Origin of the sequence: Marinomonas sp. SBI8L (genome assembly GCF_001624705.1) — a bacterium.
Lineage (GTDB): Bacteria > Pseudomonadota > Gammaproteobacteria > Pseudomonadales > Marinomonadaceae > Marinomonas.
This window is the reverse complement of the sequence record NZ_JSEO01000015.1, coordinates 1-57671: the sequence shown is the minus strand read 5'-3', so window position 1 is coordinate 57671 and position 57671 is coordinate 1. Positions and strand designations below refer to the sequence as shown.

51 protein-coding genes (1 of these 51 running past the window's edge) are annotated in these 57671 nt (G+C 38.8%); 38 read left to right on the top strand and 13 right to left on the bottom strand.

Going from position 1 to position 57671, the window contains the following annotated elements; translation table 11 throughout:
- The 5 genes from OA91_RS19665 to OA91_RS19645 form a co-directional block, all read left to right on the top strand.
- Window positions 1-624: the 3' portion of a pirin family protein gene (locus tag OA91_RS19665; protein ID WP_063337641.1), read on the top strand. The gene continues 51 nt to the left of window position 1, outside the view; the window shows 624 of its 675 coding nt (coding positions 52-675); the start codon falls outside the window, past its left edge; it ends in the stop codon at window positions 622-624.
- Between the two features lie 88 nt (window positions 625-712).
- Complete coding sequence (locus OA91_RS19660) at window positions 713-925, top strand: DUF2798 domain-containing protein (RefSeq protein WP_197477853.1); 213 nt, start codon at window positions 713-715, stop codon at window positions 923-925.
- Window positions 926-1038: 113 nt separating this feature from the next.
- Window positions 1039-1881 (top strand): CPBP family intramembrane glutamic endopeptidase, encoded by an 843-nt coding sequence (locus OA91_RS19655; protein WP_063337639.1) that lies wholly within the window; start codon window positions 1039-1041, stop codon window positions 1879-1881.
- A gap of 86 nt (window positions 1882-1967) precedes the next feature.
- Window positions 1968-2459: a thioredoxin family protein gene (locus OA91_RS19650; RefSeq protein ID WP_063337638.1), complete on the top strand. Its 492-nt coding sequence runs from the start codon at window positions 1968-1970 to the stop codon at window positions 2457-2459.
- Between the two features lie 543 nt (window positions 2460-3002).
- Entirely contained in the window at window positions 3003-3776 is a 774-nt protein-coding gene (locus tag OA91_RS19645; protein ID WP_063337637.1) for a pyrroline-5-carboxylate reductase family protein, read from the top strand.
- 66 nt (window positions 3777-3842) lie between these two features.
- Here OA91_RS19645 and OA91_RS19640 read toward each other — a convergent pair whose 3' ends face one another.
- Window positions 3843-4526 carry a glutathione S-transferase family protein gene (locus tag OA91_RS19640; RefSeq protein WP_063337636.1) on the bottom strand — a complete coding sequence of 228 codons (684 nt, stop codon included), beginning with the start codon at window positions 4524-4526 and terminating at the stop codon, window positions 3843-3845.
- Between the two features lie 184 nt (window positions 4527-4710).
- Between OA91_RS19640 and OA91_RS19635 the strand changes: the two genes are divergently transcribed.
- The gene (locus OA91_RS19635; RefSeq protein WP_063337635.1) at window positions 4711-4989 is read left to right on the top strand and encodes a hypothetical protein; all 279 of its coding nucleotides are present in this window, start codon (window positions 4711-4713) and stop codon (window positions 4987-4989) included.
- A gap of 123 nt (window positions 4990-5112) precedes the next feature.
- Window positions 5113-5328 carry a hypothetical protein gene (locus tag OA91_RS19630; protein ID WP_063337634.1) on the top strand — a complete coding sequence of 72 codons (216 nt, stop codon included), beginning with the start codon at window positions 5113-5115 and terminating at the stop codon, window positions 5326-5328.
- Between the two features lie 85 nt (window positions 5329-5413).
- Here OA91_RS19630 and OA91_RS19625 read toward each other — a convergent pair whose 3' ends face one another.
- Window positions 5414-5911 carry a lactoylglutathione lyase family protein gene (locus OA91_RS19625; protein WP_063337633.1) on the bottom strand — a complete coding sequence of 166 codons (498 nt, stop codon included), beginning with the start codon at window positions 5909-5911 and terminating at the stop codon, window positions 5414-5416.
- A 127-nt stretch (window positions 5912-6038) separates the two neighbouring features.
- On the opposite strand from OA91_RS19625, the gene OA91_RS19620 reads away from it, so the two are divergent.
- The 5 genes from OA91_RS19620 to OA91_RS19600 all read left to right on the top strand — a co-directional run bounded on the left by OA91_RS19620 (window position 6039) and on the right by OA91_RS19600 (window position 10600).
- On the top strand, window positions 6039-6941 hold the full coding sequence (locus OA91_RS19620) for a LysR family transcriptional regulator (protein WP_063337632.1): 903 nt from the start codon (window positions 6039-6041) through the stop codon (window positions 6939-6941).
- Window positions 6942-7143: 202 nt separating this feature from the next.
- Window positions 7144-7977, top strand: coding sequence for a pre-peptidase C-terminal domain-containing protein (locus OA91_RS24755; protein ID WP_063337631.1), 834 nt, complete (start codon window positions 7144-7146; stop codon window positions 7975-7977).
- 173 nt (window positions 7978-8150) lie between these two features.
- Window positions 8151-8663, top strand: coding sequence for a GNAT family N-acetyltransferase (locus tag OA91_RS19610; RefSeq protein ID WP_063337630.1), 513 nt, complete (start codon window positions 8151-8153; stop codon window positions 8661-8663).
- Between the two features lie 75 nt (window positions 8664-8738).
- On the top strand, window positions 8739-9353 hold the full coding sequence (locus tag OA91_RS19605; protein ID WP_063337629.1) for a DUF6151 family protein: 615 nt from the start codon (window positions 8739-8741) through the stop codon (window positions 9351-9353).
- A 14-nt stretch (window positions 9354-9367) separates the two neighbouring features.
- Window positions 9368-10600 (top strand): sugar efflux transporter, encoded by a 1233-nt coding sequence (locus tag OA91_RS19600; RefSeq protein WP_331709775.1) that lies wholly within the window; start codon window positions 9368-9370, stop codon window positions 10598-10600.
- A gap of 48 nt (window positions 10601-10648) precedes the next feature.
- Here OA91_RS19600 and OA91_RS19595 read toward each other — a convergent pair whose 3' ends face one another.
- From OA91_RS19595 to OA91_RS19570, 6 genes are all read right to left on the bottom strand, one after another.
- A complete protein-coding gene (locus OA91_RS19595; protein ID WP_063337627.1) occupies window positions 10649-11593 on the bottom strand; it encodes a hydroxymethylglutaryl-CoA lyase in 945 nt (314 codons plus the stop codon).
- Window positions 11590-13593, bottom strand: coding sequence for an acetyl/propionyl/methylcrotonyl-CoA carboxylase subunit alpha (locus OA91_RS19590; RefSeq protein ID WP_063337626.1), 2004 nt, complete (start codon window positions 13591-13593; stop codon window positions 11590-11592). Before OA91_RS19590 ends, OA91_RS19595 begins: the two co-directional genes overlap by 4 nt.
- Window positions 13586-14482 carry an enoyl-CoA hydratase-related protein gene (locus OA91_RS19585; RefSeq protein WP_082828035.1) on the bottom strand — a complete coding sequence of 299 codons (897 nt, stop codon included), beginning with the start codon at window positions 14480-14482 and terminating at the stop codon, window positions 13586-13588. The genes OA91_RS19590 and OA91_RS19585 overlap by 8 nt, the downstream gene beginning before the upstream one ends.
- A 101-nt stretch (window positions 14483-14583) precedes the next feature.
- Window positions 14584-16191 carry a carboxyl transferase domain-containing protein gene (locus OA91_RS19580; protein WP_063337625.1) on the bottom strand — a complete coding sequence of 536 codons (1608 nt, stop codon included), beginning with the start codon at window positions 16189-16191 and terminating at the stop codon, window positions 14584-14586.
- A 112-nt stretch (window positions 16192-16303) separates the two neighbouring features.
- On the bottom strand, window positions 16304-17470 hold the full coding sequence (locus OA91_RS19575; RefSeq protein WP_046019324.1) for an isovaleryl-CoA dehydrogenase: 1167 nt from the start codon (window positions 17468-17470) through the stop codon (window positions 16304-16306).
- Window positions 17471-17517: 47 nt separating this feature from the next.
- On the bottom strand, window positions 17518-17976 hold the full coding sequence (locus OA91_RS19570) for a MerR family transcriptional regulator (protein WP_046019323.1): 459 nt from the start codon (window positions 17974-17976) through the stop codon (window positions 17518-17520).
- 272 nt (window positions 17977-18248) lie between these two features.
- Between OA91_RS19570 and OA91_RS19565 the strand changes: the two genes are divergently transcribed.
- Both OA91_RS19565 and OA91_RS19560 read left to right on the top strand, forming a co-directional pair.
- Entirely contained in the window at window positions 18249-19427 is a 1179-nt protein-coding gene (locus tag OA91_RS19565) for an acetyl-CoA C-acyltransferase (RefSeq protein ID WP_063337624.1), read from the top strand.
- A 166-nt stretch (window positions 19428-19593) separates the two neighbouring features.
- Window positions 19594-19962, top strand: coding sequence for a hypothetical protein (locus tag OA91_RS19560; RefSeq protein WP_063337623.1), 369 nt, complete (start codon window positions 19594-19596; stop codon window positions 19960-19962).
- Between the two features lie 58 nt (window positions 19963-20020).
- On the opposite strand, the gene OA91_RS19555 is transcribed toward OA91_RS19560, so the two are convergent.
- Window positions 20021-21730, bottom strand: coding sequence for a sensor domain-containing diguanylate cyclase (locus OA91_RS19555; RefSeq protein WP_063337622.1), 1710 nt, complete (start codon window positions 21728-21730; stop codon window positions 20021-20023).
- A gap of 344 nt (window positions 21731-22074) precedes the next feature.
- Between OA91_RS19555 and OA91_RS19550 the strand changes: the two genes are divergently transcribed.
- The 4 genes from OA91_RS19550 (at window position 22075) to rluF (ending at window position 27862) form a co-directional block, all read left to right on the top strand.
- A complete protein-coding gene (locus tag OA91_RS19550; protein ID WP_046019319.1) occupies window positions 22075-23682 on the top strand; it encodes a methyl-accepting chemotaxis protein in 1608 nt (535 codons plus the stop codon).
- A gap of 200 nt (window positions 23683-23882) precedes the next feature.
- Window positions 23883-25508: a sensor domain-containing diguanylate cyclase gene (locus OA91_RS19545; RefSeq protein WP_157203803.1), complete on the top strand. Its 1626-nt coding sequence runs from the start codon at window positions 23883-23885 to the stop codon at window positions 25506-25508.
- 255 nt (window positions 25509-25763) lie between these two features.
- A complete protein-coding gene (locus OA91_RS19540) occupies window positions 25764-26555 on the top strand; it encodes a substrate-binding periplasmic protein (RefSeq protein WP_063337620.1) in 792 nt (263 codons plus the stop codon).
- A gap of 173 nt (window positions 26556-26728) precedes the next feature.
- Window positions 26729-27862, top strand: coding sequence for a 23S rRNA pseudouridine(2604) synthase RluF (gene rluF / locus OA91_RS19535; RefSeq protein ID WP_063337619.1), 1134 nt, complete (start codon window positions 26729-26731; stop codon window positions 27860-27862).
- A gap of 33 nt (window positions 27863-27895) precedes the next feature.
- On the opposite strand, the gene OA91_RS19530 is transcribed toward rluF, so the two are convergent.
- Window positions 27896-29659 carry a SulP family inorganic anion transporter gene (locus OA91_RS19530; protein ID WP_063337618.1) on the bottom strand — a complete coding sequence of 588 codons (1764 nt, stop codon included), beginning with the start codon at window positions 29657-29659 and terminating at the stop codon, window positions 27896-27898.
- Window positions 29660-29782: 123 nt separating this feature from the next.
- On the opposite strand from OA91_RS19530, the gene OA91_RS19525 reads away from it, so the two are divergent.
- From OA91_RS19525 to OA91_RS19510, 3 genes are all read left to right on the top strand, one after another.
- Complete coding sequence (locus OA91_RS19525; protein ID WP_063337617.1) at window positions 29783-30619, top strand: LysR family transcriptional regulator; 837 nt, start codon at window positions 29783-29785, stop codon at window positions 30617-30619.
- A 1204-nt stretch (window positions 30620-31823) separates the two neighbouring features.
- Complete coding sequence (locus OA91_RS19515) at window positions 31824-32654, top strand: hypothetical protein (protein ID WP_063337615.1); 831 nt, start codon at window positions 31824-31826, stop codon at window positions 32652-32654.
- Between the two features lie 174 nt (window positions 32655-32828).
- The gene (locus OA91_RS19510) at window positions 32829-35177 is read left to right on the top strand and encodes an AAA family ATPase (RefSeq protein ID WP_063337614.1); all 2349 of its coding nucleotides are present in this window, start codon (window positions 32829-32831) and stop codon (window positions 35175-35177) included.
- Window positions 35178-35632: 455 nt separating this feature from the next.
- Here OA91_RS19510 and OA91_RS19505 read toward each other — a convergent pair whose 3' ends face one another.
- Both OA91_RS19505 and OA91_RS19500 read right to left on the bottom strand, forming a co-directional pair.
- Window positions 35633-36172, bottom strand: a complete 540-nt coding sequence (locus OA91_RS19505; RefSeq protein WP_063337613.1) for a GNAT family N-acetyltransferase — start codon at window positions 36170-36172, stop codon at window positions 35633-35635.
- Window positions 36153-36962, bottom strand: a complete 810-nt coding sequence (locus OA91_RS19500) for an endonuclease/exonuclease/phosphatase family protein (protein WP_063337612.1) — start codon at window positions 36960-36962, stop codon at window positions 36153-36155. The genes OA91_RS19505 and OA91_RS19500 overlap by 20 nt, the downstream gene beginning before the upstream one ends.
- Before the next feature lie 873 nt (window positions 36963-37835).
- Between OA91_RS19500 and OA91_RS19495 the strand changes: the two genes are divergently transcribed.
- The 17 genes from OA91_RS19495 to OA91_RS19420 all read left to right on the top strand — a co-directional run bounded on the left by OA91_RS19495 (window position 37836) and on the right by OA91_RS19420 (window position 56850).
- Window positions 37836-39167, top strand: a complete 1332-nt coding sequence (locus OA91_RS19495) for an SAM-dependent methyltransferase (protein WP_063337611.1) — start codon at window positions 37836-37838, stop codon at window positions 39165-39167.
- Window positions 39168-39676: 509 nt separating this feature from the next.
- The gene (locus tag OA91_RS19490; protein ID WP_063337610.1) at window positions 39677-40006 is read left to right on the top strand and encodes a hypothetical protein; all 330 of its coding nucleotides are present in this window, start codon (window positions 39677-39679) and stop codon (window positions 40004-40006) included.
- Complete coding sequence (locus tag OA91_RS19485) at window positions 40003-40383, top strand: hypothetical protein (protein WP_063337609.1); 381 nt, start codon at window positions 40003-40005, stop codon at window positions 40381-40383. The genes OA91_RS19490 and OA91_RS19485 overlap by 4 nt, the downstream gene beginning before the upstream one ends.
- A 103-nt stretch (window positions 40384-40486) precedes the next feature.
- Window positions 40487-40864: a hypothetical protein gene (locus OA91_RS19480; RefSeq protein ID WP_157203802.1), complete on the top strand. Its 378-nt coding sequence runs from the start codon at window positions 40487-40489 to the stop codon at window positions 40862-40864.
- Between the two features lie 387 nt (window positions 40865-41251).
- Window positions 41252-41872, top strand: a complete 621-nt coding sequence (locus tag OA91_RS19475) for a TnsA endonuclease N-terminal domain-containing protein (protein ID WP_063337607.1) — start codon at window positions 41252-41254, stop codon at window positions 41870-41872.
- A complete protein-coding gene (locus tag OA91_RS19470; protein ID WP_063337606.1) occupies window positions 41872-42339 on the top strand; it encodes a hypothetical protein in 468 nt (155 codons plus the stop codon). Before OA91_RS19475 ends, OA91_RS19470 begins: the two co-directional genes overlap by 1 nt.
- Before the next feature lie 135 nt (window positions 42340-42474).
- Window positions 42475-43740 (top strand): DDE-type integrase/transposase/recombinase, encoded by a 1266-nt coding sequence (locus OA91_RS19465; RefSeq protein ID WP_063337605.1) that lies wholly within the window; start codon window positions 42475-42477, stop codon window positions 43738-43740.
- Window positions 43733-44731 (top strand): TniB family NTP-binding protein, encoded by a 999-nt coding sequence (locus OA91_RS19460; RefSeq protein WP_063337604.1) that lies wholly within the window; start codon window positions 43733-43735, stop codon window positions 44729-44731. The genes OA91_RS19465 and OA91_RS19460 overlap by 8 nt, the downstream gene beginning before the upstream one ends.
- 161 nt (window positions 44732-44892) lie before the next feature.
- A complete protein-coding gene (locus OA91_RS19455; RefSeq protein WP_063337603.1) occupies window positions 44893-46077 on the top strand; it encodes a TniQ family protein in 1185 nt (394 codons plus the stop codon).
- Window positions 46078-46080: 3 nt separating this feature from the next.
- Window positions 46081-48009, top strand: coding sequence for a type I-F CRISPR-associated protein Csy2 (locus OA91_RS19450; protein WP_063337602.1), 1929 nt, complete (start codon window positions 46081-46083; stop codon window positions 48007-48009).
- A gap of 506 nt (window positions 48010-48515) precedes the next feature.
- The gene (gene csy3 / locus OA91_RS19445; protein WP_063337601.1) at window positions 48516-49535 is read left to right on the top strand and encodes a type I-F CRISPR-associated protein Csy3; all 1020 of its coding nucleotides are present in this window, start codon (window positions 48516-48518) and stop codon (window positions 49533-49535) included.
- Entirely contained in the window at window positions 49535-50128 is a 594-nt protein-coding gene (gene cas6f, locus OA91_RS19440; RefSeq protein WP_197477852.1) for a type I-F CRISPR-associated endoribonuclease Cas6/Csy4, read from the top strand. Before csy3 ends, cas6f begins: the two co-directional genes overlap by 1 nt.
- Window positions 50129-50278: 150 nt before the next feature.
- The gene (locus tag OA91_RS19435; protein ID WP_063337600.1) at window positions 50279-51235 is read left to right on the top strand and encodes an IS30 family transposase; all 957 of its coding nucleotides are present in this window, start codon (window positions 50279-50281) and stop codon (window positions 51233-51235) included.
- A 427-nt stretch (window positions 51236-51662) separates the two neighbouring features.
- On the top strand, window positions 51663-53642 hold the full coding sequence (locus OA91_RS24475) for a YobI family P-loop NTPase (protein WP_197477851.1): 1980 nt from the start codon (window positions 51663-51665) through the stop codon (window positions 53640-53642).
- Between the two features lie 13 nt (window positions 53643-53655).
- Window positions 53656-55266, top strand: coding sequence for a hypothetical protein (locus OA91_RS24470; RefSeq protein WP_197477850.1), 1611 nt, complete (start codon window positions 53656-53658; stop codon window positions 55264-55266).
- Between the two features lie 705 nt (window positions 55267-55971).
- A complete protein-coding gene (locus OA91_RS19425) occupies window positions 55972-56460 on the top strand; it encodes a DUF4274 domain-containing protein (protein WP_231870422.1) in 489 nt (162 codons plus the stop codon).
- Window positions 56461-56586: 126 nt separating this feature from the next.
- Window positions 56587-56850 (top strand): hypothetical protein, encoded by a 264-nt coding sequence (locus tag OA91_RS19420; protein ID WP_063337598.1) that lies wholly within the window; start codon window positions 56587-56589, stop codon window positions 56848-56850.
- A 363-nt stretch (window positions 56851-57213) separates the two neighbouring features.
- Here the strand turns inward: OA91_RS19420 and OA91_RS19415 are convergent.
- The coding region (locus OA91_RS19415; RefSeq protein WP_157203896.1) for an IS110 family transposase at window positions 57214-57671 on the bottom strand (458 nt) is incomplete at its 5' end.

Here is a 57671-nt window from a genome sequence, read left to right as displayed (position 1 = left end):
AAAGAAACACGTTTGATTGTTGATAACAAAGTAGGTGGTAATAATTCGACTTGGAACGGGTTAGGGCAGTTTATTTTCCTAGCGGATGCAAGGTACTTACCTCATGGGGAAACCAGAATGCACCCTCATCATGAGGTGGATGTGATTACTGTCATGCTGGAAGGTAACTTGCAGCATGAAGGCTCGTTAGAGCACGGACAGTCTCTGTCTGGTTATCAAGTTCAAGCGCAAAGAGCTGGGGCTGAAGGCTTTGAGCACAATGAAATTAATCCAGATGCCACGGGGAATCGCATACTCCAGCTTTGGGCCCTGCCAGAAACCTTGGGCGAACCTGCAGCTTACAAACTCTATGAACCAAAAGAGAATGAGTTAACCCGTATTTATGGTGGTAGTAAGTTGCAAACTGAGACTTTTGATAGTCATACCACAATCGATATTGGCCTACTGAAGAAAGATAAAAACATTCAAATTAAAGGTGATTTTTTAGCTTATATCAGCCAAGGCGAAGGGTTATTAAATGGCGAGATTGTAAAAGACGGTGACCTAGTGAGAGGCGAGAGTATGGATCTTACCGTGACCAGCGAACTACTGCATATCAGCCTTGTTCGTCAGCAAATTATTTAAATATAGAATTAAAAAAGAATATCAAAGTTGATTGGAGGCTAATGCAATGTTTCATGCTAAATATTCTAGTTTTTTGTTTGGATTTTTTATGGCGTTATTAATGTCTGGGGCTATGTCGTTCGCTATGACACTCATACAACTGGGAGTAGAAGACTTAATGAGTTTTCTATTGGCTTGGCTAGCCGCTTGGGGGATCTCTTTTGCAGTTGCCTTACCTGTAACTTTCATGATTAATCCTGTGGTGAACTCAATCGTTAATCGTTTGATTAGTAAGCCTTCCTTAAAGAAGAAAAATTATTAATCAAACACTTAGCAAAAGGAAGTGTGAGTTTAGTGTAAATAATTTGCCTGGATTATATGAGCTATTCGGTAGCATGCTAGTATCCGCACACAGTTTTTTTATGGATCTAATTGATGGAATTTATACTTTCACTTTTCCCAGCAGGTTTTACTTGGCTTCTGCTAGGTATGGCAATTATTACAAGCTTCTTTAAGCCTAAGTTTGGGCTTTTAGGTTTAGGTGTTTGTGCTTTAGCCGCCTTGTATCAGTCTCATTTGGAATTAATCGGAATTCTATATGGTGTAGCTGGTTTAATTGTGGCCGCTTATGGTGCAAAAGCTAAGGGAATAAAATGTTTTATTTGCCATGTGATTGTGGTTGTCTGGGCGCTTGCTTTAGCCTTACATCTCGCTCCTGGTTTTAATAATTTACAGGTTTTAGATCAGGTGCAAAGCGGAGCAAATAGCTCTACCTATACATTATATTTAAACCTTGATAAGCCGCTGATATTCTTTGCCTTGCTTTTACTTGTACCTAAACTGCTTGGTCGTACTAAGGCAATGACTCAAACGCAAGTACGAACGCTTGCCGCTTTGTTTGCGGGTGTGTTCTTACTCGCTTTCCTTCTGGGTCTTATCCAATATGAATTGAGTCTACCAAATTGGTGGTTGGTATTTGCCTTTAGTAATTTGCTATTAACCTGTGTTGCAGAAGAAGCATTGTTTAGGGGTTATATTCAAAACCTATTAACTCGTCGCTTTCATCCTGTTATCGGCGTGGGTGTTGCCAGTGTTTTATTTGGTTTAGCACACTTTGCTGGTGGGCCTGTCTTTATGTTAGTGGCAAGCTTAGCTGGGCTTTTATACGGTTTAACCTATTATTGGAGCGGAAGACTAAGTTATGCCGTGGCAGTTCACTTTGCTTTTAACTTAGGGCATCTGACTTTTTTCACTTATCCTTTATTGGCATCATCATAAGTTGAAAATGTTTTCAGTTTATTTGTGGTCTTCTGTTGGTAAGATGGTGTTTGAAATTAATAAAAAGCAAAGGTAATTGTTAGCTTATGGCATTTAAAAACTTTTTTGAGCAAGGAATCGACTTTAAAACCTATTTGGCGCAAGGCTCTGAAGATGAGGCTCTTGCTGTCCTTAAAGCGGCTGATGCTTTAACTGGGCAGTTTACGCAATCACTTATAATGAGAATTGCCAGTTTAGAGCAGGGAGCTAATATCCTAATAGCCGGTGAAACTTGGTGTCCGGATTGTCAGCTAAATATTACGGCAATTAGTGCCATGGCAGAGTTTCACCCTAAGATTAATCTCTCTATTGTTAGCCGTGATTTTGCTCAAGAAAACTTGTTAGATAAGTTAGATATTACAGAGGTTAAAATCCCTTTAGTGGTTGTATTAGACCAATATTATCAGCCAAAAGGTTTATTTATTGAACAGCCAACTAAGGTGAAAGAAAGCCAAGATGCGGCATTGCAAAGCGCTTATGACAATGCTGAGCTTTTAACTCAAACCATTGAAGAAGTACTAGATATTATCGCTCGATAAATTCTCTTCTCATGTCTTATTTTATATATCTCCAAGGATGGAGGTAGTGAGCCTTTTCACTGCATTTCACTTCTTTTTTTAGTATTGATTTTTAAATTAAATCAGATAGTTAGTTGTTTCTCTTCTTGCTTTATTAGTTCTTCTCCCTCTGTATTAAAGCCTTGCAAGTTTGAATTCTATTCGTACCATCTAGTTTTCGAATAGAAAACGAAAATGGATAGGATTAAGGAGAAGATCGCAAATGTTGCAAAAGAATTGTGTTTAGGGAACCTGCGATTAAGTCACCTCTTCTCAGTCTTTTCAGAAAACGTATCACGCAAGGCGTCACTTTGACGTAATGTAGGCACCTTACGAAAAGGGACAACACAGGGTGTGACTTTTTCTGAAAGACCCGAAGGGCGTGGTCTAAAAGCCCTATCTTTACGTTAAGGGCCTTATCAATAGAATGACTATTAAGTTGCGACCCTCGCCATAAATCTAGCGGCTTTTATCCACACGCTGAGGCGGGAGGACTTATTCGTAGGTTCCCTCGGTGCTGGTAATATGGGCTTTCCTGTATATAAGGCGACACTTCCTTACTTTTTAAATAATTGGCAAGTGAGTGTTATCGACAAAAGTGAAGAAAGGCTAAAACTTGCGCAAAGTCTTGGTGATATTGAGGTGAGAGAGGGGCTCCCCGAAAATACACACATTCTCTTCTTAGGTATAAGGCCCCAAGACTTACCTAATCTAGCGATGCAAAACCGAGATTCGGGCGCTAACGATCCTGCTTTAATTGTTTCTATGTTAGCTGGTGTTTCGTGTGCGGAAATTCAGCAATACTTTCCTAACTCTCAAGTGGTGAGATGTATGCCAAATACGCCTTGTGAGTTTGGTGTAGGAATCACGCCTATCTATTTTAGCGGTACTTTTAGCGCTCATTATTCTGCTTTTCTTGAGGCGGCTCAGTTTATGGGTGAGCTTTTCTTTGTTGAGAAAGAGAGTGATATAGATGGCGCAACGGGCATCAGTGGTGGAGGACCAGCTTATGTCATGCTAATGGCTGATGCCATGATTAAAGCCTCTCAAGCATTGGGCTTTAACTATGAAGAGTCAAAGCGATTAGTGGGTAAAACCTTAGAGGGTAGCGGTAAAATGCTGCAAATGTCTGATAAGTTTCCTGCTCAGCTTGCTCAAGATGTGATGACGCCAAATGGTACCACTGAGCAAGGAGTGAATGAGCTGAAAGCCAAACATGTGGAAGCCGCTATTTATGATGCTTTGTTAAAAGCGTCTCATAAAGCGGTGGATATGTCTGATCCTGACAATAGGGATTAATGGCTTTTAGTTATTGGATCTAATAAAGGGGAGAGAGCCAAGACGTTTAGGCTCTCTCAATACTTCTTAGTGTAGGTAAGAATCATAATAAATGGGGTCTAACTCATAGGCTTCATCTAACCAAGCTTTGACATGAGGTCGGTTTAATAAACGTTCTGCCCAAGCCTTTGTTAGGGGGAAGTGATGAGATGGTTCAAGGTGTGAAGTAAGCCTTAATACGCTAGGTACTAAGGTAAGGTCCGCAAGGGACACGTCGCCAAATAAATATGGACCTTGGTATTTAGATAATAGACCTTCCCATACTTGATAAAGGCCTTCGGCGCTTTTGACATTATCAGCTGACAATATTTTCTTATCTGGATAAAAGCTGCTTTCAAAAGATAGGCTAGGGCAGATCTTACCCATATCAGCATGTTGCCAAGCAAGCATAGATCTGGCTTCAGCTCTTACAAATTTATTATCGGGAAGTAATTGGTTATTGGATAATTCATTAACGAATTCCATGATGGCCTGAGAATCGTAAATAATGTGTGTGTCTTTGCTCTGGGTTTCCTCCTCTTCAACCACTAGTACAGGGACGCGTGAGGCAGGTGAAAAGGTGCTAATTTCAGCTATGTTTCGCCATCTTTGAGGGCGTTTGATATCTATAATAATTTCTTCAAACTCAATGTTTGTTTCCTTTAGGCTTAACCAAGCTCTCATAGCCCAGCTTGAAGCGTTACGTGTGCCAGAATAAAGGGTTAATTTCATGATTCACTCCTTAATAATCAGATTAAAGCATGTCATTATTTTAGTGATATTTAGCTTTTATGGCGCTGCAAAACCGCCTTACTTGGGTGCTTTATTATGCATTTTAGTTCTAGAAATGAAGAAAATCGTCCCAACTGTTTATTTGAATAGATGTTGATGAGTTGCAATAAAAGAGGAGCTTCAAATGAGAAGAGAGCCTTATAAACGAAAGATAGGGGTGATGTTAGTGCCCCATCTTTGGATAGGTGCCGCTATCTGGCCAATTCTTTTGTTTCTTGGTTTATCTGATTTAACTGAGTTTTACTTTTATCTTTCTCTCTTTTTTATCGGTTCAACGGCTTTTTGTATTCATCAAGGCTGGTATGCATTTAAGCACGGGGAGTATTCGGATTTTGTTGTTTTAACTGTCGTTCCTTTTATCTTATCCATGTTAATATTGGTTTGGTATTTAACGAGTAACTGATTGGCATGATGAGTTATTTAATTGGAACTTATTTAAAAACTTTTAGTCAGATTTTAACTTATATTGGTAGTTTATTATTTAAGTGATTTTAGAGTTAAGCGTTTTTTTAAAGGAAAGTAGTAAATGATTAAAATAGCCATATTAGGCGTTGCTCTGACTTTAGTTGCAGGCTGTAGTAAAAAAGATTTGTATGAAAATATCCAAGCGAATAACCAGTTTGCTTGTAATAACGTGGCACCTTCTCAATATGATGAGTGCATGGAAAGATCGAGCATGTCATATGAAGAATACGAAGCAAAGAGAACAGAAGATCCATATGAATCGAGCCTAGGTTATTAGGCCTTTATCTATCTAGCAATAAGACTGACTTATTTGCAGGTGCTTGAATAAGCGGTAAGCCAGTCTTTTACTTTTAGATTAATGCTTAATCTTGATAAGCGCCTGCTGAGTAAGTTAACTCGTAAGAGTGTGAGTAGATCTCGATGATGTTTCCCCATGGATCTTCACAGTAAACCATACGATATGGCTTTTCTCCTGGGTAATAACTACGAACTGGCATGCGTTGTTTACCACCCGTTGCGACTATCTTCTCTGCTAAACCCTCTACATCAGGGTCAGTAATGCAGAAATGAAAAATGCCTGTCTTTTTATATTCTAAATTATTGTCGGGTGTTTGATTATCTGGGAACTCAAACAACTCGATACCGATTCTATCTGCTGTTGCTAGGTGGCAGATTTTAAATTTACTCCAGCTCTCGCCAAATACGTCATCACACATAATGCCAATGGCACTGTCATCTCGTGCAATTTCTGTTGGCTCCATTATTGGGTAAAGCCCTAAAACATCGGTATACCACTTAAAAGCGGCATCGACATCAGGTACGGATAAACCTATGTGATTAAAAGCTCTTGGGTAGGTCATGTATTTTCCTTATTAACGGTTTAGATGGGTCTTTCTCATCGTGTTTAACGAGTGAATAAGGCAAGGTTACATACGTATATTAATAATGTTAAATTATCATTTAAAATGAAAATAAGTATATTTTGTTATGATTAATCCTGTCCTTTTAAAAAGCTTTTGTACTCTGGCCGAGCTTGGCCATTTCACCCGTACCGCTGATAAGTTGCATATGACGCAATCTGGCGTAAGCCAACATGTTCGAAAGTTGGAAGAGTCTCTTGGGCAGACTTTATTAATACGACAAGGGAAAAAGTTTAGTCTGACCCATGCGGGCAATCAGGTTTACCAAAAGGGAAAGCAGATATTACAGGCCATGGAAGAGCTCGAAACCAGCTTGCAAGACGACCCTGAATTTGTAGGGGAGGTAAGTATCATGTCGCCTGGAAGCGTGGGGTTAAGACTTTATCCTGATATTTTGGCTATGCAGCAAACTCATTCTAAGTTGACGGTTGATTATCGTTTTGCGCCTAATGATTCGATCGAATCACATTTAAGCCAAGGCGTGTTAGATATTGGCTTGATGAGCAAACTTACAGCAAACCCTAAAATAGACGCTAAGGAAGTGGCAAAAGAAGCACTTGTTTTGGTAACACCGGCTGATTTTGACGATTGTGAACTATCTTCTGCAGCCACATTATTGTCTATGTGGAATCAGCTTAAAGAATTAGGCTTTATCCAGCATCCAGATAGCGATTATCAAGCTGCTTTGTTACTAGGGGCTAACTTTCCTGAATTTAGCCATATTGATGATATCCGAAAAAGTGGCTTTTCAAATCAAATAGGCTCGATTCTAGAGCCGGTCAGCTTAGGTTTAGGTTTTACTGTCTTACCTGCTTTTGCTGTTGATGCCTTTGCTTATCAGGACAAGATTAAATGGCATACACTTCCAAACCCAGTAAATGAAACCATTTACCTTTGTACTAATCGAGAGCATGTATTGCCAAAACGTGTAATAGGCTTACTTGCAAGATTAGAGGAATGGTTGGCTTAGCTTAAGGAATGGTTTAAGGAATCATCGATTGATTTAGCTCAGGTTCCCCAACCTAATCTAATCTGAGACCCTTGATCTAGTTATATTAGCCTTTTTAACTTTTGCTCAGCTACGGCAAAAGCATTGCTAGTATGTTGATCTGACTTTGTGAAAAATTAGATCAAAAACAAACTAAAACAATGTGTTATAAAAAGGATTTATCATGATTAAGAAGGCTTTAACTGTTTCTGTTGTGGGTATGAGTATGGCTTTATCTGGCCTATATGCTTCTTCATTAATGGCAGCGGATGCGAATATTATTTATTTAACACGCCATGCTGAAAAGTTGGATGCTGGCTCTAACCCTTCCTTGTCTGAAGCGGGAAAACTACGTGCTGCTAACCTCGCTAGCACACTTAAGCATGCAAATATTAACGCGATTTACAGCACTTCTTACAATCGTACCTTAGAAACAGCAGCGCCTTTGAGTGAGCTTATCTCAGTTGGTGTTCAGGCTTATGATCCGTTCGATTTGAGTGGCTTTGCGACGACTTTAAAAAACTTGGTTGGTAATACCATGGTGGTGGGCCACTCTAATACTACCCCCGAACTCGTGACCTTATTAGGTGGTGAAGCAGGCTCTGCCATTGATGAAAGTGAATACGATAGACTTTATCAGCTTATCTTTAATCAAGATGGTTCTGTTACCACTGTGCGTCTTACATCTTTGCCTAGCGAAGATAAGCAAAGCTGTGAAGTATCTGACCTTGCTTTAACGAACTTATCAGGCAACACAGGTGAGTGGGCTTATTACCAACTTGATCTACCTGACTGCGTGACCTCATTTGAAGTCAGTATGAGTGGTGGTACAGGAGATGCCGATTTGTATGTTAAATACGGTGCGCAACCAACTTCATCTGATTATGATTGCCGACCTTTTGAAACAGGTAATAATGAAACCTGCCAGATAGGTAATCCCGCTTCAGGTATTTACCACATAGGGACTTATGCTTATAAAGATTTTTCAGGTGTGAACCTTTCTAGTAGTGCTCAATAAGTTACTTTGTTTACGAGGTTTGATAGGGATTTCATAACAGGGTTCAATTGCTTTTTGCGATTGAGCCTTTTTATAAGCTTTGATTCTAAATGAGAATTTATCTCAACACCTATTAAGTTAATCTCATATGCCTTAAAGTATATCTATGGATTCACATAGAGCAGGGCGTACTCGTGTTATTTCGAAAACTCACTCCAGAAGATTGGCGACTTTATAAGAAGATTCGCCTTAAAAGTCTTGAAGAAGCTCCTCAGGCTTTCGAGTCTAGTTTACTTGAAGAATCTCACTTTGATGAGAATGTATGGCGTGAGCGCTTGGAATCGAGAGAATCTTCTTTTTGTCTTGGGGGATTTATAGAAACAGGCGAGCTTGTTGCTATCGCAGGGTTTACTCAAGGTCATAAGCTTAAAACTCAGCATAAGTCTTATCTCTGGGGTGTTTACGTTTTACCTAATACGAGAGGATTTGGGATTGCCTCAGGTCTGATGAAGAGCATTATCAAAGAATTTGATGCCCTAAAAACGGTTTCGAGTTTGCAACTAACGGTGACTTCAAATAATACACAAGCAATAGATTTGTATAAGAAGTTTGGTTTTAAAGAGTATGGGTTAGAGAAAGACGCCATTCGAGTTGCAGGTGTTTCTTATGATGAGATTTTGATGCATTTAATTAAGCCATTCAACTGAACTGATTAAGTGGCTCTTTTCGGTTTAACTTTTTTCAATAAAACGCTTTTAAATATAACGATGAGGGTAAGAGTTATGGCAGAAATAAAGCTGGCTTGTGATTGCGGTAAAGTTCAGGGGCAAGCCCATGATATGGATGCTCAAAAGGGTAATCGCCTTACCTGCTGCTGTTATGATTGCCAGGCTTTTGCTTTTTATTTGATGGAGTTGGGGCGATCTAATCATCCGGCTATTCTTGATCAATACTCTGGTACGGATATTTTCCAAATGCCCATCTCTAATCTGACAATCGATCAAGGTATTGAAGAAGTTACTTGTATGCGCTTAAGCGATAAAGGCATGAATCGTTGGTATGCAAAGTGCTGTAACACGCCTATTGGCAATACTTTAGGGCGTAATATGCCTTTTATTGGTGTAGTACATAATTTTATGCGACATCAAACTAGTCGAGTAGATGAAATTGGTCAAAACCGTGCTTATGTGCAAACTCATGAGATTAAAAAGCAAATTCCGACAGCACTAAAAGGTTCGTCTGCCAAAGCTGTGATGAGAGGTATTGGTAAAATTTTAAGTTGGAAACTGAAAGGGCTTAATCGACCTTCTGTATTTTTTACCCAAGAGGGTAGTCCTATCGTTACCCCTATCATTAAGCGCAAATCAGAAATAATGCAGAATATCAAAACGAACTAAGTATTTAGACACCTCTGACAAGGAGTCAGAAACAAGGAGAAAGGGACATCAAACGCATTTATTATTTTCTCAGTGGTGAGGCTGGTAATTACTATATTATCAATGGCTTAACTGCGCTTTCATATGCTCTTGTTATACCTATATTAAGTATTTTCTTAATCGATGGACTCGGCTTTGAGCCCATTTATATTGGTATTTATACTGTGGCTTATACCGTTTCTGGAATCTATATTACGCAAAAGTTTGGCGCGCTTGCTGATAAGGGAGTAGACCACAAAGTTTTGTTTATTATCGCTTTGATGGGAATAGTCTGTGCGGCAATGAGTTACGCTTTTTTAAACGCATTCTGGCAAATAATGATTGCTGGTACCTTGTTTATGGGAGTCGCTAGGGCGTCGATCCCTATGATACTGATTATGGTTAGGCACTTTGCTGAAAGTTCGGCAACAGATCCAACTCAATTGAATGCGCAAATACGATCTTCGGTATCTTTTATCTGGATTCTTGGGCCGCCATTAGCCTTTTTATTAGTCGATAAAATAGGTTTTCAGTTCACCTTTCTTATGGCTGCGTGTGCTGGCGTTTTTGTCGCCTTTTATGCTTGGGGGAAACTCCCTCAGCAAGAAAAAGCATCAGCGGCTAAGGGCAAGTCGCAAGCGCTGCAAAACCAAGCCATTCCGAGGGTTGTGTATTACCTAGGGGCGGTGCTTTTTCTTGGGAATGTGGCGAACTCAAATTACATTACAGCCATGCCATTATATTTGACCAATGACTTAAACTTGCCTGTGTCTTTCCCTGGGCTCTTGTTAGGTTTGACCGCAGCATGTGAGATCCCAATTATGTTGATGTCTGCTAAATGGGCTAAGGCAATCGGCACAACTAAGGTTTTACTCCTTAGTTTTATTGCAGCCATGGTGTTTTATATATTATCTACTTTAATCGAAAGCATGTTGAGTTTTATTTTGATTCAGATAATTAATGGTGTTTTCTATGGTATTTTCGTGGGTGTCGGGATTAGTTTATTGCAAGATAAAGCGCCTAACTGCATTGGTAAGGCTACGGCTTATTATTCAAATATGATGGCGTTAGGGAGTATGGCAGGAGCGTCTTTAATGGGGATTGTTGCGCAATACTTTGGTTACAAAGAAGCATTATTCATTAGCTTCGGGGCTATACTTATCGCCTTTATAATGTTGTTTTTTTATGAGCTTTTGATGCGAAAGAATCAAGCTTTACAAGAAGCTTGATTCTAAACCCGCTTTCTAAATTTTATTGGAATGCATGAAAAGTCAGGATTAGTCCTGACTTCTTCCCTTTGCTAGTGCCACTTTAGAGCCATTATTACGATTGATTTGTTCGCAAATCCAGAAGCCAGTATCGACCATGGCTTGAAGGTTTATACCTGTTTCGATGCCAAGCCCTTCGAGCAAATAAAGCACATCTTCGGTAGCAACATTGCCAGAGGCGCCTTTTGCATAAGGGCAGCCGCCAAGGCCTGCTACCGAACTATCGATAATAGCGAGACCTTCTTCTAGCACCGCATTCAAATTACCGACAGCTTGGCCATAGGTGTCGTGAAAGTGCGCTGCTAGTAAGTGCATTGGAATGTCTTTGTTAACTGCTTCTAACATGCGTTTGGCTTTTAGCGGTGTACCTGTGCCGATAGTGTCACCTAAAGAGATTTCATAACAACCCATGTCATAAAGGGCTTTTGCCACTTTAGCGACTTTGTCTGGCGCTATTTCGCCTTCATAAGGGCAGCCCATCACAGTAGACACATAACCTCGAACAGGGATGCCTTGGGACTTAGCGGCTTCAATCACAGGGATGAAGCGTTCAAGGCTTTCTTCAATCGAGCAATTAATGTTTTTCTGAGTAAAGCTTTCTGAGGCGGCACTAAATACCGACACCTCTTGAGCATTGGCCGCAAGCGCGCCTTCAAAGCCACGCAAGTTAGGGGTAAGCACGCTATAGGTTATGCCGTCTTTACGCTTGATGCCCGCCATAACTTCACTGGCATCCTTCATTTGTGGTACCCATTTAGGAGACACAAAACTGGCTGATTCAATATGAATCAGACCAGTGTCGCTTAAACGGTTAATCAGCTCTATCTTGGTTTGTGTGGGAACAAAACCACCCGTTTCATTCTGCAAGCCATCTCTTGGGCTCATTTCTACCATACGTACCTTTTTGGGGTAAGAATGGGGGGACTGGATAAAAGTACGTTTATCTAGGGTCATGAGACACTTTCCTGTTGTGTTTCAATCGCACTCATAGCGAGGAGCTCTGCACCGTCGCTGACAAGTTCACCTTCGTTAAAGTAAATGGCGTCGATGATGCCGTCATGAGGTGCTTTAATAGCATGTTCCATCTTCATCGCTTCCATAATCACTAGGGTTTGGCCTTCGCTAACCTTATCCCCTTGAGAGACCATCACGCTCACCATGGAGCCATTCATTGGTGCGCTTAAGCTGTTATCAGATCCATGATCGCCTTGTTCATACTCAGCCGTGTACTGGTGGCAGTTAAACTTCTCGCCTTGATAGAAAAGATCTAACACGCCTTCTTTTAATGCTCCGTGGACACTCAGGCAGTGGCCATCAATAATAGCATCTAGTTTGTCATGACTAAGGTGAGATTGCAGTTTGTATGAGCGACCATCTACTCGGACTTCATCATATTCATCAAAATGTTGAATTTCTAATGTATGTTTGGTGTCGTCTACCACGAGAATAAGCGGCTTTTGATATTGCCTATTCATTCTCCAATTTTTAAATTGGCTGAAAGGTGAGTGCTTATCTTGATTGCTCTTCTTGACCACTTTAACTTGTTGTAAATAAAAGCCAGCAGCTAAGACAAGGGCCTTATCTAGTTCAAGGCTACTAGTATTAAATAAAAGGTTTTCGTGTTTTTCGATAAAACCTGTATCAAGTTCAGCATCTCTAAAAGGTTTTGCAGCTACTAGGGCATGCAAAAAGCGAATATTACTGGTGACACCGCTAATGCGATATTGCTCTAGCGCTTGCACCATACGGTTGATCGCTTTGCTTCTGTCCTGATCCCAAACTATGAGCTTGGCGATCATAGGGTCGTAATGAATGCTGACTTCATCGCCTTCTAGTACACCTGTATCCACTCTGACATTTGAGTTGGTGGCTGGTGTTTTTAGGTAATGCAGCTTGCCTGTTGCAGGTAAAAAGTCATTATCAGGATCTTCTGCGTAAATTCGGGCTTCAAGTGCGTGACCTGTGATTTGGATTTGATCTTGGCTTAAAGGCAAGGCTTCGCCATTGGCGATGCGTAATTGCCATTCGACTAAATCTTGCCCCGTGATCATTTCTGTTACTGGGTGCTCAACTTGCAAACGGGTATTCATTTCCATGAAGAAGAAAGAAGCATCCACATCATAAAGAAACTCAACTGTACCTGCGCCTACATAATCTATGGCTTGAGCCGCTTTTACTGCTGCTTCACCCATAGCTTTGCGTGTGGCATCGGAAAGACCGGGAGCAGGGGCTTCTTCAATCACTTTTTGGTGGCGTCTTTGTACCGAGCAGTCTCGTTCAGCTAAATAGACGCCATTGCCGTGAGAGTCGCAAAAGACTTGTATTTCTACGTGACGAGGTTGCGTTAAGTAGCGTTCTATGAGCATGTCTGGGTTGCCAAACGCATTGCTAGACTCACGTTGTGCAGCGGCTAAGGCTTCATCAAACTCAGCCAGTTCGTTTACCACTCGCATGCCCTTACCACCACCACCTGCGATCGCTTTAAGCAAAACAGGGAAGCCGCAACGTATCGCTTCTTCTTTTAATAGCTCAGGGCTTTGATCATCACCATGATAGCCAGGTACTAATGGCACCTGTGCTTTTTCCATAATAGCTTTAGCAGCAGATTTAGACCCCATAGCCGCAATTGCGCTGGCTGGTGGACCAATAAAAACAAGGCCATTCTCGGCACAGGCTTCAGCAAACTCTGTGTTTTCAGATAAGAATCCATAGCCTGGGTGAATAGCTTGAGCACCACTTGCTAAGGCGATCTCTATAATTTTTTCGTGACGTAAATAGCTTTGGTTACTTGGTGCTGGCCCTAGTAAAAAGGCTTCATCTGCCATAGCAACATGACGAGCATTTACATCTGCTTCTGAATAAACAGCAACGCAGCGAACACCCATTTTGTGGGCAGTTTCGATAACACGACAGGCAATTTCACCACGGTTAGCGATTAGGATTTTATTAAACATCATCTGTCTCCTTGTCTTTGCCTGTTGTAGGTTGAATCCAACTAGCTTGACGCTTATTTAAAAAGGCATTGAGACCTTCTTGGCCTTCGTCACTAACACGTATGTCCGAAATGCACTGGCTGGTATAGCTAATGACTTCTGTGTCGATCGGCTTGTGACTCACTGCGAAAATAAGCTTTTTCGCTACTGTCATGGCTTGGGGGCTGTTTTGACTTAACTGCTGAATAAAGTGATCTGCCGCTTGATCTAGCTGGTTCTGGTCATCAACTAAGTCGTGAACTAAGCCAAAACTTTGAGCTTGCTCTGCGCTGATAATTTCTGCACTCAAAAAGTAGCGTCTTGCTTGGCGTTCACCTATTGCGCGAATTACATAAGGGCTAATGACGGCGGGTACTAAACCTATTTTGACTTCGCTTAAACTGAATCTTGCGGTGCGTGTGGCAACGACTATGTCACAACAAGCTGCAAGGCCAACGGCACCTCCATAAGCTGCACCTTGTACAAGTGCGAGAGTAGGCTTGCTAAAGCTGTTAAGGTTTTGCATTAACTTAGCAAGTTGGTTGGCGTCGTCTAAGTTTTCTTGATGGCTATTACTTGCCATTCGTTTCATCCAGTTTAAATCTGCACCGGATGAGAAGTGTTTACCTGTAGAGCGCAAAATAAGGAGTTTTAAATCTGCCTGCGCTTCTGCTTGCGTTAATTTCTCTATCATTAAAGAGATGATGTGATCGTCAAATGCATTGTATTTGTCTGCATTATTTAAGATTAACTCAGCGATACCAGGGTTAGGATAATGCAAAATTACTTTGGCATTAAAATCACTGTTGGCAGAAGATGGATTCTCTTCTGTGTTATCAAAAAGCGTGCTTTGCGTGGGTATATTGTTCATGACATTGCTCTCTCATGATCACTTAATAGGGATGGCTTTACCCAAATATGTGGGTAAAGCCTAGGTTGGGCCAAATGGGTTAAACTTGGTTGTCCAAATCCTTACATTCTAAAGACACCAAACTTTGTCTCTTCTTTTGGTCGATTTAAGGTCGCTGATAAACTTAGGGCAATCACATCACGTGTTTGCGCCGGATCTATCACGCCATCATCCCAAAGACGAGCGCTAGCATAGTAGGGGTGTCCTTGATGCTCGTAAGTATCAATAATTGGCTGTTTGAATTCTGCTTCTTCTTCCTCGCTCCAGCTCATGCCAGAACGGGCAAGTTTATCTTTCGTTACCGTTGCCATCACACCTGCCGCTTGTTCGCCGCCCATGACAGAAATTCTGGCGTTAGGCCACATCCATAAAAAATCTGGGTTATAAGCACGTCCGCACATACCATAGTTACCCGCACCAAAACTACCACCGATTAATATGGTGATTTTAGGGACATTGGCACAAGCAACAGCCATTACCATTTTTGCGCCATGTTTAGCGATACCCTCGGCTTCGTATTTCTGGCCCACCATGAAACCTGTGATATTTTGTAAAAACACCAAAGGAATATTGCGCTGACAGCAAAGCTCAATGAAGTGAGCGCCTTTTTGAGCAGAGTCTGAAAAGAGAATGCCATTGTTTGCGATTATGCCGACAGGATAACCATGAATATGAGCAAAACCTGTTACTAACGTTGTGCCATAAAGCTGTTTAAACTCATCAAATTCCGAGTTATCGACCGTGCGTGCTATCACATCTCTTACATCAAATGGCTTACGTAGATCTGTACCAACTATGCCGTAGATCTCTTTGGCATCGTATTTAGGTGCTTGTGGTTCACGCACATCTACATGAGGTTGTTTTTTATGATTAAGGTGAGAAATACAACGACGTGCAATTTGCAGAGCGTGCTCGTCATTTTCGGCATAATGATCTGCCACACCAGAAGTACGACAATGCACATCTGCACCACCTAAATCTTCTGCACTGACTTCTTCACCTGTTGCTGCTTTCACCAAAGGTGGTCCTGCTAAAAAGATAGTACCTTGGTTACGTACAATAATGGATTCGTCCGCCATGGCAGGTACATATGCACCACCTGCAGTACAAAGACCCATTACCACAGCAATCTGTGCAATGCCTTTGGCAGACATGCGCGCTTGGTTGTAGAAGATGCGACCAAAGTGATCACGGTCAGGGAAGACTTCGTCTTGCTGAGGAAGGTTCGCACCACCTGAGTCCACTAAGTAAATGCAAGGTAGGTGGTTTTGTTCAGCAATTTCTTGTGCTCTTAAATGCTTTTTCACCGTAAGCGGGAAGTAAGTGCCGCCTTTTACTGTGGCATCATTGGCGATGATCATGCATTCGATGCCGGATACTTGACCAACACCTGCCACAACACCTGCTGCTGGAATATCGTCTTGATAAACCCCATAAGCGGCTAATTGGCCTAACTCTAGAAAGGCACTGTCTTCATCGATTAGCGTATCGATACGTTGACGTACTAGTAACTTGCCTCTTGCAAGATGGCGTTCTTGATAAGATTTACCTCCACCTTGATAAATATGTTCGATTTTAGATTTTAAATCTAATACCGCTGTTTCCATTGCATCGGCTTTCGCTAAAAACTCTTCAGAACGAGGATTAACTTTAGACTGCAATATAGGCATATAGCTCTCCTTAATCTTTTTGTCCTATCAACTCTTTTTTAAATAAGCAGGCCCTTAAATAAAGAGCCTTGACTAATGAGAATGATTAATAGGAATGAATGATTGGTCTAAGTTATTTGTTCATGAAAAGTTCGCGGCCAATTAGCATGCGGCGAATTTCTGAGGTACCTGCACCAATTTCATAAAGCTTGGCATCGCGCAATAAACGGCCAGTAGGGTATTCGTTGATATAGCCATTACCGCCAAGTAGTTGAATCGCGTCTAAGGCAATTTGAGTGGCCATTTCTGCTGCATAAAGGATAACGCCAGCGGCATCTTTACGGGTTGTTTCACCTCTGTCTGCTGACATGGCAACCATGTAAACATAAGATTTAGCGGCATTCATACGAGTGTACATGTCAGCAATTTTGCCTTGTACTAGCTCGAATTCACCAATGGCTTTACCAAATTGCTGACGGTCACGGATATAAGGTACAGCCACATCCATCGCCGCTTGCATTATGCCAAGTGGCCCACCTGCTAATACAAGACGCTCGTAATCAAGGCCACCCATGAGTACTTTAACGCCACCGTTTAGCTCACCTAAGATATTTTCTTTTGGCACTTTGCAATCTTGGAAAACCAATTCGCAGGTGTTTGAACCGCGCATGCCTAGTTTGTCGAGCTTTTGAGCTTGAGTGAAACCTTCGCTATCACGTTCAACAATGAAAGCCGTTATGCCTTTAGAGCCAGCGTGTAAGTCAGTTTTGGCGTAAATAACATAAACATTGGCATCAGGACCGTTAGTGATCCACATTTTGTTGCCATTAAGTACATAATGATCGCCTTCATCGCGGGCGTGTAGCTTTAATGAGACAACATCAGAACCGGCATTAGGTTCAGACATGGCTAACGCACCAATGTGCTCACCAGAAACCAGCTTAGGAAGATAAGTTTCTTTTTGCTTTTGGGTGCCATTACGATAAATCTGGTTAACACACAGGTTTGAGTGCGCACCGTAAGATAAACCAACAGAGGCTGATGCACGGCTGATTTCTTCCATCGCAATCACATGGGCAAGGTAGCCCATGTCTGCGCCCCCAAATTCTTCACTGACTGTGATACCTAGTAGGCCCATTTCACCAAATTTTTTCCAAAGATCATTGGGGAAGAGGTTGTCTTGGTCAATTTGCTCAGCACGAGGTGCAATTTGTGCTGCAGCAAAAGCATTCACTTGTTGGCGTAACATATCTAGGGTTTCGCCAAGTCCAAAATTCAGTTCAGAGTATTGAGAGATCATGTCGGTTTACCTTTATAGGGTGATTCTTGTTTTTAGGCCTAATTTGTTTAAATCTCTTTTGAAGACGTCAACATGTCAGCGGTATTGTGTGCTGATCCTTGCCCAGTTTCTTTACCTTGCATTAGCTCCTTGAGTGCGGAGCGGCAGCGCATTTCAGCATTGTCCAATTCTTGTTTGGCCATCTGTATGTCTTTCATTTGTTGCTCAAGTTGAGCCTGTTTAGCACTTAATGTTTCTAACATCTTATTTAGCTGTCTTTCACTACCGCTTGGGGTTTCATCCCATAAATCGAACAGTTCACGGGATTCTGCCAGGGAAAAACCAAGACGTTTGCCGCGCAAAATAAGTTTTAGTCTTACCTTGTCATGGCTGTAATAAATGCGAGTTTGTCCTTTACGCTCAGGCTTCATGAGACCTTGATCTTCATAAAAACGAATGCTGCGGGTGGTTACACCAAACTCAGCGGCAAGTTCGCTAATTGAGAAGCTCTTTTTCTGTGTGGTCATAATGTTTGCTCATAATGGATTTCTCTAATATATCTAAAGACTAAATGAAGTTGACGTTAACGTAAAGTAAATATTTTGATCACTTATAAAGCGAGCAAAAATCAGCAGATAGACAAGGAAAGTTTTGATCTAAATAAACGGATAACTGATATCACAAGGAAAAAATGAAACATGCTTTACGTTAACGTTAAGTCATGCTATTTATCTAATAATAGAACGCAGAATTATCAATACTTAATATCGGTTTACAGGCCGATTAATGGAGAATAAAGATGACTGATCATGTTGTGCTAGTTGGTGCTGCTAGAACCCCAATGGGTGGCTTACAGGGAGAGTTAAGCAGTATTAAAGCGCCTGAACTAGGTGGGATTGCAATCAAAGCTGCGCTAGAGCGTTCTGGTCTAAAGCCGGAGCAGATTGATGAAGTGTTAATGGGTTGTGTATTACCCGCAGGCCTTGGTCAAGCGCCTGCACGACAGGCCTCTTTAAATGCAGGCCTACCATTAGCAACAGGCTGTACCACGGTGAACAAAATGTGTGGTTCAGGAATGAAAGCCGTGATGTTTGCACATGATCAAATCTTAGCAGGTAGTGCTAATATCATGGTTGCTGGCGGTATGGAAAACATGAGTCAGTCTCCTTATATCTTACCTAAAGTACGTGAAGGTTTACGTATGGGTCATGGTAAGGTGCTAGATCATATGTTCGTTGACGGCCTTGAAGATGCCTATGAAGGCGGCCTAATGGGGAACTTTGCTCAGAAAACGGCTGACAAGTACGAACTTACCCGTGAAGCTATGGATGACTTTGCATTAGCATCTTTAGAAAAAGCGAATGCAGCGATTAATAATGGCACTTTTGCTGATGAGATAACACCTGTGACGGTAAAAGGTCGTCATGGTGATACTATAATTGAAGTAGATGAGCAGCCAGGTAATGCTCGTCCAGAAAAAATTCGTAAGCTAAGGCCAGCTTTTGCAAAAGAGGGTACAGTAACAGCCGCGAATTCGAGTTCAATTTCTGATGGTGCATCTGCCATCATCTTGATGAAAGAGAGCGAGGCAATTGCAAAAGGCCTTAAGCCATTGGCGCGTATTGTGGCACATTCTACTCACGCGCAATTACCTGCTGAATTTACTATCGCACCGATTTCAGCCATTCAAAAGGTTTTGGATAAAGCGCAATGGTCAAAAGATGACGTGGATTTATACGAGATCAATGAAGCTTTTGCGGTTGTAACCATGCTGGCTCAACAAAAGCTGGAACTTGATCCTGCTAAGGTCAATATTAAAGGTGGTGCTTGTGCACTTGGTCATCCTGTTGGCTCAAGTGGATCACGTATTTTGGTTACCTTGATGTACTCACTACAGCAAGAAAACAAAAAGCGCGGTGTTGCTTCTTTGTGTATTGGTGGTGGTGAAGCAGCTGCGGTTGCGATTGAGCTAATTTAGCTTAATTCGCTGCTAACCTTGTTTAGTAGCTGACCATTTAGTCCGTATTGAAAAAGCCTTATAAATTGTTTTATAAGGCTTTTTTTGTGAAATTTCGAGCTTTTTATAAGATAAGGATTAGACTTAAAAGAAACTTGTTAAAGCAATAGTTATAAAAGGACTTACTATGGCATTTTCACTGGCAAGAGAAGAAAATAACATCATAAAAGTGGTATTTAATGATGCGGTCGATTTTCAACAACGAGTGGCGGCAGTTGATCAGGTATGCCAGCTAGTGCAAGAAGGCGAGGTGGTTAAATTACTTGTTGATTTAAGCCATTTTGAGAACTTAATGACACTAGATGAGCAGGAGAAGTTTGGCATTTATTTAGCAAGTCAGGATGAACTAGAAAATGCAAAGGTAGCATCTGTAACAGCTCATGCTTGTTCGGAAAACGTGATTGTTGAGGCGGTTGCTTTTACCAATGGATATCAAGTCGTTAATTTTCATAGTTTAAAAGACGCGCAAGCTTGGCTGCTTGGCGAATTTAATTAAAGAGGCGGTTTCTTTAAGCGTCTTCACTGTTTATCAAGGTTTCAGTATTTAAACCCAGCTATAGACTAAATAAAACATGCTTTCCTTTACCTTGCTTTTTGGCTTGGTACATGGCGATATCCGCATCTTTTAATAATGCCTTACGAATATTTGAGTCTAATATGGCTTTCTCTTCTGGGCTGGTTTCTTGAGGTGCCATTTGAAGCTTACTCTGTTTTGATGAGGTGTTTGTCTTCGTCTTCGTGCTTTGATTGTCACGGGTTTTGGAGAGTGACACACCAATACTGGCACTTACTGAGATATTAACTTGGTTTGTGTTTAGTAAAATTGGCTGATTTATCTCGTCTATGATGCGCGTAATAATCTCATTTATTGGCTCAATTAAATGCAAACCCGTTAGGATAAAAACAAACTCATCACCGCCAACTCGCGCAGCAACGTCACTGTCTCTTAAGTTATCTAACAATCTGGCAGCAACGTCTTTTAATACTTGGTCGCCAGCATCATGTCCATAAACATCATTAATTTCTTTGAAACCATCTAAGTCCATTACGCAAATGGCAGAAAAACTCTTATCTCTTTCTTCTAAGCTTAAAATGCGCTTGAGGTGCTCATTCAACAAAGAGCGGTTTGGTAAATGGGTTAACTGATCATAATAGGCAAGATCATCTAGTTCTTTTTGCCTTTCCAAAAGCGCAAGGTTAGCTAGCTTTAATTTCTCTGACTGTCTAAATGCATTAAAAATAAACGAAGCAAAAACCAAGGTAAGCAACAGCATGATTATTAATAGTGCTAGGGGTAAGAATGAACCTTGCACCATAACTTTATCTGTATCTGAGTAGAACTCTAGCGTCCATTGTCTACCAGGAACTTGCCAAGAATGCTTAATGATTTTTGGATCGGCTAAATTGCTAATTGCCAAGTCTTCAGGGCTGTCAGCTCTTGGATAAATTTTTAGCTGTATTTCATTGGTTGTGTCTATTAGGCGGACTTGAATATCTTTTTTACTAAATTCTGCTTGGTATTCTTTTAATAAAAGCCCTGGCCTTAACATTAAAATAATATAGCCTTTTAATGCATCCCAGCGCTGTTCGGGAGTGTCTTGCGCTTTGTTTTTGCTGTAAATAGGGTGATAAAGTGCCACAGAGAGTGGGCCGTCAGGGTCTTGAACGATAGGAAAAGGTGGCGTTGTATCTTGCATTCCATGACGAGCAGCTTCACGAATAGTGACGGTATTATATGGCCTCGCTAAGGGGTCAAGGCCAACCGCCTTACGGTTTATCTCTAAAGGTTCGGCGTAAATAACCGGAAAGTACTCTTCTCGTTTCGGTGCTCTTTCTAATTCATTGGCATCTGGATTGACGTCAAAAATACCCAGTGGTGCTAAATCAAGTGCTGCAAGCTGCACTTCAATTGCAGCTCTGTCTGCATGTTTAATACGAGGAGTCCAATGAACGGCGAAAATCTCTGGGTGCTCATCTAATATCACTTCTGAAAACAAACGGTATTCGTCTCTCGTTACATGTCCTTGGCTATCTAAAAAGCCAAAATATGATTGAAGTACCATGTTGGATTGTTGGATTTTGGCTTGAATTCTCAGGCTCTGCGCATGTATGTATTGCTCGTAATGTTGCTCTAATTGATCTTCTTCACTGTTTTGACTGTAAAAGTAAAAACTGAACGATAGAGTAAAACCAAAGATAATAATGAAAAGGGAAGAGAGGATGCTGATGCAGTTGGTAACTTTCTTAGGTTTAGGGTTTGCCATAAAAATAATGTACACAAAAGTAAATGCTGTTAAATCTAAAACTTAGTAAGTGATTAATATTACTAACTAATTTAATGAATATGAGGTTGTGTGATTTCAAGAAATTTTTTGATTTAGAAAAACACAAAAAATAGTTTAAATTAAGTCGCGCTTTAGACTTAAAGAATAGAGAAGTCAATTTCACAAGATTACAAATTAAGTTTCAGACAATCAATTTATATTCGGTATTTAAGTGTGTTTTTTCGTTATTTCTCAAAAAATAAGTGAGCCTTTATTAATCGAGATCAAACTAATAAATTATTTTTATAGTTAGTATTGAGAATCGGTTCTTGGAGAAAAATGAAATGCGTTCACTCTCGATTCAACATAAAATTTATCTGCTTCTCGCTATAACAGGTATTCTTGTTTTAATTGCCAGTATTATTAATGGTTCCAATCAGCAGCAAAAGCTTGCAGAGCAGACGATTGAAACAAATATTAAACTATTGGCGGATAATTATTTTGATTCGATCAATACCCTCATGATTACTGGCACCATGTCGAACCGTGAAATTTTAACGGACAAAATGCGTAGCCAAAAGAACATAGAAGCCGCGCAAATCTTTCGTGGCGAACAAGTAAGTAAGCTTTATGGGCCAGGTAATCTAAATGAAAAGGCCAGTACTCCAGCAGAGCTTGCTGCAATGAAAGGTAAACAAAGCCTCTTTATCGAAACCAAAGACAATAAACGTGTTCTCACTTATATCAATCCGATTGTTGCCAGTGATAATTACAAGGGCACAAACTGCCTAGGTTGCCACCAAGCTAAAACAGGGGACATTCTAGGTGCAGTCAAAGTGAGTTATTCTCTAGATGAAGTGGATCAAGCCATCAATCAAAACTCAATTTTCAGTGTAGTAATGCTGAGCTCTATCTTCTTTGTTGCTTTTGTTGGCTTAGGTTTACTCTTCAAACGTTTATTCATCAAACGTCTTAAGGTGCTGGGTAAAACCATGCGCTTGGTTGCTCAGAATAATGATTTGAGTTTGTCGATTCGTGATAATACTAATGACGAATTAGGCCGTTTGGCGAATAACTTCAATATCATGATGTCGAGCTTTAAAAACAATATTACGAATGTATCTGAAACCTCCCACATTCTTATCCAGTCAGCAGAGCAAATTCATACGGCATCTGATACCACAGAAAAATCTATCCAATTACAAAAGCAGAGTACAGAGTCGGTAGCCGATGCTGTCAGTAAATTTGAGAGCTCTTCTTCAGCGGTTAAACATACATCTCATGAAGCTTCAGAAAAATCTGATGCCAGTAATCAGATGGCAGAAACCAGTATGGCGATTGCCGCTCAAACCGAATTAAGTATTAACCAATTAGCTAACGATGTACGTAGTGCCGCGAATCAAGTTGAAGAGTTGCAAAATCAAACCTTAGAAGTGGGTAATGTGCTTGAGGTAATCAGCAGTATTGCAGAACAAACAAATCTACTTGCTTTAAACGCAGCAATAGAAGCTGCCCGTGCAGGTGAAACCGGTCGAGGTTTTGCCGTAGTGGCTGATGAGGTGAGAACCTTGGCAACACGCACTCATGACTCTACCGATGAGATAAAGCGTACTATTGATAAGCTTCAGCAAGAAGCGAGAGACACGGTTGTAGCTATGAGTGCATCTTGTGAAGAGGCTGATCAAAGAGCACTTCAAGTTCAAGAAGTGGCTATGTCGTTAAAAGACATTTCTGCCCAGATGAAGGAGATCAATAACCTTAATGTGCAGATTGCTGAATCCACCGAGCAGCAGAACATCACAGCAGAAGAGATTAATCTCAGTGTCGAAAATATTCGTGATAATGCAGACCGCTCTTTAAGCGATGCGCATAGTAGTAAGGAAACCAGTGAGAAACTACTGAACTTGGCCCGTAACCTTGATGAAAGGGTAAGTTCATTCAAATTAGATTAAAGCAGGTTCCCTAGAGTCTGCTTTAATTTGTGAGTTTTATTCACTTTTTCAATATATTTCACTAATCTAATATAGAGTCGATCTAACACATCGGCTCTTTTTTTAGTTAATAGAGTGAAGTGAATGTGATTAAGAGTTCAAATTTTTCCTCTTTAATATTGCCTTTTGTTTTTATTATTTTGATTAGCTTCGCTATCTTTATGGCGGTTATTTATGTCGAAAAACAAGCTAAGCAAACTATTCATCAATCACTCTTCACTGTTTTAGAAATTACCCAAGAGGCCTTACAGAGATGGGCTGAGAACCACCTTCAAGACCTTGTTGATATCTCCAATGACACCCGAGTTACTGAATTAAGTAAGCAGTTATTGTCTGATGACAATCCACAAACCATTGCTAAAGCGAATCATGAATTGCAAATGCTAATGCAAACTAAAATGCAGCATTATTCTGATCAAACCTTCTTAATTGTCGACTTTAATGGCACGACACGTGCCAGCAAATACGAATCTCATATAGGTCAAAAAAGCACTATTTTTGATACGCGAAACGAAAGTTTAAAACGCCTGTTTAAAGGAGAGGATGTGTTTATCTCTCCGATAGAGTATCCAGTTACATCAGTTACCTCTGAAAACGGAGCACAATTAACAACAGCACCCATTGTATTTGTTGGTGCGCCTATCTTTGATGAAAAAGGGTTTGTTGTTGCGGCTTTGATTCTTGGGTTTAACCCTATGGTGCATTTTACGAGAATTACTGAGCTTGGCCGTATAGGTAGAACAGGTGAAACCTACGCATTTGATAAAACAGGTCTGCTCATTACTAAAAGTCGCTTTACCCAAAACTTAAAATTACTGGGTTTATTGGGTGAAAAAAATATGGCCATGTTGGCTATTCGCATTACCGACCCTGGAGTTAACTTAGTAGAAGGTGAAGAAACCATCATAGCGAAGAACGAAAGGCCTTTTACTCTTATGGCGAAAAGGGCGCTAGATGGTAATCGCGCACCTTATTACGAATCCTATCGAGACTACAGAGGTGTACCTGTATTTGGGGCTTGGTTATGGAATGAAAAACTAGGTATAGGTTTAACAACTGAAATAGACGAAGAAGAAGCGTTAAAAACCTATCGAGTCACTCGTCTCATTTTTATTCTAGTACTTGGCGTTATTATCTTGCTCACCACAGGGCTTGCCTTCTTACCTCTTTGGTTTAAAGAAAAAGAAAGGGAAGTGTTAAAACGACATAAAAAAAGTCTAGAAAAAACAGTCAGAAGTAGAACAGAGCAACTAGAGCAGGCGAATCATAAATTAAAGGTACTAAGTGAGCTTGATTCCCTGACTAAGATTGCAAACAGGCGCTTATATAGCCGCACATTAATCCGAGAGATTTCCATGGCTAGCCGTACCTCTGAGCCTTTATCGCTTCTCATGATAGATATTGATTGTTTCAAACTTTATAACGATAACTATGGGCATGATTTTGGCGATACCGTGTTGCAAGAGGTCGCTCAAGTCATTACCAAATCACTTACTCGTACAACAGATTTTGTTGCTCGATATGGTGGAGAAGAGTTTGTTGCCATCATGCCAGCAACGGGTGCCGATGGTGCGCTAATTATGGCTGAAAAAGTTCGAGCAAATGTAGAAGCTTTGGCAATCGAGCATTTGTATTCGAGTGTGGTGCCTAAGGTAACGGTTAGTATCGGTGTCTCTACTTTAAGAGGCTCACAACTTGATAAAGTTGCTTTGTTTAAACAGGCTGATCATGCCCTTTACATAGCTAAAGAAAAGGGGAGAAATCAGGTTTCTGCGTTTGTTGTCTAGGGAGCCTGCGATTAAGTCATCTCTTCTCAGTCTTTTCAGAGAAAGTATTAATCGTAGGTTCCCTAGCTAATTAGACTAAAGAATATGCTTTAATTTTCATATTTGAGGTTTGTCTATTGATAAACCTAAAGAATATCAGTAGCCTTTAATTATTCGACTTGGTTATGTGTTTTTGTTGTTTTACTTGGAAGTATTTAAGAACGTGATAGTGCTACAGGTCAGAAGTTAAACCTACGCAAAACTAGGAGCCTGACAATGCGCTTTGTGTGCTTTTCTCTTATTTTATTTTTTACATCATCCCTTCATGCTCTCACTATTACGCTTGCTTACGAAGATAAGCAGCAACCTCCCTATTATTTAGGTGAAGGTAGCAAGGTACTTGCAAACAAGCCTGGTATCGCCATAGAAATGCTTCAAATTCTAGATAGAAGAATGCCAGAATTTGAGATTAAATTTATCCGTATGCCATGGAAGCGTGCCTTGTATTCGCTTAAATCTAATCGAGTAGATGGTATTTTTAATGCATCTTACAAATCTGAAAGGTTAGATTTTGGCTGGTATCCAACGAAAGACTTTCAGCATACTGGCCCTATCGATACAGACCGCCGTATCACCAGTATTTCCTATTCGCTTTATCACTTAAAGTCGTCACCAATTAATTGGAGCGGAGATTGGCAAGATCTCAAAACAGAATTAGTCGGTGCGCCATTAGGTTATTCTATTGTGGGAGATCTACAAAAGAAGGGCATCAGGGTTGAGCAATCCAGTAGCACCAAAAGCAATTTGCTGATGCTAAGTACAAAGCGAATTAAGGTGGTTGCCTTGCAGACGGTTACCGCAGATAGCTTTTTATCGACTCAAACAGAGAATGCAAACTACAACGCCATCGAAAAACTCAGCCCGCCACTAGTTTCTAAACCTTATTATTTGATGTTATCTAAATCATTTGTTGCAGAACACCCAGCACTTTCACAAAAAATTTGGAATGAAATTAAGCTGATTAGAGAAGAGCATTCCAGTGCTTTGTATACTGCCTACCAAGATTAATTAAGATATTTTGCCATTAGCAGGGCGAGTTGCTGGCAACCTTACCGCCATTCTTATAAAGTGTGCGCCATTAGTTTAGCTGCCTCATTACTGGCCATTTATCATGAATGAGCCGTACACTTAAGCCAGCCTAATATTAATTATCGACTCTCCAACACTTTGATAGGACCAACATGGATTTCAAAACCTCAACTCGTTTAAATAAATACATCAGTGAAAGTGGTATGTGCTCGCGCCGTGAGGCAGACCGTTTTATTGAACAAGGTAATGTGTTTATCAATAAAAAACGAGCTGAAGTGGGCGATCAAGTAAATCCGGGTGATGTGGTTCGTGTTAATGGCGCTAAAATTGAACCGCCAGAAGCTGAAGATCTTGTCTTTATCGCGTTAAATAAGCCTGTTGGTATCGTCTCGACAACTGAGATGGAAGAGCCAGATAATATGGTGAATTTTGTTAATCACTCATCTCGTATTTTTCCTATTGGCCGTTTAGATAAAGACTCACAAGGTCTTATCTTTTTGACCAGTAATGGTGATCTGGTAAATAAGATATTACGTGCTGGTAATAATCACGAGAAAGAATATGTGGTTACCGTTGATAAGCCCTTAACAGAAGACGCAATCAATACCATGGCAAGTGGTGTACCTATGTTAGGTACGAAAACCAAAAAATGTAAGGTGGTACAAGAAGCACCGAATGTGTTTCGTATTTTCTTAGTACAAGGTTTAAACCGCCAAATCCGCCGTATGTGTGAATTCTGTGGTTATCAGGTGACCAAGTTAGAACGTGTTCGCATTATGAACATCAGCTTAAAAGGGCTGCCTGTTGGCGATTGGCGTGACCTAACTGAAAAAGAAATGACCGAACTCTCAAAAATGATTGAGCATTCGTCTTCAGAAGATACAAGCAAGAAAAAACAAGTGCCAGCTAAAGCAAAGAGTAAAGGCCGATCTAACTCAAAGAGCTTTAGTAAAAGCAAAGCCCAAGCTGCTGAAAGCCGCAAAGAAAAGTCTCAATCGGGTAAACCTGTATCTAAGGGTAAGAGTGATGGCCGTTCTCGTCCAGGAGAAGGTAAAAATGAAGGCGGCAGAGGTAAGAATGAAGGTGGCCGAGGTAAAGCCCCTTTAAATCGCTCCCGTTCTGGGGAGGGCGGTAAAGGTGGCTCTCAAAAAGGAGGCGGTTCGCAAAAAGGTAACGGCGCTAATAAAGGTCGTCCAGCACCTACAGGTCGCAAACCAAGTTCTGGCAAACCAGGCGGTCAAGGTAAGGGCGGTGCAGGTAAAGCCCCTAAAAACAGAGGCCGTTAAGCTTTCAGCCCTCCTTTAATAAAGGCTTTCATACTATTTAGGGCACACCGAAAAGATGCGATTCGTACACGTCTCGCATCTTTTATGTTCAAGCTCTGCCATAAGGCTGGAAACAGCTTGGCTCGCATCCGAATAAATATTCTCTCTCGTCATTAAATCCAAATACCCAGACGCGTTAAGATCATCCATCAAGGTGTTTTTAAAGCCGCAAAAGACTAATCTTCCTCCCAAACTTTCAATACGTTCTATCTCTTTTACTAACATCTCCTTACCCGCGAAATCGATAAAATTCACCCCGGAGCAGACTAGAACAAAATGCGTATGACCCCCTTTCTCAGGCTTTAAGGCACTTATTGTTTCTTGTATATGGTCGACAGAAGCAAAGTAGATGGAGCCATCTAATCGTATGGTTTTGATCTGAGGGCAGGTCTTAAGGTTGAAGCGTTCAACATTACGAAAGTTGTGATTATCTTCAATCGAAAGAGGCGCAAGCTCTATGATTCTAGGTTTACTGGTACGGCGTAAATACAAAATCAAAGAGAGAATGACACCAAAATAAATGGCGAACTCTAAAGCGATAGTTAAAGTAGAAATAAAGGTCACCAGTAAGATGGCGCTTTCTTCTTTATCAGAGAGAATATGACGAATACTGGTGATATCCACCAAGTTAAAAGCGATCAATAAAATGGCCGCTGCCATCACAGGTAAAGGCAAAAATTCAGTAATTTGAGGAATTGTTAACAAAATAAGTATGAGCAAAAGCGCTGCAAAAATTGCGGCCATGGGCGTTTTTGCCCCTGAGTCGTAATTGACACCAGAGCGAGTAAAGGAGCCAGAACCTGCATAACAAGCGAAGAAACTACCGACAATGTTAGATAATCCTTGGCCCATAAACTCTTTATCACCTTCAATGCGTTGGCCTGAGCGAACACCAATAGCACGGGCAATGGCCAAAGCTTCGACCAAACCTAATATGGCTACTGCCATGGCCCCTGGTAGGAGACTTGTCATCAAATCAAACGATAGAGGGGGCAAACTCATCTGAGGAATCATATTGGGTAATTCGCCCACCAAAGGCACCCCATTATCTTTGCCGTTAATCAACCACGTAAACAAACTACCCACTATCATGCCCAATAACATAGCAGGTAGTTTAGGGTTAAAGCGTTTAATTAGTTGGATGCTAACGAGTGTGACTAGGGCGATGCTTAAGGTATAAAAACTGGTTTCAGGTAGATGCTGGGTAAGTTGCCACCAAGAAGCAAAAAAGTGATTGTCTGATGCAAGTTCAACCCCTAATACATACTTAAATTGGCTGGTGGCAATCAGTAATGCGGCGCCTGTCGTAAAGCCCACTATCACAGTATGGGAGATAAAGTTCACTAAACTGCCCAATCGCATCAAACCAAAGAGATACTGAATGATGCCAGTAAGCAAAGTAAGAGTGAGGACAATACCGATAAACTCACTGGACTCAATTGCCGTATTGTTAGCGATATTGTTCGCCACGCTAAAGACTACGATAGAAATCGCCGCCGTAGGGCCAGAAATAAGATGAAAAGACGAGCCAAAAAGAGCAGCGATAATAGGGGTTATAATCGCCGTGTAAAGGCCGTACTCTGGTGGTAAACCTGCAATCAAGGCGTAAGCTATCCCTTGAGGGAGTACAACAACCGCACCTGTTAGACCCGCCATGAAGTCAGCTATTAAAGACTGTTTATTTAGGTTTTTTCCCCAAATCAAAAAAGGTAAATAGCGATTAATAAAGGCGTGATGTTTTTGGTTTTTATGGCTCATGCTAATGGCTCGCCTTTAAAGGTATTAAGGACAAAATTTAAAGTGGGAGCATGATAAAAGCTTTTGAAGGTTTGATAAAACGATATATATTGGCCTTAAGCTCTAAAAAAACAGGATCTACTTTTGGACACCATATTATTAGAAACCTTTATTGAAGTGACCCACACGCGTAACTTTGCTAAAGCGTCAGACAAGCTCTGTATTTCCACGTCGACCACAAGCGCTAGAATCAAACAGCTTGAAAACCTGTTAGGCGTTGCCTTGTTTGAGCGTAAGCACCATGAAGTCTGTTTAACACCGGCAGGTGAGCGCATGGAGCGCCACGCACGATTTATTCTCAATGCTTGGGAGCAAGCCTATGAAGACACTGCCCTTGGAGAAACAGAGAAAAAGCGTCTTGTGATTGCAGGTGTACCCGGGCTTTGGGATAGCTTCTTACAAGACAAGGTAAATCAACTTTATCAAACCCAGCCTGACCTTATTTTAAGACTAGAGGAGAGTACACCGCTTCGAGTCGTCGAAAAACTGGACCAAGGCTTGGTAGATATCGGCTTTGTCTACGAGCAACCCAATATTAAGGGCCTAATCGTCAAAGAAGTCGCCAGCATCCCCATGAGCTTAGTCACAAGTCAGCCTAAACAAACATTAGAAGAGGCACTCGGTACCGCCTATGTGAGAGTCGAGTGGGGCGCGCCTTTTAATACTCAGCACGAGCTCGCCTTTCCACAGCGTCAGCTTGCTAATGTTCGCGCCAACAGCGGCCGTATCGCCCTAAAACTCATACTCGCCAACGGCGGCGCAGCCTACTTACCCGATACCTTGGTACAAGAGCATTTAAAAGTAGGGAGGCTATTCAAAGTCGACGAGGCGCCCATTATTCACATGAAAGCCTATGCGGCTTATCGAATGCATAATGAGTTGAAAGACTTGTTGGAAGAGTTTGTTGGTGGGTTAGGTTAGTAGTGTCGAAACAACCATAAGTTGACATAAAACAATCATAAGCTGACATCTTAGACAAGCATAATCTGACATCAGCTATATTCGGTAATTTAATTACAATATTAATACTAGTTCAATATGTAGTGTTACGATAACTATCATTGAGTTTTATATAGTTAAAGTGTGGGCGATTCAGTATGCTTAAAAGGAATTATCTCGAAGGCTGATATTAATCAGCAATTTGAAAAAGAACTGTATGATAGAAGTAAGATCTTTTTCGATATTAAGTCCCTAGAGCTTATGTGGAGCTTTTTGAATATAATAAGGAATCAAATAGCTCATACGAATGGACTTTATGATGATAAAGCAAAACAATCACTAAATCGGAGAATTGAGAACTTAGCGAAACATTATCGCGGTAATGATGATTGTTTGCTGTCGATTACCATGATTCTTGATGTTTTTGAAGATCATAACGCACAAGTCAAGAAGACTGGATACTTAGTTGTTGATGATTCTCTTGAGAATATAATCAGAAATATTTCCATTTTTGTTATGGAGTCATTATATGCTTGTAATCGAGACAAAATTGCAAACAAGGTCTTAAAGTCGGACTCGTAACCGTTGGCTTGGTTCCGCTTCGCTTCACATTTTAGTCAACTGCTACTCACCGCTTAAGGCTGCGTTAATGCCTATAATAAGAAAGCAGCCAATTGGCTGCTTTTTTTTGCCTTAAATAAGCTCAACTAGCTTCTAAATTGACACAAGCTAGAAGCAGTTATTATTCATATTATGTAAAAAACACACTCTATTCTCCGCCCGTATGCCGCCCGCGGCTTTTAGTGTTAGGTATGAAAAGTTAAAAGTAATCATATATTTAGAGTGTTTATTTCCGTTTTGTGACAGGAGAAGGAAATTTCTAATAAAACTGGTTAGCTTTAATGTTACAAATATCAATGAAATGACACGAACTATCATTGTGCCTATTACTAAATTATGTAGAATCAATTAGCTGCCTTAGAAGGGATGTAATAACCGTTCCTGAAAATGGTAAATAGGAATCAAGTTAACGTACATGAGCGTTGAGCTAGGAAGGCTGTCAATTAATCAATTTTCCTTCCTTTTAAAAATTAATTAGATGTGACGTTTTGATTGCGGTGACTAAATCGGGCAAATAGAGCGTGCGCATTATTAAGCTGTTATGTCCTCGTAGGGAGTCATCAAAATGGGCACTACTAAAGATTACTGGTTTGATCGAATTGAAGTACAAAAGAATTACCGTTTGGCTAACTTCCTCGGAATTACAGAAGATGAATTAGAGCAGATCACTTACGATATTGACGGTGATTACAGCAATGATGGATTGCTTTATGGTTATACTGTTCGGTTTGACGATGATAACGATCCGTCTATCATGGCGAAAATCAATGGTCTTACTTCAGGCTCCTATGTGAGTTTATCCCAGTGGGATTTGGAAGACCCAGAGGAAGATGAACTTGAGTGGGAAGTAGGTCATTCAGACCAGCTGGAAATGTTCAATAAGCAGTTGGTTGATATCCCCGCAATGCTTCAAATAGAAACTACGAAAAGCGCCCAATTTAGCTTGTTGGTGATGTTGCATGCCCATGTTGTTTCTGCGCTAGAGCACTTTCTATCAACTACATTTATCCATCGCGTCACGAACTCCGACAAATTAACAAAGAAATTGATCGAAACTGATCCAGAATTTGGAAATCGAAAGTTTACAGTAAACGAGATTTACGCTCAGCACAGCAACATTAAGTCAACCGTTGCCACATATCTAAAAGGCATTATCTTTCATGATATGAGCAAGGTAAAGCCAATGTATGCGAAAGTGCTTTCGTGTGATTTTGGGGATGTATCATGGCTCTTCAGAGCAGTTAGAGTTAGGCACGATTGTGTGCATAGAGCTGGTTGTGATAAGGAAGGAACCCCTATAACGGTGTCTGCAGATAGTATTAAAGGGTTAGTTAAAGATTGTCGTATGTTGGCTGAAAAAATTGATGCTCATGTACAGGAATTTGAAAATGAATGACATAACAAGCGCATGTTGCCGGACTGGTTTTCCGCTGCGCTTCAAACCAGCCGCAAATACGGGCGTTATGTGCTTTCGCTACTTCGCGCTCACAGTAAATTCGGTCAGATTAAGATAAATTAACTGGTCTATCTATCAATAAATTTACATTGATGGCTTAAGGATAAGTGTTAGATGTTAAAAAAAATAAAGCTAATACAAGGTATTGGAAATTTCACCAAAACCGTTGCAGGTGGAATAGATCTTGGTAATGTGACCGTTATATATGGTGAGAACAGAAATGGTAAGAGTACCCTCTGTGATATTATTCATTCACTAGCAGAAGATGCACCTGATTTTATAATGCACCGAAAAAGCATACCAAATGACCCAACTAAACCACCTAAAGTTGAATTCATGTTTGGTACTGCGACAGGTAATGTTACATCTAAATTCGAAAACGGTCAGTGGCAAGTAAAAACTCCTGATTGTTCAGGTTTGTATGTTTTTGACCAAAGCTTTATACATAGAAATGTAATAACTGGTCAGAAGCAAGAGAGGCCAAACTCTGAAAACATGACTAGTTTTATTCTTGGTGAGAGTAACACCGCCTTGTTTGCGGCTTTAGCTGAGATGAATAGCAATATCCGTGATGAAAAAAGACTTCTTTCTGGTATTGAAGGGCAATTTACAACTCACGCAGTGGGTAGTATTCCTGCGTATGTTAACTCCGCTTTACCTTCGGAGACTAAAGAACAGTTAGAAACTAACGTGGCGGCACATGAAGCATCAAAACTGCAAGTCACAACTACCATTCAGAATATCGAAAAAATCAAACGTCGTAATGTTCTAAGTGCGGTTGGTACACAGGTCAACTTTGCTCAAGCAATTGATTCAATTAATACTGTACTAGCATCTAGCCTTCAAAAGGTTCATCAAGATTCATTTGTGTCTCTGCAAAATCACATGAGCAATCATGTGAACAACTCAGCTACTTTTAAAGGTTGGGCTAGCCAAGGTATCGCACAAATAAAAGATGATTGTCCTTTCTGTGGGCAGGCTTTAAGTGCTGATGCTCAAGGCCTAATCGCTGCGTACCAGCAGGCTTTTAATGCTGAGTTTGATAGATTTAACAAAGAAACAAGACAAATTTTAAATGGCCTTCGTCAGCCATTTAGTATTCCAAATACTCGTGAAAACCTTATTCAGCTACACCAAGCCAATAAACAAGTGTTTGAGTTGTATGTGGAGCCTCAAATTATAACCAATCAAGCTCTAGCGCCTTTAACTGCTTCATTGGAACAAAAGCATGAAGATATTCTCGCTTCTTTTGATGCCGTTATTGCAAATAGCCAGCAAGCAACGGAATTCTGGATACCGAGACTAGAGCAAAAGTTTACTACGCCCTACGAACCTGCTCAACTCGTTACCTTCGATGTACTGAACATAGCAGCAACAACGTATAATCAAGCTATCTATGAATATTGGGTAGTCGCAGAGCAAATTAACGCTATCTTCAATGCTTATAAAGGCTCACTTAATGAAGTGGAGCTGAATCATCAATTGACAGAAATCGCACAACAACAAGCACAAGCTAATTTGGCGCTAAAGCGGATAGCATTAGAGCCACTTTGTGTTCAGTACAGGCAGAAGCTAGCAACTGTTAATGGGTTAGATACTACTTATAAATCACAAAAGCAGCAGCTCGAACAATCGCAGACAGCGTATTTAGATACTTACTTTGATTTGATAAATGGACTGTTTCGTCAGCTTGGCTCAAGTAACTTTAAGATTATCAAAGTACCTAATAATCGCGGCAGACAAGTTATCTATGACCTTCGTGTTAAGTTTAAAGGTGAGGATATTTCTGCTGATAATATTAATACAGTATTTAGTGAGTCAGACCGCAGAGCGCTAGCACTTTGTATATTTTTAGCTAAGGTGATGTCTCTTCCAACAGAGGAGAAAGCTAAGGCTATTTTAGTGCTGGATGATCCTGTTACTAGTTTTGATAATGAGCGAATAGCACTGATTCTCAATAAGCTGGATGAGCTGCAACGGACTATTAAACAACTTGTACTAACGACTCACTATAAAGGAATGGCAGCAAAAGCTGCGAAGAAATTCAGGCGGTGCGCTAAATCGGTAAAATTAGTTCATGGTGCTGAAACTTGCTCGATAGAAGCCGTTGAAATTGATGACATGATGGCTACAGAGCATGATGTTGCTTTTGACAGAATTAAAGCATTTGTTAATCGTGAAACTAATAACAACATTCTAACAACCTTGCGACCTTTCTTTGAGGGAGAAATTCGTCATCGTTTTAAGAAACAGCTCATTGATCTTGGTGAAGCGAAATCAGACCTGTCAGTTTGCACTGTTGCTTTAAGGGACAACGGCTATATCACTGCTGAGCTTGAAGCTCGCTTGAGTGCGATTCGAGATACTTTAAACACACCTATGCACGAAATTGGCGATGACACGCTTGAAAATACAAGAGCACTAGCTGAACAAGTCATTAATATTGTATATGACGAACTGTAAATGCACATAACAAGTCGTTTAAAAGGACAAAAAACAGTTGGCTTTTGCTCCTACGTCGCTAATTTTAGCCAACAATTTTTTGCCTCTTAATATGGTGTTAATACCCATGATAAAAAGCAGCCAATAGGCTGTTTTTTTGCCTAAGAAAACTTAATTTCTTCTAAATAGACAAATGTTAGGTACAGCTATCACTAAAAACATACAAATAACACACTCTATTTTCCGCCCGTATACCGCCCGCGGCTTTTAGTGCTAGGTATGAAAAGTTATTAATAATCATATGGATAGAGTATTAATTGCCGTTTTGTGAAGAGAAAAGGAAGGCTCTAATAAAACTGTCTGTATGTACAGTTTCTTTTTCAAATTACTTAATTGTTAAATGGCAGTGTATTCATCATCTGTAAGCAATAATTGAGCTAAAGCCCATTTCAATGGGCTTTAGGTTTGTTATTTGCTTATACTGGATGCTTTTGTAAGTTCAATTTCATTTCCAAGAAAATTTCCCCAAGAAATTTTCTATGATATTTACCTTTGTTAATAAATGAATTTTCAACTATAAACCCGTTTTTTTCTAAAACTCGATAGGAAGCATGATTTCTTTTTAAAACACCGCTTTCTATATGAGTAAGGTTCAATTCGTTTTTAGCGAATTTAAGTAATTTATTAACGGCTATGCTTGCAATACCAAGGTTCCAATATTGGGTTTCAACCCAATAGTATAAATTTGAAAATCCTTTAGTTTTGTTCACATCATATATAGCGCATATACCTACAAAATTATTTTCTTTTAGTATGGCAAAAGAGTAACGAGTCTCAGCTGAACGACCAAACATCTCTCGATCTACATAGCTAGTTGCATCCATATGTGTATATGGCAGTTTTATTGGATATGAAGTGGCTAGTTTTTCATTATTTAAACCTTTATATATGAAAGGTATATGATTTTGGTCTAGCACCTCTAAGGTCACACCGCATTCAGAAATTGAATACATCATTAAAATTTGTCGTCCTGAATCCTTCAATAGTTATGTATATCGGTAAATGATCTGATGGAAATTCAATGTTATCTATGTCTTTGAATTGGATGTCTTCAGAACTCCATGGACCCTTTTCCGGACCCTCGAGTGTATTTACCTTCATCGGATAATATCCTTTCGGAATTTTTGGTAATACTCTCCCTGCTCTGTCATTAGCTTCCAATTTGATAAAAAGGTTTTTACTTACGCATATCTTATCAAATGGGCTTACTAGCTCTTTGCTTTCATTTAAACTTGTTAGCAGTCCTCCTAACAAGCATGCATATTGCTTATTTAGTGGCGCTGGAACTGTATTTCCGTTCGTATTAAAATCCCCAAGCCAAACATTGACTTTTTGCTCCTTCACCGTTTTACTCGCGTCGTTACACCAATCGGCTCCTGTCCCATCATTTTTCTTATATGGAGCATGAGATGTAGCAAAGCGAATTCCACCAATCTCTATCACCCACAATGTCCGAGCAGCACCTGTCAGTATCTCAAATGATGTAATTTTACTAATTATATTATCATTACTATTTGTTAGAATTGCTAAATTGCTCTGTGGATCCGAATGACTTTTTAGATATGTACATGAATAGTTCACTTTTTTAGACGGAACTTTCTTCTTATCGTATTGCGAAAATTTCCCAGGTTCTAGCAATAAAATGACATCCCAATCAATGTTAGTGGCTTCAATAAATTTCATTATATTGGTGGGAGATTTTGATTGTATGTTCCAGCACAAAACTTTTACATCATCTTTTTGCATTATATTATCCTCTTTTAATTGGTTTTTACTCATTGTTATAGGTTGTTTTACATTGCCTATAACATGGGGTTAAAAGGTAATGGTCTTTTTCTCCACTATATGAGTGTTAAAGGGCTATGTTAATTATCTTCACTATAAGGCGCTGAAAAGCTTGGCCTTCCTCACTTTCCTATTAAAAACAAAAGTTTCATAAGTTTGGGTCAAGCTTAGCGAAGTTGATTGTTCAATACACAGTCGAATAAACGGGCAGTTCGGAGTATTTAGCCATTTAACAATGCCATTCAACCGACTCCACAACGCCGCCCTTTTTTTGCATTGAGAAAGCTCAATCTCTTCTAACAAGACAAATTTTAGATACAACTATTACTAACACTATGCGAAAAATACGCTCTATTTTCCGCCCGTATACCGCCCGCGGCTGTTAGTGGTAGGTATAAAAAATTATTAATATTCATGCATTTAGAGTGTTAATTACCGTTTTGTAAGTAGAAAAGGAAATCTCTAAAGAAACTGGCTGTAAATACAGTTTGTTTGGGGACGGCACATTTTGATGAGGATTGATACGCTTTGTCATTGTGCCTATTACTAAATTATGTAGAATCAATTAATTATCTTAGTAGTATGAAAATAACCATGCTCGACAAGCAAAAATAGGAATCGAAATAACGCGCATGCGCATTTAACCAGGAAGGTTTTCAGTTGATAAGTAGCCTTTCTTCAAATTAATTAAGCAGATGTGACGTTTTGAGTGCGGTGGATAAGTCGCACAAACCGAGCGTGCGCATTATTAAGCCGTTAAGTTTCTACTGCCTTGCAGTTTCTGTTATATGAACAAGTTATACGATATTTATAACAATAATAGGATTGAAAACCATGAATGAATGTGAAATCACAAGATACCTCAAACATGCTGTATTGAATGAGAATTTTCGACGCTTAGTAGATGATGACATTGAGAAATCATTTCAAGACTATAAACTTACAGAAGTTGAAAAAAGCATACTAAGAGAACGGAGTCTAGATATGACTAAACTAGTCTCTACAGCGATTAATGACATTCTCACAAACTTGGTTGGGAACAGCCATGAAAAATGGGGTGTAGATGAACCTGTTGATTATGTAACGACACAGCAATCTGTCATGGTTCGCCTAATAACTGTAATACCACCGCCACCAGTTACTATTACTCCACCACCACCACCACCAACAACGAGACCATCGAAGAAAACAAAAGCTGAGCACTTTTCAATAGCCGCACCTGATTTTAAAGGTCTAGCTGATAAGGTTTTTCATGAAGATGGTGAGGATAGATATACAAAAGTTCTTAATCTAATAACAGAGTTATCTGAAAAAGGGTATTTAGATTCTTCAATTACTCAACCCAACAAAGATACTAAAGATGTTGATATCTATATCGTTGGATTAGGAATAATGAATGTGGATCAGATAACGAGGGAGGCCGAATATATACTTTCCAAATCTAAAACTGTTCTTTATGTGGAGAATGGTATTGGGGTTGATGAGTTTCTAAAATCAAAATGTGAGAATGCAATTAATCTAGTATCAGAATATGAAGAAGATCAGGATAGAATGATCGCATATCGAGCCATGGCGGCAAAGGTATTAGATACAGCTCTAGAAGGCGGCCCAATTACATTTGGTCTATATGGACATCCGACAGTATTTGCATATCCTCCATTTTTAATAAAACAGGCAGCCGATTTATTGGGGCTTAAAGTAAAAGTTGTTCCTGGAATTTCAGCTATGGATTGTATATTTACGGATTTGATGATTGATCCGGGGACTGCAGGTATGCAAATGTACGAAGCAACTGAATTGCTGATGAGAGAGCGCCCTTTGCATAACGATGTGCCGGCTTTAATATGGCAGATTGGTGCAATTGAAACCGCTCTCTATTCTCAAATGCCGAGTAATGCTCAAAGATTCGAGCGATTTAAAGAATATTTACTCAAATTCTATCCTGCGGAACATACAGTTCATTCTATATATTGCTCTAACTATTTTATGATGCCAGCTACACTTCACAGCTTCAAAATTGAGGATATAGGTGATTATGCAGAACAACTTCATGCGGGGCATACTCTTTATATTCCACCATGTGAGTACAGAGAAGTTGTAGATGAATATCTAGCCAAAGATATTATGGATGTCGAACATTTGAAAAAGATTACTGGTGGAGGCTAGGAAGTCTTTTGAGACAAAACTTAACATGGCATTCAAACGGAAAATTTACAGTTGGTTGTTCGCTTCGCTCAAGTATAACCAACTGCAAATTTCCGCTTAATGTGGCGTTAATTCCATGATAAGAAAGCAGCCAATAAGCTGTTTTTTTTGCCTTAAGAAAACTCAATTTCTTCTAAATAGACAAATGTTAAGTACAGTTATCGCTAAAAACATGCAAATAACACACTCTATTTTCCGCTCGTATACCGCCCGCGGCTTTTAGTGCTAGGTATGAAAAGTTATTAGTATTCATGCAGTTAGAGTGTTAATTGCCGTTTTGTTACAGGAAAAGGAAATTGAAGTATTACGCGCGTAAGCCTTAAAACCCTAGGTGTTAGGGGTTACATTTTCTTCACGCTGTTATTTTTGTGTTTACAGCAACCTACTCTAAAGGGCAATCGCAGATTGCGGGCCTTTCTCATTTCTAAGCCCTGCATTCGTGTGGGGCTTTTTCGTTTCTAGGATTCCATATGGGCGACTTAAATTCTTTTAAAGAGCTTTTTGAAGCTCAACGTATAGAGAATAAAGAACAGTTTTCAGAGTTACGCACTGCCACTAGTGAAATGGCTAAAGCTGTTTCTCAACTAACTGCTAATTTAACCCGTGTCGAAGAGAGGCACTTGTCTCATGACAATGGAATGAAGCGAATTAGTGTTGTGCTAGATGATCATGAAAAGCAGCTGAGGGTATCCGAAGGGCGCACTAATACTGCTATTGGAAGCTGGAAGGCATTAACTGTGATTGGCTCGATTGCAGCAGCAGTTGTTAGCTTTTCTATTGGTTTGTGGGGGAAGTTATGAGTCTGCACTTATTACAACTGAAGGATCTTGTGGTGAAGTCTGTGCTTAAAGGTTTAGGCATGTACTCAGTAGCGGCTGAGCAATTGGTTATGGGGACGATCTGCCAAGAAAGCGGGGGTGTTTACCTTAAACAGTTGGGCGGTGGCCCTGCATTAGGTATCTGCCAAATGGAGCCAAACACTCACAAAGATATCTGGTTGAACTACCTCAAGTATCAAAGAGACATTGTAAAAGACTTATCTGAATTCATTAGTGCAGCAGCTGAAGATGCTTATGCAGTAGCTGGTTATCCTGATCACGATGAACTGATTAGTAATCTCAAATACGCGATTGCAATGTGTCGTGTTCATTACTGGAAAACAAGCTCAGACACCTAGTCCAAATTGATTGGACTATCCTTAGTTTTCTAGACAGTATTAGTAAAGCTCCAACATGGCAAAAATAGTAATGAGGTGCGCTATGATAAGTGTAAAAAATTCGATGAATGAAATTAATGCAGTAGCTTTAATCTGGTTTGAAGAAAAAAGAAGTTCAAAGCACTGGAATCTTACATTAGATCAAGCAAGTGTTTTATTGGGGGGAATATCACATAATACCTATAATTCATTGCTGAATCAGGCCTCAAACGAGCATTCAATTGACTTAAGCTCAGACCTAGAAAATCGATTGTCTTTATTACTTGGAATTCATAAAGCAATTGCCTTATCCTCCCCTAAAGGATGCGAAAGTGATTTCTGGGACAGACCTATAAATCATCCTATCTTTCAACGACGCAGCGTTAAAGAAGTTTTGTTAGCTAACCCATCTGTTTTAACTTTTTATTCAGTGCGCAGACACTTAGAAGATAGGTGTAAATAGACTTATTATTTTCAATAGTTTCCTCAGCGTTTATAGGGGGAAGTTAATCATATATCAATGAATGCAATAATAACTTTAAAACTGAATTAATTTACTCTTCAATTTTTTGGGGTCTAGTTGTATTTTCCTAAAAGCTAATAACTATTTGAAATTGCTCGATAGATAATAAAATTATTGTTATTCATATTGGTCTTATGGTTATTTGGAGGATATTAAAGCGTGATATCTTTATTTGCCGTATATTGATCGATAGTATTTTTTTTAATGAATATATTGAAATGTAATAATTATATATTAAATTATTTTGAATTCTTCTGATTATTTCTTTGACAAAAACTAATTTGTCTATCATTACTAATATTGGTTTTATTAAAAAGTAGTATTGAAATGATTCGCAAACGTATTCTTGGAAAGTCAGCAGTTAACAATATCTATCGTTTTCCAAGTTATAAAACAGGAAGAACAATACTTACTGAATCGACATTGGAGTTCAACGCGTGCTTTCACTTTGAGTACTCACCTCAAGTTATTAGATTCGAATCTCAACCATTAGGGTTTGATTATGAGTTGGAAAATAAAATTCATAGCTATACTCCCGATTTTGCAACTATTGACCGCCAGGGAATACGTTGTTTATACGAAGTAAAACCTCAAAAAATTGCTATTAAAGATTCATTTATATATGAATTTGAAGCTAAAAAAAAAGCATCTTCAGAACTTGGTTTTGAGCTTTATGTAATTGATGAAAGTCAAATATGCATCAAGCCTCTCTTGGATAATCTTAAAATTTTACATCGATATGTAATGCATGAGTGCTCAGGCGAGCTACTTGATAAGTTAATAAGCGAAATCGTTTCTCTAAAGACGCCAACTATCAATGATGTAAGTAAGAGTGTAGGAAACGGGAACACTTTAATGTGTGAAATTTGCTCTTTAATCGCGATAGGGAAATTAGGCACAGACTTAAACAAACTGATAGATAATCAATCAAAAGTATGGATGCAGTGATGAATAATTTCGAGTCTTTTTTTGAAGGTAAACCTACTGAAATAGAATCTAATCAAAACGAAATAGAACAAACTTACCATAATGATGAAGTTTTCAAAGATATTTCAGTATTCTCAGAGACGTTACGTAACGAAGCGATTCATCGTTATAATATAATAAATTATCTCATTCATCACGACGTTCAGATATTTACAGAAAGGCATATTATTCCTCACCTACCAGTATTAAAAGAAAAATTCGGTGATGATATACCGAACTGGAGAACAATATCTCGATGGTGGAAATCATTTAAAGAAAGTGATTTTCAAATTGTTTCTTTAGTTACAACCGCTAAAAAAAAAGGCAATAGAGTTAAAAATTTGGAGCCTGAAGTAGATAGGTTATTGAATGAAAATATAAAAAGAACTTTAAGCGCTGAGAGACCATGTCTAGCAGAAGGAATGAGAACTCTAAGAACTGAAATTTAACGATATAACAATCAGCATGGTACTAATTTTAATTATCCTAGTTATGAAATATTTCGAAGAAGATATCATCAAGTTACCCCTTATGAAAAAACAAAATTAACTTCTGGAAAAAGAAAAGCAGGTCAAGATTTTAGAGTGGTTAAAGAAAAAATTAAAACAACGCGTTTATTAGAACGAGTTGAAGCAGACCATACTCGTTTAGATTTATTTGTTGTCGATGATATTTCAAGGCTACCCTTGGGTAGGCCATGGCTGACTTTATTAATAGATTCATATAGCTTAATAATTACAGGTTTTTATTTAGGTTTTGAGCCACCCAGTTTTTTATCTGTCTCTTATGCATTAAAGAATTCGATTCTAAAAAAAGATTATGTGAAAGATAAATTTCAAAGTGTTGTTAATACATGGTCAGCACATGGTATTCCAGAGTTACTTGTTTTTGACAATGGTAAAGAGTTTTGGGATAACAATTTAACCGATAACTGTCGTGATTTAGGGATTGAAGTTCTTAGTAATCCTGTCCGACATCCTTGGCTTAAAGCATCTGTGGAGCGTTTTTTTGGAACTGTAAATACAGAGTTACTCTCTTCAATACCTGGTAAATCTTTCAGTAATATTTTATCACGTGGCGATTATGATCCTCAGAAAAATGCAGTTATCTCCAAATCAAAAATGATAGAAATTATTCATAAGTGGATTATAGATATTTACCAAGTTTCACCTAACTCACTAGAAACTAATATTCCTGATCTTACTTGGCGTGAATCAATGACAATGTTTCCGGTCCGCGAATTTAATGGTTCGCTTATGCAATTAGATTTCAAGCTTGGTAGAACTGACATTAGAACTTTACGTCATGATGGTATAAATATTCTTTCCGTTCGCTATCATAATGATAAATTGGCGGCACTTAGAGCAAGAGACGGAAATGGCAAAATTAAGATTAAAAAACTCCCAGGAAATATAGGCTTTATCTTTGTTTTAGACTGTGAAAAAGATGCTTATTTTATTGTTCCTGCTTTAAACCAGAATTACGCACAAGGTTTAACGCTCTGGCAGCATAATTTGAATAGAAGATATGCAAGAGAACATATTAGACATAACTATGATATCGATGATCTTGTAACTGCTATGTTAGAAATTAAAGAGATTATTGAGTCAGAAGTGCAAATAACTAAGAAAACTAAAACAAAAAAATCATCGGCAACCATCTCTAATCGTGTCAGAGCTGCGCGTTATTTAGAAAAAAATGATATTGGATTACCGAAACAAATTAAAGAGGCTGAGGGTGCCAATTCATTGACGGTAGTGAAAGAAAGTGACAGGAATGTAAATGATTGGACAGTAAGTTTGGATGCACCAAATTGGTCTGTTTCGACTCTGGGTAAAGAAGATGAATAATCAGTTCAAAAAACAGTATTCAGATGTGAGAAATCTTTTTGTGAATACGCCGTATTTACGCTCAATTCTTCAGGAGATTGATAGCTGTCGACAAGACTCTTTTTTAGGTGGCGAACCTGATTGTATGCTAATTACTGGTTATACAGGCGCGGGAAAGACAAGTTTAATTCAACGTTATTTAGATATTTACCCTAGTGTTGATAAAGAAAATAAAACGGTAGTATCTGTTTTATATACAACATTACCTGAAAACTCGTCTCCAATTTCAGCGTCTCAACAAATGTTAAATGATCTTAATGACCCATTTTATTGCACGTCAAATAACGCTGTATTGCTAAATAATCGTTTGGTCACTCTGCTTAAAAATTGCGAAACAGAGCTAATCATTATTGATGAATTTCAGCATATGATTGAGCGTCGCAGTTCTAAAATTCTATTTAGGGCTGCGGACTGGCTTAAAACGTTAATCGTTAGATCAAAAGTGCCAGTTGTTATGTTTGGTATGCCAAATAGCAAACATATTCTTGAAGCAAACTCTCAGCTTGCTAGGCGATTTATTCTGCAAAGAGTATTAAAGCCATTTCGAGTAACCGATGAGAAAGAAAGGGAATTTTATTTGCTCTTTCTAAATGAAGTCGACAAAGCACTACCTTTCATAAAACCTAGTCAGCTAGCCTCAAAAGCAATAGCCTTACCACTTTATGCATTCTGTAGAGGCAGCATGGGACGCTTACGAAAACTGATCAATTTGGCCACTAAAATTGCATTGTTAGAAGATCATTTGAAGATTGAATTAACTGATTTTATGAAGGCTACAGAATTATTATTGAATGAGAAATTTGATAATCCTTTTGTGTTGCCGCTTAACAAAATCACTTATCAAGAGCCAAAAAATCAAGAGGATTGGGACGAATATATAGATTATGGTCATTTATCACTTAAAAATGACAATAAGGATAAGTCCTTAAACGATCTTTTTAGTCGTAAATAATTTTGATCAGATGTAATGGAAGAAATATCACATTTTGGATACGAGCACTTACTAGGTAGAAACGCAGTGATGTTGCTCTTGGAATCAAATCAAAGGTCACTTTGAACGCTAAAGAAAAATAATCGATAGATGTTTAAAGGTTGCTTTTGGAGGGGGTTGAGTTGCTATTAATTAGACCTAAACCACATGTAGATGAATCACTCGAAAGCTATTTTTTACGATTAGCTCAATCGAATGGTTTTGAAAAGTATAAGACGTTTGTCGGCGCTTTAAACTTTGAACTCTATAAACATAATGGCACAAAGTCACGCTTGTTACCTCTTGATCTGCACGTGTTGAATCCTTGCTTTGCAAAACATAGCAGTAACGAGCGACTTAAATGTTTAAAGCAAATTAGTATGATGACAGCTCAAGATGTTTTACCTGTTTTATCGCTGGCTATTTATAGAGCGAATCAAAAATATTCTTCAGGAGTAGGCTGCGTAATTCAGCAGGGGCGGCTATACCCTCGACAGTTTCTGCATCAGTCAAATATAGGCATCTGCCCTGAATGTTTAGCTGAAGCGTCTTATATTAGGCAGATATGGCACTTTGAACCCTACACAGTCTGTCACCGTCATTGTTGTCCTCTTATTCATCAATGTGCCTGTGGCGAGCATATCGACTACTTATTTCTCGATTCAATAGATCAATGTCCTGAGTGTGGTGTTACTTATAAGAATATTAACGTCGTTGCTAAGGCTGATGAAGAAGAACTACATATCAGTAAATGGCTCGCAGGGGAGCATGTGGGTGCTTTTCCTGTTGTTTCTATTGTCCATCGTTGGGGATTGTATTTATGGTGGATACAACTTAGAGAATCAACCACAGGCTCTAAAAGCTTTAATGAGTATATGACTCAATGGCCTAAATTTTTTGATAAGTATTTAAATACATGCCTTAGTCATCTTGAAATGAAAGCAGCTTCAGTTAAGCATACGAAGTTCTCAGATGTATTTGGTGATATTCTGAATAAATCAATAAGGCTTCCTTCAAGCCGGCTAGCTGATAATCTTGTGTTACAACATCTTTATCAATTTCTAAATACACAATTATCATGGCAAGGTAGTAACCTCAATAAAATCACAGTCAATGCAATTGAAGCTTCTATTTTATTAGGGATTTCGATCGATCAAGTTTCTGCATTATATGATCAGGGTGAACTGCACTCTTTTGTAAAACTTAAGTCAGATGAAATTATCCAACCTCATCAAAGTGTCTTTCAGTTAGATGAACTGTTTTTGCTGTGGCTATCTAGCTTTCAAGTAGAAGGCTCTAATTATCACGTTATGACATCAACTTGGTGATTTATGGAATTTCATTCTTTGATAGCTAACAATGACCCTATAGTACGAAATACTTTAATTAAGAGAGCATTTTCACCTTTTGCAGTGCCATCGATAGTTGATGATGTTTTGATAAACGCAATTTGTGCTTTAGTTAATTTAACGCAAAAATTGGGTCCAGATCTTGATGTTCTCGATAAGACGTTATGTAAATCACTTCTTCAAAACCAAAAATGGTTAGGTCGGGTTGCTAGATCATACCAATTCTGTATTACACATAACCTTAAGTTTCCAGATTATCGTGTACACGGCCCATTAAGACTAAGCACAATTGGTTCTTTACCTCAGGGTTACTGGACTTCATTTAAGTTTGATCGAATGATTGTTGATTGGAGTAATAGCGCTTCTGATATTAATATAGCCATTTTTTTGACAGCAATATTTAGCTATCAAGGACAATCAACCTCGTTGGGTCAGTTGATATTAAGAGACGATGTCAAGGTAAATGAATGCCTACAACAATTAGGGATTACCCAAAGAAACCTTAAGTATCTTAAAGAGGGGCTTAATAAAGTCAGTGATGACTTTACCCTTACCGATCTAACACAGCCATACCTGTCCCAGCTTAGGTTCCCTTCAAAAGAAGGGTACGTGTCTCTAACGCCTGTTGTATCAAGTCAAATGCAAATTAAGCTTCATAACTGGTTAAAGGGAAAGCATCAGAATCAATGGGTGCATTATTGCCAACGACCTTCAAGTGTAGGGCGAGTGGCATCGAGTGTTGCCGGAAAGCTTTTAGTTTATAGGAATAGGTTTTTAGATTTAAATAAAAATCATACTCAAAACCCCGTTCAGATATTCGATAATAATCAGCTCTTGAAGGTGTTTGAAGAATGGTTAAGTGTTAAAAGTGGTCTATTACCAGCAAACCACAAAAAAGCTCTATTGCGTTCAAATCTTATTCAAATTGATTTTGTTTTGACCACTTGGATCGCTTTTCGATTCAAAAAGACGGTAGATGATGTAAGTGCAAATGAAACAGATAAAATTGTTGCTGATTTAAATAACTATTTTGCTACGTCATATACATTAAAAACCTTATCGTACAAGCCTGACATTATCAGACTTTTAAAGCAACGAGTTGGGCGGCTGTTGAAGCGGCCACATCAGAAGCAGGAGCAAAGCTCTGAAGATGGCAAAGTAAAATACATTGTTTTGCCAGATTTAAACATAAGTCATGTTAATGGTTATGCGAGTGATTATGTTGTTGGTTTTCCCTCATTAATAGGGTGTTTTGGTTTTGTGCACCACTTTTTAAGAAAGCTGATAGGTACTGGTCAAGATATTGTTTCAAAAACAAGTTTTGCGATTTGTTTGCATGAGTATGGATTGCATCGAAGAGGGGTAATTAAAGAGTTGACCATGAACTCAATGGATAGCTTAGCTGTACCTGGAATAAACGATTCAGCTCATTGTGACTTCAAAATGACTATGATTATTCGAGTGCCAAAAGAGTTAACCATCGCTCAAGAAATGATCCCGTTATCAATTCCTCAAAAGCTATGTGGAGGGGCGGTTCATAGTAATATTTCAACATTAAATATGAATAGGGTTTATGACGACATCAGTGAAGCAATAACACAATTACCTTCCACTCAGGGGCGCTGGTTAACATCTGATAACCTGAAAGATGAAGAGACAGAAGATACGCTTGAAAATTGGTTAACTGTTATCTCTAAAGACTATTCCAAGGTAATAACAAATGTCGGGTATCACTTTTTAGAGAAGCCATATATTAAACTCGCAAGCCTTCAAGAGTATAAACATGCTTTTGTAGAACCCGTGTTAGGAGCAGTGAAGCTATGTATTTTCAACCCAGAGAAAGTTGAGGATTATTTTTGGCAATACACCGTTCGAAATAACTCTATATTAATTGGTAAAGACAATTATTAATTTGAAAATGAAAAATAATAGTTTGAAAGTATTTGTTTTTACAATTTAACCTATTATTTTTTTAAATAAAAATTATATATTGAAATCAATAGGTTAGATTAATGTTGGGTTTATATGGTATTTGTTGGGTTTTATTGTTAAGTATTTGATATTGGAGTGAATTATATCAATAAATCGTTGTGTTCTGCCGTATAGGTAGCTTGTAAAGCTTTTATGCGCCCTATCGTCTACATCATCAAGTGTTCTGCCGCATAGGTAGCTTGTAAACAAAAATCACCATGGATCTCGCTATCTTCGAAGTGTTCTGCCGCATAGGTAGCTTGTTAAATGAAAGCCTAAGGGGCTTATAGTATGCATAAAGGCTCTGCCGGATAGGTAGTTTTATATGTTGAAGACCTTACATAGTTGGTAGATGCTCATCGCTATTGTTATCTGTAACGTTAATTGCATAAATTCATACAACTTTTTATTGATTAGGCTCTTTTTTTATTGAGGTATGCAATATTATGAATATACCAAAAAAACTATCTTATCAACGCTCCATTTCACCAGGACATGCTGTTTTTTATTTTCTTGATTCTCAAGGAAATCTAAAGCCATTAGAGATATCAGAAACAACAATACTTGGGCAAAAATCAAGCTCAACAGAAGGGTATGACTCTTCAATGAAAGAAAAGAAATCTGTATCACCTAAGAAATTTGCTGAAGGTAATATTCAACTAATCGATTATTGTTTTGCTCCTCCTGATTCGTCGTTCATACTGAATAAGTTCTCTTTGAGAATTGATGCTAGTTCTATTTCGCCTCTTATTTGTGACGATCATTCGGTAACAACAACTCTGGAATTATTTAGCCAAAAATACAAAGAGCTTGGGGGTTACAGATTACTTGCGACACGTTACTTGAAAAATATTTTGTCGGGAGCTTGGCTGTGGCGTAATCAAGAGGTGTTAAATACCGATATTGAAGTTATTTCTTCCAATGGGGCTTCATACCAGGTCAGTAACATCCATCGTAAGCGCTTTGAGGGTGGCTGGGAGGCCAGTGTTGATAACTGGAATGAATTAATTGCGGAGTTTGAAGCAGCCTTGACTACCCCTAAAAGTTACTTGTTGTTAGAAGTTACGGCAAAATTAAAAATGGGGTTTACTCAAGAAATACACCCAAGTCAGTCTTTTAGTGAAAAAGAGCACACTAAATCAAGTCGTGTTTATCAAAACGTGATATTGAATAATAAAAGGATTCCTATCATGGGGACCTGCAAAGTTGGGGCTGCGATAGCCTGTATTGACGATTGGTATGCTGATGGTGCTGATAAAATAAGAGTAAGCCCTTATGGGGTAGATAAAGCCAATCAAACTTCATATCGATCACCAGAAACTCAAAAGAGTTTGTTTAGTTATCTTTTAAAGCTAGAGTCGTTAATTCAGGAAATGACTACGACTGAAATAGTTAGTGGTGAATGCCACTTTGTAGCGGCCAACTTGATAAAAGGTGGCTTGTTTCAAGTTGGGAAGAAAGCATAATGCGCTACTATATTCGAATTAATTTTCTTCCAGAACCTAGAGATGACACCACCTTGGCAGGACGATGTATTTCAATTTTACATGGTGTTATCAATCGTTATGGCTATAACGATATTGCTGTTGCTTTCCCTGAGTGGAATGAAAATGCTGTTGGGTCTTCAATTGCTTTCGTCTCTCAAAACCCTGAGCAGCTTTCGTTACTTGTGAGCCAAAAATACTTTAAAGAAATGGCATCGTTCAAATACTTCGACATCCAGCCTCTTAAGCTTGTTGAGGAAGGTGGAGAAGAGGTGGCATTTGTGCGGACTCAAGCCGCCGATAAAGCTACTGGGTCCAGAAGGTCTGTAAATTTTAAGCGGCTGGCTAAAAGGGCTGAACTGCGAGGGGAGGTTTATAAACCACGAGCGGATAGCTATAGATCAACGTTTAATCACTTTCATAAAATTCCTATAACGAGTAAAGGAAGTGAAAAGTCATTTGAATTGAATATTGAACTAATAAAGATTAAAGAAAAGAGCTTAGGAGTGATAAATAACTATGGTTTATCGAAAAAAACTGGTACACCTACATCTGTTCCGAAAGAGTTAAAGTAATAATAGAGATTATATTACTGTTAAAATTTTTTCATAGATGTTCAATTAAGTACTTAGATTGCAGCAATAACCGACACACTTGGAATAGATAAGAGAGCCAGTTGCCTATAGGCTTCGAGTTCTCACACAATCCACCAAGGCCGTCAAAAAATGAGCAACCAATATAAGCAACTGACACTCCAAGAACGATACCAGATTGAAGGGTTAAATGAACTCGGTTTTTCAGCAAGAGCTATCGCAATCAAGATGAAGCGGGGCAATAAATCGATTGCTCGTGAACTTAAGCGATGTCCCAATAGAAAATATTGTGCTGAGGAGGCCCACACTCATACCCTTATGATCAGAACTCAGGCTCACAAGTTTACAAAACGAAGTCAGGAACTGATTGATAAAGTGGAAACGTTTCTCAAGTTGAGCTTCACCCCAGAGCAGATTGCAGGACGGCTAGCGAAAGAGATGCCAGCCCTAAAAGTCTGCTGTAATACAGTTTACCGCATTGTGTTTGAGCAAGGATGGCGTCATAAGCTGGCAAGACAAGGTAACCCCTATAAACCACGCAAAGACGTGATGGCAGGCGCCCACTTAATCCCTAATCGGGTCGATATAGATCAGCGCCCCAAGCAGGTTGAAGACAAGCAAGAAATAGGTCATTGGGAAGGTGATACGGTTTATGGTCAAGATGGTTACTTAGTAACGTTAACAGAGCGAGTCACAAAGCTCTTATTGACCTGTCGAGTTAAGAGCAAAACGAAAAAGTTGGTCTCTAAAGCCATTAAAAACCTGCTAAAGCCTTTTAAGCATGTTTGTAAAACGATTACATTTGATAATGGCGGTGAATTTGCAGATCATCAAAGTATTGCTAAGGCGTTGAAGTGTAAAATCTATTTTGCTAAGCCCTATCACTCTTGGCAGCGGAGTCTGAACGAAAATACCAATGGTCTGTTGAGACGCTTTTATCCAAAAGGATTCGCGATAGGCCAGCTCACAGATCGGGAAATTAATGTCACACAAATGTTAATAAACTTTAGGCCAAGAAAGTCGTTAAACTATCTCACACCGATTGAAGTATTATTAAATAAACGTGTGTCACTTATTGCTGAAATCTAGGGTATATTAGTTACTTCTGTATTAATAAAATATTTATGTTATTTGAAATCTTTGCTGATGAGGGATATTAAAATTATTCAAAGAAGATAATTCAATAGTAAATTTTGCAAAGAATGGGAATCCAGTAAAATTGAGTAAGCTCAATAAATCAAAGGTACTTCAAGAATAAAAGTGAGTATTTGTTCAGTTTTTATTTGCTGATAGAGTTCATAATTATTCAATACATCAATGTGATACATAATGTTTTCTTCAAACAACTCTGTAATTAATTAGGATAGCAAGATGACGCTCTCTCTTACCTGACTTCTATATTTAAATTTTAGAAATACAATAAGGAATGCTATTCAAGAGTATTTGACCACTATTAATAAAATTTCTTTTTAATATCACTTCCATAAGTTAACGAACCTTACAAGGTTAAAACCGAATGATAAAGTTGATTATCACTATTACACGTAAGTTTGCCAGAGTCCTCAATAACATCGTTCATTTTCTAGAGTGTAAAAACCAATCAGAAAGTATTAAATCCAAATTTGTGGACCTTGCCCCTACTGATAATGCCGACAAAGCTGGTGTATATTCTGAAGCAATTCTATTTGCAATGAAAAATGCAAAGGTTTTTAACATCGCTCTAACCGGTCCTTATGGATCAGGTAAGAGCAGTATTATTCAAACGTTCTTAAAAAAACATAAGCGCCCCTCACTCCATATATCTCTAGCTTCATTTGTTCCTGAGATAAATACAGATGATGAGACAGTAAGTCGTCAAGAGATTGAAAGAAGTATCCTTCAGCAAATGTTGTATGGTGCTGATGCAAATAAACTTCCTTTATCGCGTTTCAAAAGAATTAGGACTCCAAGTGTTTGGTCAGTCTTTAAGACTCTTTATATCATGCTTGGTATTCTTTCAATTTGGTATGTTCTTCCTCATCGAAACGATATTATCAGTGGATCTTTTTTTATCCCGTTTTCATACAGTAATTGGTTAAACTTTGGAAGCATATTTCTTTCAGTAACTTTTTTATGGTCTACATTACATTATTTTTATGTTGCAAGTTTTGGCCTTACACTCAAGAGCATATCTTTGACAGATGTTGAGATAAAACCTGCAAATGATAATCAGGAGTCAATACTTAACCGTCATTTGGATGAAATAGTCTACTTTTTTCAATGCACTTCTTACGATCTTGTAATTATTGAGGATTTAGATCGATTTAATGACGCAGAAATATTCGTTACCTTACGAGAAATTAATAGCCTAGTGAACGAGAATGCTGGAGTAAACCATACTGTTAAATTTCTTTATGCTTTACGCGATGATATGTTTCTGAATACCGAGCGAACAAAGTTCTTTGAATTTATTATTCCTGTCATACCTATTATCAACACTTCAAACTCTATCGATATGATGTTGGAACAGGGAAAGAGGCTAGATCTCGATGATCGTCTTGATAGGCAGTTTCTTAGAGAAGTATCACGATATTTAAATGACTTAAGGTTGATCCAGAACATCTTCAATGAATATAAAATTTATGTGGCTAATTTAGAAACTGATGGAGAAAACTTGTTAGACGCTAACAAGCTCCTCGCAATTTTGATCTATAAAAACGTTTATCCAAGAGATTTTGAGGAACTGCACCGTGGAGAAGGCGTTCTCGCAAAAGTATTGAATCAGCAAGATGAGCTTATTGGTGTTTGTGAAAAAAAGTTTAGGACTGAGCTCAAGCAACTTGAAAACCAGATTGTAGCAGGTGAGAAACAAATACCTTCGGACGTGAAAGAACTTCAGAAAATTTACTTGATGACTTTGATAGAGCAACTACCGAAGGATACATATAGTATTAGTTTAAATAGCTCTTATTGGTTTGCTTTTCAAGAGTTGTTTGACAATGATATATTCGAGCAACTAATTAATACATCACAAATACATTGCCACTTTAATAATGGTTACTACAGAAAAATAAATATTAACAATTTACAAGACGAAGTGGATCCTCACAAATCATACCAACAACGCAAGTTGGAGGTCGAGAGTATTGCAACAGATAACAAAAACAGTATTTTACGTAAAATAAGTGATCTAAGGTCTAAGATTGCTACGCTTCGCTTGACCAATCTCAACGAGCTGTTACGTTTAAACTCAGAAAGCATGCAAGACCTATTCGAAGACTTTGGGGCAAACGGAGAGCTTGCTCGTTTTCTGATATTAGAAAGTTACCTTGATGATACCTACTATCAATATACTTCCCTCTTTCATTCTGGTCGTCTATCACCTAATGACAATAAGTTTTTGATCCAAATAAGAGCTTTCGTTACACCTGAACCAAACTTTCCTATTGATAATCCAGCTGAAGTTGTTGCTGCAATGAGAGAGGAAGACTTTAGACAAAACTATGTCTTAAATTAAACTCGTAGACACTTTGCTAGGAGATACTACTAACTACTTTAACCAAACGCAGAAACTCCTTGAATTTCTTTCGTCAAATTTTGAAGCCAGCGAAGATTTTTTTGAAGCTTATTATACTAGTGGCGTAGAAGTTACTGATCTGCTTTCGAGACTTACCAACGCTTGGAAAGGCATTGTTCCTGCGGCTATTGCTAGTAACAATAATATTGCTCACGTCACCCGACTGATCGCGAATTTACCAAAGTCTTCGCTTACGGCACTTGTTTGTGACTTTGGCGAGTTATCTAAGTTTGTCTCGGATAACCTTCTAGAAGTGTTAGTCAATGTGCCTGAACTTGCTCCTGAACGCCTTAAACACCTCAATTTTGAGGTTCAAGACTTGTCTGTAATTACTGAACGTTCTGAAATTGTACGATTTATGTTTGAGGAGGGGCTTTTTAAATTAACACTCTTAAACTTAGAATACATATATAAAGTGATTCTTGGGAATAGTGATCTTGAACCATTATATGAGAGAAATTTTTCAGCAATACGATCAACGAATAACCAAACTTTAATAAAAAGGGTTGAACGTGATTATGATCTTTATTTACGTGAGATTCTATTAAAATTACCCGGAAGTTCAGAGGAGGATACAGTTTCTATTCTGACTTTAATTTGCCAAGATGGGTTGGATCAAGAAAATCTTAAAAAATATCTTATCAATCAGACTGCTCAGCTGCCTGATCTCGAAAGTGTGCCTGAGCGATTACATGTAATGCTGTTTAAAATAGGAGAAATTAAACCCACTTGGAAAAACTGCATTGCTTTTATGAAAAGTGAAGGATATACGGATGAATTTCTAATTGATTATCTTAATCAAGATGTTGTTCGTTCGACTCTTCTTGAACATCCTATGCCTAGTGATTCGAATTCATTGAAGCTAAGCAAGGTCATCATCAATGCTGATTCGCTATCTGATGACGCCTATAGAGAATATGCTCAAGCTTTACCCAAGTCGTTTAATAAACCACCGGTTGAGCTTAGCTCTACTAAACTCGGGATACTAATTGATGAAGGGAAAATCACATTCTCTAAAGAAAGCCTCAATGCACTAATTGATAATAACGACTTACAACAGCAATTTGTTGTTGCCAACATCTCAGCATATCTGGAAGACCCAGACAGCTTTGAGTTAGATGATGATTTCTTAGAAGACCTTCTACGGTCTGAAATCGATCATACAACTAAGCTCCGGATAATAGAATTAATGGACTTAGAATCTATCGTTTTTCTACCCAAACGATCTGCACTTATAGGTCCAATTATTCAAAACACGAACATTGAAAGTTTCGACCTTGATGCAAATATTGTTAAATCTTTAATTGAGCATGCTGAGTTTGCTGATACGAAAGTGAAACTTTTAAATAAATGTCATACAGATTTAAATGATGATGAAATTCGTCAAATTTTAGCTAATCTGCCTCGACCATATTCCGAAATAAAAAAGGGGTATTCGATACCGACACTAAGAAATACTCCTGAAAATCAGGATTTAGTCATCTGGCTTGATTCACGAAATATTATATCCTCATGGGGGAATACTTTCTTTGGCGAAATTAAAGTGAATCTTTATAGAAAATAGAGAACAAACCTTAATTTCAATTACGGATATTTTTATATTAAACCCTCAACCCATTTTATTGAGGGTTTAGCTTGTAACCCCCTCACTCTTAAATAAACCACTTAAAGCTGAATTAAATATTAATTGTTGTTGTGTAATTTAATTACAAATAAAAAAATTAAAATGTCATCTTATGGTTGCTTTTTTCACTGACAGCTTATGATTGTAAAGCTGTTAATGTCTTGATCTATATGAATTTGCAAATGTCACCTTATGGTTGTTTCGACAAGTAGCATTCATTCAAGTATATAACGCGTTTAATCAAATGTTTTAATTGAACGAGAAAGGCCTTTTCTGTTTCAGATTGTAGCCTCTGACACGCATTTCCGATCTAAGATAATTTTAAAAAAGGACTTGAGCTCATAAGGGTAACCCAAAAATCAATAGGCTGTATAAATATACAGTCTATTTTGTTTTTTGCTTGATTCTAGTGAAAATTGGCACGCTTTAGCATTATAAATATCAATGATATGGCGCGCTTTATCATTGTGCCCATTTTTAAAATATGTAGAATCAATAAGTTATGAGAAGGGCACGGAAATAACCGTGCCCTACATGCAAAAATAGGAATCGAAATAACGCGCATGCGCGTTTAGCCAGGAAGGTTTTCAGTGAATAAGTGGCCTTTCCTTTTAAGAACTAATCATATGTAGCGTTTTGATTGCGGTGGATAAATCTAGCAAACCGAGCGTGCGCATTATTAAAATGTTATATGCAGTCATGAATAGAGAAATCGAGCAAAAATACATAGATCAAATTCAATATGAAGAAGATATTGAGAAGATCTGCGAGATTGCAAAAGCATCGGATAATCCGTATTTTCTTCAGCAATATGCAATGAATTACAACTGGAATGATGGCTATGCTTTGCCCACAGTTATAGCAAACAATGAGCATTGTGATTTAGGTACTGCGATCTCTCTGTTTTGGCTTGCTGAAGGAATGAGCTATTTCTTAAAAGAAGTAGAGCGAAATGAGTACAACAATGAGTGGGCAGATTTCTGTGAATTGCTTGTCCGCAAACTAAACAATAACGATTATGCTTGTGGTCCGGTGAGTTTTAAGCCAAATATAAATAAGCTCACTCTGGATAAATACAAAAAGGCAGGTATTCCTTCTGTCCTGTATCAGGAAGTAAACGGAGCAAGCATATAACAAGGTCGTGCAATCTGACCTCCGGCCACTGTCACCTTTTGTGCAAAAAAACGCACAAAAGGCGCCAGTAGCCTCCGAAAGTTGACGACGGCGTTATATTTTCTTCAGTATTTTGTGGTTAATTAAATGGATAGAGAGCAACTAATAGTTCAATTAAAAGTAACAATTGAGGCTATTGAAGAAAAATTAGCGGAATCACCAGAAAAAGTAGTCTCAGAATATTTAGTAAAATACGAGAGTGCACTGCATGAACCTGATAACCAGAAGCTTTTAAATAAACTTCTCAATTGCGTTAGAGGGTACATGGAAACATCGAGTTGTTATGACCAAAATTTCTTAAATGAAATGGGAAAATCCGAGCAGCTAATTAGAGCTATAAAAAGCTTGTAGAATTTAAAACGGACATATATGGACGCTCCTGTGCCGTCAAGGCGTTAGTTATCCAAACCACTTTTTAATTCTGAATATTAAGTGGTTTTGTCTTTTTCTTATTAACCGCTTTTGACCTTTACCAATTCCAAAAACTCGATGAAGGGTCGTACTAGACATATATCCGGCCTGTTATAAAAACGCTTTTTGTTGGTTTTCTGGCCTTGATGAGATCCGTACTTAACTGTCTTTATCACCCACTCGGTTTCAAGAACCTTGTCCATGCCAGACTGTCGTTAAGTGCGGAAAACCCGCTTTTACATCATATGTTCGTCGACTTTGGTTAGATCTCTTTCGGCTGTTTAACTCTTTAGTTATTTTCTATCATGAAGCGGATAGGGTTTTATAATCCTCATTCCTTCGAAGTAAAATCCAAACGAGTCTTGCTAATCGATTTGCGATTGCGACGACTCCCTTATGTTTTCCTCTACGATCAATCAACTGTTTAACCCAGACTGAGAGCTTGTCATTTTTCCCTTTTGTACGATGAATTAAGGTTCTGGCACCGTGTATAAGCTGCTTACGTAAATACTGATTCCCTCGTTTACTCATTCTTCCCATATAGGATTTTCCACCACTCGCATACTGTTTAGGCGTTACGCCAAGCCAAACTGATAGTTCTCTTGGATTAGCAAACTGACTGGCATTGCCAATGGCTGCGAATAAAGCTGTTGCATTGATAATGCCGATACCAGGAATGGTCATCAGCCGCTGACAGAGCTCATTTTCAAGAACATATTCATCAAGCTCTTTTTGTATGGATAATCGACGTCTTGATAAGT

What these genes read in the sequence shown, in the direction of transcription:
- OA91_RS19450 (WP_063337602.1), top strand. Translation starts at nt 46,081, where the DNA reads ATGGAATTTCATTCTTTGATAGCTAACAATGACCCTATAGTACGAAAT.
- OA91_RS19630 (WP_063337634.1), top strand. Translation starts at nt 5,113, where the DNA reads ATGATTAAAATAGCCATATTAGGCGTTGCTCTGACTTTAGTTGCAGGC.
- OA91_RS19560 (WP_063337623.1), top strand. Translation starts at nt 19,594, where the DNA reads ATGGCATTTTCACTGGCAAGAGAAGAAAATAACATCATAAAAGTGGTA.
- OA91_RS19490 (WP_063337610.1), top strand. Translation starts at nt 39,677, where the DNA reads ATGGGCGACTTAAATTCTTTTAAAGAGCTTTTTGAAGCTCAACGTATA.
- OA91_RS24755 (WP_063337631.1), top strand. Translation starts at nt 7,144, where the DNA reads ATGATTAAGAAGGCTTTAACTGTTTCTGTTGTGGGTATGAGTATGGCT.
- OA91_RS19565 (WP_063337624.1), top strand. Translation starts at nt 18,249, where the DNA reads ATGACTGATCATGTTGTGCTAGTTGGTGCTGCTAGAACCCCAATGGGT.
- OA91_RS19435 (WP_063337600.1), top strand. Translation starts at nt 50,279, where the DNA reads ATGAGCAACCAATATAAGCAACTGACACTCCAAGAACGATACCAGATT.
- OA91_RS19545 (WP_157203803.1), top strand. Translation starts at nt 23,883, where the DNA reads ATGGCGGTTATTTATGTCGAAAAACAAGCTAAGCAAACTATTCATCAA.
- OA91_RS24475 (WP_197477851.1), top strand. Translation starts at nt 51,663, where the DNA reads ATGATAAAGTTGATTATCACTATTACACGTAAGTTTGCCAGAGTCCTC.
- OA91_RS19580 (WP_063337625.1), bottom strand. Translation starts at nt 16,191, where the DNA reads ATGCCTATATTGCAGTCTAAAGTTAATCCTCGTTCTGAAGAGTTTTTA.
- OA91_RS19500 (WP_063337612.1), bottom strand. Translation starts at nt 36,962, where the DNA reads ATGCAAAAAGATGATGTAAAAGTTTTGTGCTGGAACATACAATCAAAA.
- cas6f (WP_197477852.1), top strand. Translation starts at nt 49,535, where the DNA reads ATGCGCTACTATATTCGAATTAATTTTCTTCCAGAACCTAGAGATGAC.
- OA91_RS19470 (WP_063337606.1), top strand. Translation starts at nt 41,872, where the DNA reads ATGAATAATTTCGAGTCTTTTTTTGAAGGTAAACCTACTGAAATAGAA.
- OA91_RS19515 (WP_063337615.1), top strand. Translation starts at nt 31,824, where the DNA reads ATGGGCACTACTAAAGATTACTGGTTTGATCGAATTGAAGTACAAAAG.
- OA91_RS19585 (WP_082828035.1), bottom strand. Translation starts at nt 14,482, where the DNA reads ATGAACAATATACCCACGCAAAGCACGCTTTTTGATAACACAGAAGAG.
- OA91_RS19530 (WP_063337618.1), bottom strand. Translation starts at nt 29,659, where the DNA reads ATGAGCCATAAAAACCAAAAACATCACGCCTTTATTAATCGCTATTTA.
- OA91_RS19505 (WP_063337613.1), bottom strand. Translation starts at nt 36,172, where the DNA reads ATGATGTATTCAATTTCTGAATGCGGTGTGACCTTAGAGGTGCTAGAC.
- OA91_RS19650 (WP_063337638.1), top strand. Translation starts at nt 1,968, where the DNA reads ATGGCATTTAAAAACTTTTTTGAGCAAGGAATCGACTTTAAAACCTAT.
- OA91_RS19480 (WP_157203802.1), top strand. Translation starts at nt 40,487, where the DNA reads ATGAATGAAATTAATGCAGTAGCTTTAATCTGGTTTGAAGAAAAAAGA.
- OA91_RS19590 (WP_063337626.1), bottom strand. Translation starts at nt 13,593, where the DNA reads ATGTTTAATAAAATCCTAATCGCTAACCGTGGTGAAATTGCCTGTCGT.
- OA91_RS19495 (WP_063337611.1), top strand. Translation starts at nt 37,836, where the DNA reads ATGAATGAATGTGAAATCACAAGATACCTCAAACATGCTGTATTGAAT.
- OA91_RS19475 (WP_063337607.1), top strand. Translation starts at nt 41,252, where the DNA reads ATGATTCGCAAACGTATTCTTGGAAAGTCAGCAGTTAACAATATCTAT.
- OA91_RS19540 (WP_063337620.1), top strand. Translation starts at nt 25,764, where the DNA reads ATGCGCTTTGTGTGCTTTTCTCTTATTTTATTTTTTACATCATCCCTT.
- OA91_RS19550 (WP_046019319.1), top strand. Translation starts at nt 22,075, where the DNA reads ATGCGTTCACTCTCGATTCAACATAAAATTTATCTGCTTCTCGCTATA.
- OA91_RS19635 (WP_063337635.1), top strand. Translation starts at nt 4,711, where the DNA reads ATGAGAAGAGAGCCTTATAAACGAAAGATAGGGGTGATGTTAGTGCCC.
- OA91_RS19620 (WP_063337632.1), top strand. Translation starts at nt 6,039, where the DNA reads ATGATTAATCCTGTCCTTTTAAAAAGCTTTTGTACTCTGGCCGAGCTT.
- OA91_RS19460 (WP_063337604.1), top strand. Translation starts at nt 43,733, where the DNA reads ATGAATAATCAGTTCAAAAAACAGTATTCAGATGTGAGAAATCTTTTT.
- OA91_RS19625 (WP_063337633.1), bottom strand. Translation starts at nt 5,911, where the DNA reads ATGACCTACCCAAGAGCTTTTAATCACATAGGTTTATCCGTACCTGAT.
- OA91_RS19570 (WP_046019323.1), bottom strand. Translation starts at nt 17,976, where the DNA reads ATGACCACACAGAAAAAGAGCTTCTCAATTAGCGAACTTGCCGCTGAG.
- rluF (WP_063337619.1), top strand. Translation starts at nt 26,729, where the DNA reads ATGGATTTCAAAACCTCAACTCGTTTAAATAAATACATCAGTGAAAGT.
- OA91_RS19510 (WP_063337614.1), top strand. Translation starts at nt 32,829, where the DNA reads ATGTTAAAAAAAATAAAGCTAATACAAGGTATTGGAAATTTCACCAAA.
- OA91_RS19595 (WP_063337627.1), bottom strand. Translation starts at nt 11,593, where the DNA reads ATGACCCTAGATAAACGTACTTTTATCCAGTCCCCCCATTCTTACCCC.
- OA91_RS19645 (WP_063337637.1), top strand. Translation starts at nt 3,003, where the DNA reads ATGGGCTTTCCTGTATATAAGGCGACACTTCCTTACTTTTTAAATAAT.
- OA91_RS19605 (WP_063337629.1), top strand. Translation starts at nt 8,739, where the DNA reads ATGGCAGAAATAAAGCTGGCTTGTGATTGCGGTAAAGTTCAGGGGCAA.
- OA91_RS19660 (WP_197477853.1), top strand. Translation starts at nt 713, where the DNA reads ATGGCGTTATTAATGTCTGGGGCTATGTCGTTCGCTATGACACTCATA.
- csy3 (WP_063337601.1), top strand. Translation starts at nt 48,516, where the DNA reads ATGAATATACCAAAAAAACTATCTTATCAACGCTCCATTTCACCAGGA.
- OA91_RS19640 (WP_063337636.1), bottom strand. Translation starts at nt 4,526, where the DNA reads ATGAAATTAACCCTTTATTCTGGCACACGTAACGCTTCAAGCTGGGCT.
- OA91_RS19485 (WP_063337609.1), top strand. Translation starts at nt 40,003, where the DNA reads ATGAGTCTGCACTTATTACAACTGAAGGATCTTGTGGTGAAGTCTGTG.
- OA91_RS19555 (WP_063337622.1), bottom strand. Translation starts at nt 21,730, where the DNA reads ATGGCAAACCCTAAACCTAAGAAAGTTACCAACTGCATCAGCATCCTC.
- OA91_RS19655 (WP_063337639.1), top strand. Translation starts at nt 1,039, where the DNA reads ATGGAATTTATACTTTCACTTTTCCCAGCAGGTTTTACTTGGCTTCTG.
- OA91_RS19420 (WP_063337598.1), top strand. Translation starts at nt 56,587, where the DNA reads ATGGATAGAGAGCAACTAATAGTTCAATTAAAAGTAACAATTGAGGCT.
- OA91_RS19575 (WP_046019324.1), bottom strand. Translation starts at nt 17,470, where the DNA reads ATGATCTCTCAATACTCTGAACTGAATTTTGGACTTGGCGAAACCCTA.